The sequence below is a fragment of the Caballeronia sp. NCF2 genome (genome assembly GCF_023631205.1).
Taxonomy (GTDB): Bacteria; Pseudomonadota; Gammaproteobacteria; order Burkholderiales; family Burkholderiaceae; genus Caballeronia; species Caballeronia zhejiangensis.
In genome coordinates this window covers 1-57,201 of the sequence record NZ_JALQDN010000055.1, presented here as the reverse complement: position 1 = coordinate 57,201, position 57,201 = coordinate 1, and the positions used below count along the sequence as shown (strand labels likewise).

54 protein-coding genes (1 of these 54 only partly in view) are annotated in these 57,201 nt (G+C 63.9%); 42 read left to right on the top strand and 12 right to left on the bottom strand.

Annotation, left to right across the window (positions count from 1 at the left end; all coding sequences use genetic code 11):
- From NCS02_RS19655 to NCS02_RS19615, 8 genes are all read left to right on the top strand, one after another.
- Positions 1–640, top strand: the 3' portion of a protein-coding gene (locus NCS02_RS19655) for a carbon-phosphorus lyase complex subunit (protein WP_250503142.1). It extends 461 nt beyond the left edge of the window; 640 of the gene's 1,101 nt are visible here — the last part of the coding sequence; its start codon lies off the left edge, out of view; it ends in the stop codon at positions 638–640.
- A complete protein-coding gene (locus NCS02_RS19650) occupies positions 637–1,491 on the top strand; it encodes an alpha-D-ribose 1-methylphosphonate 5-phosphate C-P-lyase PhnJ (protein ID WP_250459715.1) in 855 nt (284 codons plus the stop codon). Before NCS02_RS19655 ends, NCS02_RS19650 begins: the two co-directional genes overlap by 4 nt.
- Positions 1,488–2,258 carry a phosphonate C-P lyase system protein PhnK gene (phnK, locus tag NCS02_RS19645; protein ID WP_008354386.1) on the top strand — a complete coding sequence of 257 codons (771 nt, stop codon included), beginning with the start codon at positions 1,488–1,490 and terminating at the stop codon, positions 2,256–2,258. Before NCS02_RS19650 ends, phnK begins: the two co-directional genes overlap by 4 nt.
- Before the next feature lie 10 nt (positions 2,259–2,268).
- Positions 2,269–3,036 carry a phosphonate C-P lyase system protein PhnL gene (gene phnL, locus NCS02_RS19640; RefSeq protein ID WP_008354388.1) on the top strand — a complete coding sequence of 256 codons (768 nt, stop codon included), beginning with the start codon at positions 2,269–2,271 and terminating at the stop codon, positions 3,034–3,036.
- Positions 3,030–4,163 carry an alpha-D-ribose 1-methylphosphonate 5-triphosphate diphosphatase gene (locus NCS02_RS19635; RefSeq protein ID WP_008354389.1) on the top strand — a complete coding sequence of 378 codons (1,134 nt, stop codon included), beginning with the start codon at positions 3,030–3,032 and terminating at the stop codon, positions 4,161–4,163. Before phnL ends, NCS02_RS19635 begins: the two co-directional genes overlap by 7 nt.
- Before the next feature lie 275 nt (positions 4,164–4,438).
- Entirely contained in the window at positions 4,439–5,803 is a 1,365-nt protein-coding gene (locus NCS02_RS19630) for an MFS transporter (RefSeq protein ID WP_250436130.1), read from the top strand.
- 226 nt (positions 5,804–6,029) lie between these two features.
- Positions 6,030–7,568, top strand: a complete 1,539-nt coding sequence (locus NCS02_RS36325) for a methyl-accepting chemotaxis protein (RefSeq protein ID WP_175982858.1) — start codon at positions 6,030–6,032, stop codon at positions 7,566–7,568.
- A gap of 155 nt (positions 7,569–7,723) precedes the next feature.
- Positions 7,724–8,008, top strand: a complete 285-nt coding sequence (locus NCS02_RS19615) for a hypothetical protein (RefSeq protein WP_008354392.1) — start codon at positions 7,724–7,726, stop codon at positions 8,006–8,008.
- A gap of 45 nt (positions 8,009–8,053) precedes the next feature.
- Here the strand turns inward: NCS02_RS19615 and NCS02_RS19610 are convergent, their stop codons facing one another.
- Positions 8,054–8,488: a VOC family protein gene (locus tag NCS02_RS19610; protein WP_250503140.1), complete on the bottom strand. Its 435-nt coding sequence runs from the start codon at positions 8,486–8,488 to the stop codon at positions 8,054–8,056.
- 116 nt (positions 8,489–8,604) lie between these two features.
- Between NCS02_RS19610 and NCS02_RS19605 the strand changes: the two genes are divergently transcribed.
- Both NCS02_RS19605 and NCS02_RS19600 read left to right on the top strand, forming a co-directional pair.
- A complete protein-coding gene (locus NCS02_RS19605; protein ID WP_250503139.1) occupies positions 8,605–9,531 on the top strand; it encodes a LysR family transcriptional regulator in 927 nt (308 codons plus the stop codon).
- A gap of 35 nt (positions 9,532–9,566) precedes the next feature.
- A complete protein-coding gene (locus NCS02_RS19600; protein ID WP_250436129.1) occupies positions 9,567–10,697 on the top strand; it encodes an FUSC family protein in 1,131 nt (376 codons plus the stop codon).
- Positions 10,698–10,703: 6 nt separating this feature from the next.
- On the opposite strand, the gene NCS02_RS19595 is transcribed toward NCS02_RS19600, so the two are convergent.
- Positions 10,704–12,587 (bottom strand): PAS domain-containing hybrid sensor histidine kinase/response regulator, encoded by a 1,884-nt coding sequence (locus NCS02_RS19595; protein WP_175982860.1) that lies wholly within the window; start codon positions 12,585–12,587, stop codon positions 10,704–10,706.
- 357 nt (positions 12,588–12,944) lie between these two features.
- On the opposite strand from NCS02_RS19595, the gene NCS02_RS19590 reads away from it, so the two are divergent.
- The gene (locus NCS02_RS19590; protein ID WP_008354398.1) at positions 12,945–13,172 is read left to right on the top strand and encodes a hypothetical protein; all 228 of its coding nucleotides are present in this window, start codon (positions 12,945–12,947) and stop codon (positions 13,170–13,172) included.
- A gap of 55 nt (positions 13,173–13,227) precedes the next feature.
- Here NCS02_RS19590 and NCS02_RS19585 read toward each other — a convergent pair whose 3' ends face one another.
- A complete protein-coding gene (locus NCS02_RS19585) occupies positions 13,228–14,745 on the bottom strand; it encodes an MDR family MFS transporter (protein ID WP_175982861.1) in 1,518 nt (505 codons plus the stop codon).
- 455 nt (positions 14,746–15,200) lie between these two features.
- Between NCS02_RS19585 and NCS02_RS19580 the strand changes: the two genes are divergently transcribed.
- Both NCS02_RS19580 and NCS02_RS19575 read left to right on the top strand, forming a co-directional pair.
- Positions 15,201–16,550 (top strand): sensor histidine kinase, encoded by a 1,350-nt coding sequence (locus NCS02_RS19580; RefSeq protein WP_250519941.1) that lies wholly within the window; start codon positions 15,201–15,203, stop codon positions 16,548–16,550.
- 177 nt (positions 16,551–16,727) lie between these two features.
- Positions 16,728–17,411, top strand: coding sequence for a response regulator transcription factor (locus NCS02_RS19575; RefSeq protein ID WP_033536934.1), 684 nt, complete (start codon positions 16,728–16,730; stop codon positions 17,409–17,411).
- A gap of 24 nt (positions 17,412–17,435) precedes the next feature.
- On the opposite strand, the gene NCS02_RS19570 is transcribed toward NCS02_RS19575, so the two are convergent.
- Complete coding sequence (locus NCS02_RS19570) at positions 17,436–17,630, bottom strand: DUF3563 family protein (protein WP_008354402.1); 195 nt, start codon at positions 17,628–17,630, stop codon at positions 17,436–17,438.
- Positions 17,631–17,909: 279 nt separating this feature from the next.
- Here NCS02_RS19570 and NCS02_RS19565 point away from each other — a divergent pair, with 279 nt between their 5' ends.
- From NCS02_RS19565 to NCS02_RS19540, 6 genes are all read left to right on the top strand, one after another.
- Entirely contained in the window at positions 17,910–18,275 is a 366-nt protein-coding gene (locus NCS02_RS19565) for a hypothetical protein (protein ID WP_008354403.1), read from the top strand.
- 82 nt (positions 18,276–18,357) lie between these two features.
- A complete protein-coding gene (gene dinB, locus NCS02_RS19560) occupies positions 18,358–19,536 on the top strand; it encodes a DNA polymerase IV (RefSeq protein WP_250503138.1) in 1,179 nt (392 codons plus the stop codon).
- Positions 19,537–19,649: 113 nt separating this feature from the next.
- Positions 19,650–20,546 (top strand): TauD/TfdA dioxygenase family protein, encoded by an 897-nt coding sequence (locus NCS02_RS19555; RefSeq protein WP_250436125.1) that lies wholly within the window; start codon positions 19,650–19,652, stop codon positions 20,544–20,546.
- Between the two features lie 29 nt (positions 20,547–20,575).
- A complete protein-coding gene (locus tag NCS02_RS19550) occupies positions 20,576–21,598 on the top strand; it encodes an ABC transporter substrate-binding protein (RefSeq protein ID WP_250503137.1) in 1,023 nt (340 codons plus the stop codon).
- A gap of 99 nt (positions 21,599–21,697) precedes the next feature.
- Complete coding sequence (locus NCS02_RS19545) at positions 21,698–22,522, top strand: ABC transporter ATP-binding protein (protein ID WP_008354408.1); 825 nt, start codon at positions 21,698–21,700, stop codon at positions 22,520–22,522.
- Complete coding sequence (locus tag NCS02_RS19540) at positions 22,519–23,397, top strand: ABC transporter permease (RefSeq protein ID WP_250519940.1); 879 nt, start codon at positions 22,519–22,521, stop codon at positions 23,395–23,397. Before NCS02_RS19545 ends, NCS02_RS19540 begins: the two co-directional genes overlap by 4 nt.
- A gap of 6 nt (positions 23,398–23,403) precedes the next feature.
- Here NCS02_RS19540 and NCS02_RS19535 read toward each other — a convergent pair whose 3' ends face one another.
- Positions 23,404–24,297: a LysR family transcriptional regulator gene (locus NCS02_RS19535; RefSeq protein WP_250503136.1), complete on the bottom strand. Its 894-nt coding sequence runs from the start codon at positions 24,295–24,297 to the stop codon at positions 23,404–23,406.
- Between the two features lie 108 nt (positions 24,298–24,405).
- On the opposite strand from NCS02_RS19535, the gene NCS02_RS19530 reads away from it, so the two are divergent.
- Together NCS02_RS19530 and NCS02_RS19525 are read left to right on the top strand one after the other, a co-directional pair.
- A complete protein-coding gene (locus NCS02_RS19530) occupies positions 24,406–25,410 on the top strand; it encodes an aldo/keto reductase (RefSeq protein ID WP_008354411.1) in 1,005 nt (334 codons plus the stop codon).
- A gap of 68 nt (positions 25,411–25,478) precedes the next feature.
- Positions 25,479–26,291 (top strand): exodeoxyribonuclease III, encoded by an 813-nt coding sequence (locus NCS02_RS19525; protein ID WP_250503134.1) that lies wholly within the window; start codon positions 25,479–25,481, stop codon positions 26,289–26,291.
- On the opposite strand, the gene NCS02_RS19520 is transcribed toward NCS02_RS19525, so the two are convergent.
- Entirely contained in the window at positions 26,288–27,112 is an 825-nt protein-coding gene (locus NCS02_RS19520) for an alpha/beta hydrolase (protein ID WP_250436122.1), read from the bottom strand. The genes NCS02_RS19525 and NCS02_RS19520 overlap by 4 nt on opposite strands.
- A 539-nt stretch (positions 27,113–27,651) precedes the next feature.
- Entirely contained in the window at positions 27,652–29,022 is a 1,371-nt protein-coding gene (locus NCS02_RS19515) for a nucleobase:cation symporter-2 family protein (RefSeq protein WP_250503133.1), read from the bottom strand.
- Positions 29,023–29,153: 131 nt separating this feature from the next.
- Here NCS02_RS19515 and NCS02_RS19510 point away from each other — a divergent pair, with 131 nt between their 5' ends.
- The 18 genes from NCS02_RS19510 to NCS02_RS19425 all read left to right on the top strand — a co-directional run bounded on the left by NCS02_RS19510 (position 29,154) and on the right by NCS02_RS19425 (position 48,706).
- Positions 29,154–29,381, top strand: a complete 228-nt coding sequence (locus NCS02_RS19510; RefSeq protein ID WP_250503132.1) for a hypothetical protein — start codon at positions 29,154–29,156, stop codon at positions 29,379–29,381.
- A gap of 24 nt (positions 29,382–29,405) precedes the next feature.
- Positions 29,406–30,323, top strand: coding sequence for an STAS domain-containing protein (locus NCS02_RS19505; protein WP_008354416.1), 918 nt, complete (start codon positions 29,406–29,408; stop codon positions 30,321–30,323).
- Positions 30,324–30,385: 62 nt separating this feature from the next.
- Complete coding sequence (locus NCS02_RS19500; RefSeq protein ID WP_008354417.1) at positions 30,386–30,745, top strand: STAS domain-containing protein; 360 nt, start codon at positions 30,386–30,388, stop codon at positions 30,743–30,745.
- A 21-nt stretch (positions 30,746–30,766) separates the two neighbouring features.
- On the top strand, positions 30,767–31,207 hold the full coding sequence (locus NCS02_RS19495) for an anti-sigma regulatory factor (RefSeq protein ID WP_008354418.1): 441 nt from the start codon (positions 30,767–30,769) through the stop codon (positions 31,205–31,207).
- The gene (locus NCS02_RS19490) at positions 31,192–32,259 is read left to right on the top strand and encodes an ATP-binding SpoIIE family protein phosphatase (protein WP_008354419.1); all 1,068 of its coding nucleotides are present in this window, start codon (positions 31,192–31,194) and stop codon (positions 32,257–32,259) included. The genes NCS02_RS19495 and NCS02_RS19490 overlap by 16 nt, the downstream gene beginning before the upstream one ends.
- A complete protein-coding gene (locus tag NCS02_RS19485) occupies positions 32,256–34,004 on the top strand; it encodes an ATP-binding response regulator (RefSeq protein WP_250523265.1) in 1,749 nt (582 codons plus the stop codon). Before NCS02_RS19490 ends, NCS02_RS19485 begins: the two co-directional genes overlap by 4 nt.
- Entirely contained in the window at positions 33,977–35,896 is a 1,920-nt protein-coding gene (locus NCS02_RS19480) for a hybrid sensor histidine kinase/response regulator (protein WP_250503131.1), read from the top strand. The genes NCS02_RS19485 and NCS02_RS19480 overlap by 28 nt, the downstream gene beginning before the upstream one ends.
- A 101-nt stretch (positions 35,897–35,997) precedes the next feature.
- The gene (locus NCS02_RS19475; RefSeq protein ID WP_175982871.1) at positions 35,998–37,014 is read left to right on the top strand and encodes a glycosyltransferase family 2 protein; all 1,017 of its coding nucleotides are present in this window, start codon (positions 35,998–36,000) and stop codon (positions 37,012–37,014) included.
- A 198-nt stretch (positions 37,015–37,212) separates the two neighbouring features.
- A complete protein-coding gene (locus NCS02_RS19470; protein WP_175982872.1) occupies positions 37,213–37,866 on the top strand; it encodes a GntR family transcriptional regulator in 654 nt (217 codons plus the stop codon).
- 26 nt (positions 37,867–37,892) lie between these two features.
- Complete coding sequence (locus NCS02_RS19465; protein WP_250440763.1) at positions 37,893–38,699, top strand: SDR family oxidoreductase; 807 nt, start codon at positions 37,893–37,895, stop codon at positions 38,697–38,699.
- A gap of 15 nt (positions 38,700–38,714) precedes the next feature.
- Complete coding sequence (gene kce, locus NCS02_RS19460; protein WP_008354425.1) at positions 38,715–39,647, top strand: 3,5-dioxohexanoate:acetyl-CoA acetone transferase; 933 nt, start codon at positions 38,715–38,717, stop codon at positions 39,645–39,647.
- A 14-nt stretch (positions 39,648–39,661) separates the two neighbouring features.
- On the top strand, positions 39,662–40,435 hold the full coding sequence (locus tag NCS02_RS19455; protein ID WP_008354426.1) for an N-acyl homoserine lactonase family protein: 774 nt from the start codon (positions 39,662–39,664) through the stop codon (positions 40,433–40,435).
- 40 nt (positions 40,436–40,475) lie between these two features.
- Positions 40,476–41,603, top strand: coding sequence for a sugar ABC transporter substrate-binding protein (locus NCS02_RS19450; RefSeq protein ID WP_008354427.1), 1,128 nt, complete (start codon positions 40,476–40,478; stop codon positions 41,601–41,603).
- A gap of 9 nt (positions 41,604–41,612) precedes the next feature.
- Positions 41,613–43,124, top strand: coding sequence for a sugar ABC transporter ATP-binding protein (locus tag NCS02_RS19445; protein WP_250440762.1), 1,512 nt, complete (start codon positions 41,613–41,615; stop codon positions 43,122–43,124).
- A gap of 10 nt (positions 43,125–43,134) precedes the next feature.
- Entirely contained in the window at positions 43,135–45,234 is a 2,100-nt protein-coding gene (locus tag NCS02_RS19440) for an ABC transporter permease subunit (RefSeq protein ID WP_008354431.1), read from the top strand.
- Positions 45,235–45,261: 27 nt separating this feature from the next.
- Positions 45,262–46,206: a 3-hydroxyacyl-CoA dehydrogenase gene (locus tag NCS02_RS19435; RefSeq protein ID WP_250503156.1), complete on the top strand. Its 945-nt coding sequence runs from the start codon at positions 45,262–45,264 to the stop codon at positions 46,204–46,206.
- A 15-nt stretch (positions 46,207–46,221) separates the two neighbouring features.
- Complete coding sequence (locus tag NCS02_RS19430; RefSeq protein WP_250503130.1) at positions 46,222–47,124, top strand: SMP-30/gluconolactonase/LRE family protein; 903 nt, start codon at positions 46,222–46,224, stop codon at positions 47,122–47,124.
- A gap of 52 nt (positions 47,125–47,176) precedes the next feature.
- Positions 47,177–48,706 carry a class I adenylate-forming enzyme family protein gene (locus NCS02_RS19425; RefSeq protein WP_250503129.1) on the top strand — a complete coding sequence of 510 codons (1,530 nt, stop codon included), beginning with the start codon at positions 47,177–47,179 and terminating at the stop codon, positions 48,704–48,706.
- On the opposite strand, the gene NCS02_RS19420 is transcribed toward NCS02_RS19425, so the two are convergent.
- From NCS02_RS19420 to NCS02_RS19405, 4 genes are read right to left on the bottom strand one after another with little or no spacing between them, the layout of a single operon-like run.
- Positions 48,699–50,138, bottom strand: coding sequence for an efflux transporter outer membrane subunit (locus NCS02_RS19420; protein WP_250503128.1), 1,440 nt, complete (start codon positions 50,136–50,138; stop codon positions 48,699–48,701). The two genes, NCS02_RS19425 and NCS02_RS19420, sit on opposite strands and share 8 nt — an antisense overlap.
- A gap of 10 nt (positions 50,139–50,148) precedes the next feature.
- Entirely contained in the window at positions 50,149–51,309 is a 1,161-nt protein-coding gene (locus tag NCS02_RS19415; RefSeq protein ID WP_250436103.1) for an ABC transporter permease, read from the bottom strand.
- On the bottom strand, positions 51,306–52,259 hold the full coding sequence (locus NCS02_RS19410; RefSeq protein ID WP_404989950.1) for an ABC transporter ATP-binding protein: 954 nt from the start codon (positions 52,257–52,259) through the stop codon (positions 51,306–51,308). The genes NCS02_RS19415 and NCS02_RS19410 overlap by 4 nt, the downstream gene beginning before the upstream one ends.
- A complete protein-coding gene (locus NCS02_RS19405) occupies positions 52,256–53,212 on the bottom strand; it encodes an HlyD family secretion protein (protein WP_250519939.1) in 957 nt (318 codons plus the stop codon). The genes NCS02_RS19410 and NCS02_RS19405 overlap by 4 nt, the downstream gene beginning before the upstream one ends.
- 247 nt (positions 53,213–53,459) lie before the next feature.
- Between NCS02_RS19405 and NCS02_RS19400 the strand changes: the two genes are divergently transcribed.
- From NCS02_RS19400 to NCS02_RS19390, 3 genes are all read left to right on the top strand, one after another.
- Positions 53,460–53,630, top strand: a complete 171-nt coding sequence (locus NCS02_RS19400; protein WP_008354446.1) for a hypothetical protein — start codon at positions 53,460–53,462, stop codon at positions 53,628–53,630.
- A gap of 169 nt (positions 53,631–53,799) precedes the next feature.
- A complete protein-coding gene (locus NCS02_RS19395) occupies positions 53,800–56,223 on the top strand; it encodes a penicillin acylase family protein (protein ID WP_250519938.1) in 2,424 nt (807 codons plus the stop codon).
- A 308-nt stretch (positions 56,224–56,531) separates the two neighbouring features.
- Entirely contained in the window at positions 56,532–56,912 is a 381-nt protein-coding gene (locus NCS02_RS19390) for a DUF4148 domain-containing protein (protein WP_250440757.1), read from the top strand.
- 61 nt (positions 56,913–56,973) lie between these two features.
- On the opposite strand, the gene NCS02_RS19385 is transcribed toward NCS02_RS19390, so the two are convergent.
- A partial coding sequence (locus NCS02_RS19385; RefSeq protein ID WP_250503125.1) for a hypothetical protein occupies positions 56,974–57,201 on the bottom strand: 228 nt, incomplete at its 5' end.

The window sequence follows — 57,201 nt, the reverse complement described above, 5'->3', positions numbered from 1 at the left end:
GATGCCGCGCGTGTTGTCGATGCTGGACAAGGAAGGCCTGATCGAGCAGGAACGCGCGCACGAGAACGCGCCCGAGCCGGGCGATCTTTCGCGCGAACCGCTGTCGTTTCCCGCCGATCGCTCGACGCGCCTGCAAAACCTCGCACGCGGCGACGAAGGCTTTCTGCTCGCGGTCGGCTATGCGACGCAGCGCGGCTACGCGCACAGCCATCCGTTTGCGGGCGAGATCCGTCATGGCGAAGTCGCGGTGGAAATGATGGTCGATGAACTGGGCTTTGCGGTCGAGATCGGCGATATCGACATCACCGAATGTCAGATGATCAATCAGTTCGCGGGCAGCGGCGATGTGCCGCCGACGTTCACGCAAGGCTATGGTCTCGCGTTTGGCCACTCCGAGCGCAAGGCGATGGCGATGGCGCTCGTGGATCGCGCGTTGCGTGCCGAAGAACTCGGCGAATCCGTCGGTTCACCGACGCAGGATCCCGAGTTCGTGCTGTATCACAGCGATAACGTGGAAGCAGCCGGTTTCGTGCAGCATCTGAAGTTGCCGCACTACGTCGATTTTCAATCCGAGCTGGAACTGCTGCGCCGTTTGCGCGCCGCGCACGGTTCGGACGACAACAAGGAGAATGCGGCATGAACGCACTCACCGAAGGCTATAACTTCGCGTACCTCGACGAGCAGACCAAGCGCATGATTCGCCGCGCGTTGCTCAAGGCGGTCGCGGTGCCGGGTTATCAGGTGCCGTTCGCATCGCGCGAAATGCCGCTGCCGTATGGATGGGGCACGGGCGGCCTGCAGGTCACGTCCGCGATCATCGGTGCAAGCGATACGCTGAAGGTCATCGATCAAGGCTCCGACGAAACGACGAACGCGGTGAACATTCGCCGCTTCTTCGCGCGCACGGCGGGCGTCGCGACCACCACGCGCACCGCCGATGCGAGCATCGTGCAGACGCGTCACCGCATTCCCGAGACGCCGCTCACGGACAAGCAGATCATCGTGTATCAGGTGCCGATGCCCGAGCCGCTGTTCCGCCTCGAACCGCGCGTGACCGAGTGCAAGAAGCTGCACGCGCTCGCGGACTATGGCCTCATCAACGTCAAATACTATGAGGATATCGTGCAGCACGGCAGCATCGCGACGACCTACGATTACCCGGTGCTCGTGAACGGCCGCTATCTGACGTCGCCTTCGCCGATCCCGAAGTTCGACAATCCGAAGATGCACATGAATCCCGCATTGCAGCTTTTCGGCGCGGGCCGCGAGCGGCGCATCTATGCCATTCCGCCATATACGAAAGTGAAGAGCCTCGATTTCGAGGATCATCCCTTCAGCGTGCAGAAGTGGGAGCACGCGTGCGCGCTGTGCGGCTCGCACGATAGCTTTCTCGACGAGATGATCGTCGACGATCAGGGCACGCGCATGTTCGTCTGCTCCGACAGCGATTACTGCCATAGCCGTCGCGACGACGAAGAGGTGACGCGATGAACGCACTCCTGAAAGCGACGCGCCTCACGAAGCGTTATGAAGGACGCGGCGGGTGCGTCGATGTCGATCTCGATGTTCATCCGGGCGAAGTGCTGTGCATCGTCGGCGAATCGGGATCGGGCAAATCGACGTTGCTGAATGCGCTCGCGTTGCGCAGCGACATCGACGGCGGTGCGCTCACCTACACGACGCGCGAAGGCGAAGCGCTCGACCTGCTGACGCTCGCCGAGCCGCGCAAGCGTCTTTTGTCGCGCACCGAATGGGGCTTCGTGCATCAGAACGCGCGCGACGGATTGCGTCGCAACGTATCGGCGGGCGCGAACATCGGCGAGCCGCTGATGGCGATCGGCGCGCGTCACTATGGCCGTCTGCGCGAGACGGCCGCCGACTGGATGAGCCGCGTCGAACTCGATGCCGCGCGCATCGACGAATTGCCTTCGGCATTTTCGGGCGGCATGCAACAACGTCTGCAGATCGCGCGTAATCTGGTGACGGGACCGCGCCTCGTGTTCATGGACGAACCCACCGCCGGCCTCGACGTATCGGTGCAGGCGCGTCTGCTCGACTTGCTGCGCACGCTCACGAGCAAGCTGCATCTCGCGGCCGTGATCGTCACGCACGATATCGGCGTTGCGCGTCTGCTCGCGCATCGGCTGATGGTGATGAAGGACGGGCGCGTCGTCGAAAGCGGGCTGACGGACCAGGTGCTCGACGATCCGCAACATCCTTATACGCAGACGCTCGTCGCGTCCGTGCTGCCTGTTTGAGGTTCGACCGATGACACACGATTCCTTCATCACCAACGACAAGCTGATGCTGCGCGCAATCGGCATCGAAAAGACTTTCACACTGCATCAGCAGGGCGGCGCGCGTATCGCCGCGCTGTCGGGCGTATCGCTCGATGTGGAACGCGGCGAATGCGTCGTGCTCGCGGGCGCGTCGGGCGCGGGCAAGAGCACGTTCCTGCGCTGCATGTACGGCAACTATCTCGCGACGCGCGGCACGATCGCGATTCGCGACGACAGCAAGCCCTCGCGTCATACGATGCTGACCGACGCCGCGCCGCACGAGATCATCCGGCTGCGCAACACGACGATGGGTTACGTGAGCCAGTTCCTGCGCGCGATTCCGCGTGTGTCGTCGCTCGATCTCGTCGCGGAGCCGCTCGTGTCGCGCGGCGTCGATGAAGACGAAGCACGTAAGCGTGCGAGCGCGTTGCTCGAACGCCTCAACGTGCCGCGCCGTTTGTGGACGCTCGCGCCCGCGACGTTCTCGGGCGGCGAGCAGCAGCGCGTGAACATCGCGCGCGGACTGATCGCGGCGCATCCGCTGCTGTTGCTCGATGAACCCACTGCGTCGCTCGATGCCGAAAACCGCGACGTGGTCGCCAATCTGATCGTCGAGGCGCGCGAGCAGGGCGCGGCGATCGTCGGCATCTTTCACGACGAAGACACGCGCGAGCGCGTCGCGACCCGCATCGTGCGGCTCGCGTCGAGCGCGGCCATCGCTCATCAAACCGATTCCGGAGTGTTGCAGACATGCTGATAACAAATGCGCGCATCGTGACGCGCGACGAGGATTTCGTGGGCACCTTGCGCGTCGAGGACGGATGCATCGCCGACATTGCGCCGGGCAATACGGCGGCGCGCGAGGCGCACGACTGGGACGGGGATTATCTGTTGCCCGGCTTCGTCGAGCTGCATACGGACAACATCGAGAAGCATCTCGCGCCGCGCCCCGGCGTGCTGTGGAATCACGAAGCGGCGATCATCGTGCATGACGCGCAAGTGGCGTCGGCGGGCATCACGACCGTGTTCGATGCGCTCGGCGTCGGTTCGCGTCCCGAAGACGGCGTGCGCGGCCGCGAGCTTCAGGTGCAATGCGCGAAGTCGATCGGCAAGTTCGTCGCGCGCGATCTCTTGCGCGCCGATCACTTCCTGCATCTGCGATGCGAAGTCGGCACGACGGATGTCGTCGAAGTGTTCGACCTGCTTTCGTCCGATCCGCTTTTCCGGCTTGCATCCGTGATGGATCACACGCCCGGCCAGCGTCAGTGGCAGGATCACGAGAAGTGGCGCAAGTATCAGGAACGTCATGGCAAATGGAGCGACGAGCACGCGAAGAAAATCCTCGCCGAACTCGCGGATCATCAGGCGCGTTACGCGGCGAAGCATCGCGCGGAAATCGTCGCGCGCTGCAAGAGCCTGAACATCTCGCTTGCGAGCCACGACGACACGCTCGTCGAGCATGTCGAGGAAGCGGCGCGCGACGGCATCGCGCTCGCCGAATTCCCGACGACGCTCGAAGCCGCGCGCGCCGCGCGCGAACACGGCATCGCGACGATCATGGGCGCGCCGAACGTCGTGCGCGGCGGCTCGCATTCGGGCAACGTGTCGGCGCTTGAACTGGCGCACGAAGGGCTGCTCGATATCCTGTCGTCGGATTACGTGCCGTCGAGTCTGCTGATCGCGGTGTTCGATCTCGTCGCCAAGGCGGGCTGGTCGCTGCCGCGCGCCGTCGCGACCGTTTCGTGGGCGCCCGCGCACGCGGCGGGTCTCGCGGACCGCGGCGCGATCGCGACGGGCCTGCGCGCGGACTTCGTGCGCGTCGCCTCGGTGGACGGCCTGCAGGTGCCGCGCGAAACGTATCGCGCGGGGCGGCGCGTCTCCTGACTGTCCGCAGATTCGCTGCCTTTTGACAGCCACACGTCAGCGCTTCGTCATACGCGGGAAAGCCCGCGTTGACGAAGCGCAAACTTCTTCAGTACCCTCACTCGCGAGTTCGCTATGTGAATCGGTGTTCGTCTAACGAACTTTTCTCCGATTTCCATGCGGTTTGACCGGGGTTCGCTGCTCGCACGACAACAACAAGAACGGCGGCGGGAAGCGGTTTCAGTTCCGGGACGCGGCCTTGCGAGGCGCGCGCCCATCACCGAAAAGGGAATGAAGTGAGTAGAAGTCCTGCCGTGAACGTACAGACGTTCATCAACGAGCATCCGTTCTCGCCGTTTCAGTGGCTCATCTTCGTGATGTGCTTCGTGATCGTGCTGCTGGACGGTTTCGATACCGCCGCGATCGGCTTTATCGCGCCGTCGCTCGTCGCCGAATGGCATATCAGCCGTCCGGCGCTCGCGCCCGTCTTGAGCGCCGCGCTGTTCGGCCTCGCCGCGGGCGCGCTGTTGTCCGGGCCGCTGTCCGACAAGCTCGGCCGCCGCGCGATGTTGCTTTCGTCGGTGCTGATCTTCGGCGTCGCGTGTCTCGCGTCGGCGTTCTCGGCCGACCTCACGCAATTGACGACGCTGCGCTTCATCACCGGCCTGGGGCTGGGCGCCGCGATGCCGAACGCCGTCACGATGATGAGCGAGTTCTGTCCGGACAGCCGCCGCGCGACGCTCATCAATCTGATGTTCTGCGGCTTTCCGCTCGGCGCGGCGTTCGGCGGCTTTCTCGCCGCGTGGATGATTCCGCAGTTCGGCTGGCGCAGCGTGCTGATGCTCGGCGGCATCGCGCCGCTCGTGCTGTCGGTGCTGTTGATCGTCACGTTGCCGGAATCGGTGCGCTACATGGTGGCGAAGTCGAAGCCCGTCGAGAAGATTCGCGCGACGCTCGCCCGCATTTCGTCCGACGCGATGAACGCCGGCTCGTTCTTCATGACCGAGGCCGCGCCCGCCGCGACGGGACAGAGCGGCATCAGCGTGGTGCTGTCGCGCTCGTATCTCGTCGGCTCGATCATGCTGTGGCTCACGTATTTCATGGGCCTCGTGATCTTCTACGCGTCGATCAACTGGATGCCGATTCTGCTGAAGGAATCGGGCCTGCCGCCGCAAAAGGCGACGCTCATTTCCGCATTGTTCCCGCTCGGCGGCGTCGGCGCGGTGCTGTGCGGCGTGCTGATGGACAAGTTCAACGCTAACCGCATCATCGCGGCGTGCTACGCGCTGACCGCCGTGAGCGTGTATCTGATCGGCCAGGCGGCGGGCAATGTCGGCATGCTCGTGCTCGTCGTGTTTGTCGCGGGCGTGCTGATGAACACCGCGCAATCGTCGATGCCCGCGCTCGCCGCGGCGTTCTATCCGACGCAAGGGCGCGGAACGGGCGTCGCGTGGATGCTCGGCATCGGGCGCTTCGGCGGCATCGCGGGATCGTTCCTCGTCGCCGAGCTGACGCGTCTGCATTTCACGTTCGGCGGCATCTTCGCGACGATCGCGGTGGCGGGCATCGTTTCGGCGGTCGCGCTGCTCATCAAGCAGGCCGCGCATCCGCAAACGGCGATGGCGAGCGACCTGAAATCGACAGAGCCGGTCGGGCACTGAAGCAGCATGGACCGACGCCCCGCATGACTTCGGTCATGCGGGGCGTTTTGCTTTGTGCGCCGCGTTCCGCGCCTCAAGATTCGACGCGCCTTGCCGTTAAATTGCACGCAGCTTTCGATAACGACGCGGCGTCGCACCCGCTCACGCAAACGTAAAATCGCCCGCGATCGGAAGCCGCAAAGCGAGCGCCTGCCCCGGCGCGTCCATCGGCTATTACAACCAGATCGTGAAAAAACTTTCTTTCAAGACCAAGCTCATGAGCATCGTGGGCTTCGTATGGCTCAGTCTGATTCTTCTGTGCGCGCTCAACGCGATCTCCACGAAACATTCGCTGATGAACAACCGCGAAGGCGCGCTCGCCGAACAGGTTCAGTCGGCGGCGAGCGTCGTCAGGTTCTATGTGAAGCAGGCGCAAAGCGGCGCGCTGCCCGAAGACGAAGCGAAGAAACGCGCGATCGCGAGCGTGCGCGCGATCCGCTACGGCACGAGCGGCTATGTCGGCATCATCGATTCGAAGATGTGGCAGGTGCTCGATCCGCCGCGTCCGCACTCCGAGGGCAAGATCAACGATTTCGTCGATAGCACGGGCAAGCACTTCACCGCTGAGATCGTCAAGCACGGTCTCGACGGCTCGCATATCACGACGTATTCGTATCCCAAACCGGGCGAGCAGGAACCGCTGCCCAAGGTCACGTACGGTGATTACGTGCGCGAATGGGACTGGCACGTCTACACGGGCGCGTGGATCGACGACATCGATCGCGCCTTCCATGCCATCGTGCTCAAGTCGCTCCTGCTGATCGGCGTGATCGGCGCGGCGCTGACGGTCGCGATGACGCTCATCATCCGCGGCGTGCTGAAGAGCATCGGCGGCGACCCGCGCGATGCGGCCGTCGTCTGCCAGCGCATCGCGGCCGGCGATCTCGCGCAGACCGTGCAAGTGCAGCGCGGCGACGATTCGAGCCTCATGCATTCGATGCACACGATGCAATCGCGCCTCACGCAGACGATCGCGCAGATCAAGCTCGTCGCTGACGGCATCACGGCGGCGTCGCGCGAAATCGCGGACGGCCATCACGATCTTTCGTCGCGCACGGAAGAGCAGGCCGCGTCGCTCGCGCAAACGGCGTCGAGCATGGAAGAGCTCACGTCGACCGTGCGTCTGAACTCCGATAACGCCGGCGAAGCGTGCCAGCTCGCGGCGAGCGCATCGTCGACGGTGGAAAGCGGCAGCGGCGTCGTGCTCGGCGTCGTCGCGACGATGGACAAGATCGCGGGCAGCTCGGAGAAGATCGTCGACATCATCGGCGTGATCGAAGGCATCGCGTTTCAGACCAACATCCTCGCGTTGAACGCGGCCGTCGAAGCGGCGCGTGCGGGCGAGCACGGGCGCGGCTTCGCGGTGGTCGCATCGGAAGTGCGGGCGCTCGCGCAGCGCTGCGCGGCGGCCGCGAAGGATGTGAAGACGCTCATCGACGAATCGGTGACGAACGTCACGGCGGGGCAAGACCTCGCGCAGCAATCCGGCGACACGATGAAGCAGATTCTCACGTCCGTTTCGCGCGTGACCGACATCATGAACGAGATCTCGTCGGCGTCCACGCAGCAGACGCAGGGCATCGAGCAGGTCGGCGTCGCGATCGTGCAGATGGACGCGGTCACGCAGCAGAACGCCGCGCTCGTCGAACAGGCGACGGCCGCCGCCGCCGCGCTCGCGACGCAGGCCGAAGAGCTGAAGCGCGCCATCGCGGTCTTCAAAACCTGACACGAAGACGCGAAGACGTTGGCGAATCGTCAGACCGTGGCATGTCGCGTGCTGACTCCTGACGTGCGAACGGCCGCTCGCGTGAAGCGCGGCGGCCAGCAGGCAGAACAAGCCGTGAGCATCGCATTTCGCAACCGCCAACAGGAGTCTTCGATATGAAACGTTTCGCCCTTTCCGCCGCTGCCGGCGCTTTCGCGCTGGTGTGCGCGTCCGCTTTCGCGCAGGACAATCCGCCGAGCTCGAACACGGGCCTGCAGGCCGGCGACAACGCGCAGACCACGACGCAGCCCGCGCAGCCGAACGCGCACGCGCACAAATCGACGCATTCGAAGAAGACGCACAAGAGCACGATGAACTCGGGTCCGTCCACGCAACCGGGCGGCACCGCGACGCCGAGCGGTCCGGGCGCGCCGGTCAGCGCGAGCGGCTCCGGCCAGTAAAGCGCGCTGCAATGACGAACGGGACGCCGCGCGGCGTCCCGTTTTTTATTTCGCGAAGAGCGACGACATATCGGCGAACGCTTTGATCTCGACGGCATTGCCCGACGGATCGAGGAAGAACATCGTCGCCTGTTCGCCGACTTCGCCCTTGAAGCGCACATGCGGCTCGATGATGAAGCGCGTGTCCGCCGCGCGCAGCTTGTCCGCGAGCTCGTTCCACTGCGGTATGGGCAGCACCACGCCGAAGTGGCGCACCGGCACGGCGTCGCCATCGACCGCGCTCGTCGTGCGATGTCCGCATTCCTCCGGCGCGAGATGCGCGACGATCTGATGGCCGTAGAAATCGAAATCCACCCATGCGTCGGAGCTGCGGCCTTCCGGGCAGCCGAGCAGTTCGCCGTAGAACTCGCGCGCGGCCGCGAGGCTATGAACGGGAAACGCGAGATGGAACGGCGGCATGGCGTGCTGGGTCGTGCTCATGGAGTTGAGTCCTTCAATCGACGTTCATGGGAACTGGAACCAAGTTTATTAATAAATATTTGTGTTGAAAAACGATATATTTCTGGAGTCAGCCCAAATATTTTCGATGAATCGACATGCTGCGCGAACTCCGGACTTTCATCGCGGTGGCGCGCCACGGCACTTTCGCGGGCGCAGGCGCGCAGATCGGCCTCACGCAATCGGCCGTGAGCGCGCAGATGCAGCGCCTCGAAGCGCATCTCGGCGCGAAGCTGTTCGACAGGACGGGCCGCTCCGCGACGCTCAACAAGGCCGGCAAGCGCACGCTCGAACTCGCCGATGAACTGATCGCGCTGTACGCGCGCCTCGCTGAGCCGGAAGGCGAGGACGGGCGCCGCGGCTCGCTTTCGGTGGGCGCGATCGCGTCGGCGCATGCGGCGCTTTTGCCCGATGCCATCGGCGCGTTCCGGCGCATGCTGCCGGCGTGGCGCATCCGGCTCGTGCCGGGCGTGTCGCTCAATCTGCTCGCAAGCGTCGATGCAGGCGAGATGGACATGGCCGTGATGATCCGCCCGCCGTTTTCGCTGCCCGCGGAACTGCAATGGCGCACGCTCGCCGTCGAGCCGTTCGTGCTGCTCGTGCCTGCCGCGAAGAAGGGCGCCGACTGGCGCGCGCTGATCGAATCGGAGCCGTTCATCCGATACGACCGGCGCTCGTTCGGCGGCCGGCAAGTCGACATGTTTCTGACGAAGCGCCGCATCGCCGTGCGCGATTCGATCGAGGTCGACGAGCTGCCGGGCATCGCGCAACTGGTGGCGCGCGGGCTGGGCGTGGCGCTCGTGCCGGTATCGGACGGCATCGGCGCGTGGCCGCGCGGCGCGGTCGCGCTCGATCTCGGCGGCGACACGTTTCATCGCGAGATCGGGCTTGTGGAGCGCGCGCGGCGCGTGCGCGCGGACGAGCCGGATGCGGCGGCGCGCCTCGCGGGCTGCATCGTCGAAGCGGCGCAGCGCGGCGGGCCGATTGCGGCCGTCAAACGCGCGCGCAGGCGCAACGCGTCCTAGAATGCGTGGCAGGTGCGTTACCTGTGGGGAAGCCAATGGATGACGAGCAGCCCATCGGCGACGCGAAAGCGCGTCTCGCGGATTCGTCGCTGACGATCGTGCAAGCGCTCGTGCAGCGCGTGCAGGCCGTGCTCGCGTGGCTCGATCGCGTCGATCCGGGCACGCATCGGCGCATCAAGGGATTGCGGCTCGTGACCGCGTACGGGCTGGCGGCGGCGCTCGGCGCGCTGCAGGACGTGACGCAAAGCGTGCCGGCGGGTGTGTCGGTGGGCGCGCTCGCGGGCGGCTTCGCGCTGTGGGCGAGCGTGTCCGAGGCGCGCACGACGCGTTTGGAGTCGAGCCGCGATCTCGTCATTCTGTGCGTCGCGGCTGCGTTCGGCGCGTTCACCTTCACGTTTTTTGCGCCGATGCTTCGTGAAACCGGACGCGGCGGCGCCGAGCTGATTCTCGTGACGGGCGCGTTCCTCGCGGGCTATCTGAAGCGCTTCGGGATGACGGGCGCGGGCGTCGGCTCGCAGCTCTATATCGGCCAGCTCCTCGCTTACGGGATGGATCTGCGCCCCGGCGATTCCTGGGCGATCCTGCTCGCGTTACTGATCGGCATGCTCGCGGCGATCGTGCCGCGCGTGCTGAGCGGACCGGCCGAGCATCCGGTCGTGCTGCCCGCGCTGGCGTCGGAGCCCGCTTACGGTCGGGACGCGATCTCGCCCGCCTTCGCGATGGGTCTGCAGGCGGCGTGCGGCGCGCTCGTCGTCGTGGCGTTGAATCGCCTGTTCGGGCTCGCGGAATCGGCGTGGGCGATCACGGCTTGCGTGTATGTCGTCGCGACGTCGGCGGTCGGGACGGCGGAGCGCGTACGGCGGCGCATCTACGGGACGCTTGTCGGCGTGCCGATCGGCATCGTGTGTCTGCCGCTCGCGGAACATTGGCCGCTCGTCGTGTGGATTCTGTCCGCGTTCGCGATGATCGCCTATGCGATGGCGCTGCCGGAGCGATACGACATCGCGTGCGGCGCGTTCGCGTTCGTGCTCATCGTGACGCTCGCGGCGAGCGGCGTGCATTCGCTCGAACTGCTGACGGCGCGCGCGTGGGAAACGCTGCTCGGCGGCGCGCTGGGGCTGATCGCGTCGCGGGTGATTTTTCCGTTGCGGGTGGTGAGGGCGTGATCGCCCTCACCGCTTCGCCACCTCCTCCAGCAACCGGTCCAGCACGTCGAAATCCACCGGCTTCACCAGATGCGCGTCGAAGCCCGCCTGCGCGGAGCGTTCCTTGTCGCTGTCCTGTCCGAAGCCCGTCATCGCGACCACCGTCGCACGCCCGATGAGCCGCTGCGAGCGCAGCGCGCGCAGCACCGCGTGACCGTCCATGTCGGGCAAGGCGAGATCGAGCAGAATCAGTTGCGGCGGGAAATGGCGGATCACGTCGAGTCCTTCCTTGCCGTGATACGCGGTACGCACGTCGTGGCCTTTCATCTGCAAGAGCAGCGCGAGGCTGTCGGCGGAATCCTGGTTGTCGTCGATCACGACGATGCGCAGGCCGCCGCCCGTGCCTAGCGTCGCAGTCTGCGCGAGCACGCGATGCGGCCGCGGCGCATCGTGGTCGGACGCGTAAGGCAGGCGCACGACGAACGTGCTGCCCTGATTCGGTCCGGCGCTCGCCGCGCTGATCGACCCCCCGTGCATCTCGACGATCGACCGGCACAGCGTCAGCCCGATGCCGAGGCCCGCCTCGCCGGGATTGAGATAGTGATCCTCCTGCACGAACAGATCGAAGATGGACGTGAGACCCTTCTGCGAGATGCCGCGCCCCTTGTCGATCACTTTCAGCAGCAGCGCTGTCGCCTCGCGCTCGACTTCGACGCGGATCGTGCTGGCGCGCGGCGAGAACTTCGACGCGTTGTTCAACAGGTTCTGCACGACCTGCACGAGCCGCGTGATGTCGCCCATCACATGAACGGGCTCGGACGGCAGCTTGCTGACGACGTTCTGCGCGCGTTCGTCGGTGAACGGATGCACGAGCTCGATGCTGCGCGCGACGATCTCGCTCACGTCCACGCGCGTCATGCGCAGATCGATCTTGCCGGTCGTGATGCGGCCCATGTCGAGCAGATCGTCGACGAGCCGGCCGAGATGCGAAGTCTGTCTGTCGATGATGTCGCGGCATGCGGCGATGCGTTCCGGCACGTCGCTTTCCATCTGCATCACGCCGATCGCATTGCGCACCGGCGCGAGCGGATTGCGCAACTCGTGCGCGAGCGTTGCGAGAAACTCGCTGATGCGCCGCGACGACACTTCGAGCTGATCGAGGCGCTTTCTGTCGCTCATGTCGCGCGTGACCTTCGCGAAGCCGCGCAGCACGCGATGCTCGTCGTACACCGCGTTGATCACCACGTTCGCCCAGAAGAGCGAGCCGTCCTTGCGCACGCGCCAGCCTTCGCTCTCCACGCGGCCCGTGCGGATCGCGGTCTGCAGTTCGATCTCGGGGAGGTTGGCTTCGAGATCCTCGGGGCAATAGAACATCGAAAAGTGCTTGCCCAGGATCTCCGACGGCTGATAACCCTTGATTCGCATCGCGCCCGTATTCCAGCTTGCGATATGGCCGGCCGGATCGAGCATGAAGATCGCGTAATCGCTGACGCTTTCCACGAGCAGACGAAAGCGCTCTTCCGAGAGCCGCAGCTTCTCTTCCTCGGCGCGCTTCGCGGTGAGATCGCGCGTGTACTTCGCGTAGCCGATGATCTCGCCCTGCGTATTGCGCGCCGCCGTGATGACGACATTCGCCCAGAACAGCGTGCCGTCCTTGCGCACGCGCCAGCCTTCGTCCTCGAAGCGCCCGGTCGCGTAGGCCTGCTTCAGCTCGTACTCGGGCCAGCCGCGCGCCACCGATTCCGCCGTGTAAAAGCGCGACAGATGCTGTCCGATGATTTCGTGCGCCTCATAGCCCTTGATCTTGCGCGCGCCCTTGTTCCAGCTCGTGATGCGGCCGCTCAGGTCGAGCATGAAGATCGCGCAGTCTTCGATCGCATCGACGAGCGCGTGATACTGCGGCTCGCTCATGGCGGGCTCGGATGGCGCGTGGCGGGCGAGGTCGAGGGGCGAGTCGGCTTTAGGTCTGGTCATGGTTCGGGTGGTCGGCGCAGCGGCGGACGTTTCCTGGACAAAAGGTCCGCCGACGCCACAGTCTACCCGGAGCCCCGGCATCGCTGCCATGCCTTTAGTGAGCGTAGCTATCGGCGTGCCGGGCCGCGAAACGGCGCGCGGCGATCGCACCACCCGTTTTCAGCCGTGCTTTTGGAGGGATTTCAACGCCGATGCACGCACGTAGACTGCGTTCACATTTCAGAAGGTCGGTGCTGGGCAGGCAGTGCGACGAGGCCGATGAAGTGGATTCGTGAAACCCTCAGGAGCACTACCATGACCGGCAATCTCAAAGGCATCATCTTCGTCGCGGCGCTCGCATGCGCTTCCTACGCGCTCGCAAGCGGATACGGCCCCGCGCCGCACTATTCGCCGATGGAAGGCGCGCCCGTCTCGCAGCAAGGCATGAACATGCAGACGATCGCGCAGGACGCTCAGCCAGGCAACGATGCAGGCGCCGGGAAGGCGAAGCAGGACAGCCCGCTCATTCAGGCGCAGGATTGAGCGCTTTTTGCATGAGACCGCGTTCCGCCGGTCGTCTCGGCGGGACGCGGCGCGTTCAATGAAACGCCTGATTTGCGGCGTTTTTCGCATCGGCCGCGCCGACCGTCTCGACCGTGCCCTTCGCGCGCCCGATGTCGATCTTCGGCATGAACAGCATCGAAATCACGGTGCCGAGCGCGATCACGAACATCGCCGTGAAGGTCAGATGCAGCGAATGGTGCAGCACGAGGCGAATCTCGTTGTTCATCGCGAAGTCGCCGGGCACCGACGACAGCAGTTGCTTCAGCTGATCCGCATGAACGGGCGGCAGGCCGGCCGTGTGCGTGAGGCCGTAGTTCTGCACCGCGCCGAACACGGCTGCACCGAGCGTATTGCCGAGATTGCGCGAGAAGAGGTTCGATGCCGTCGCGCTGCCGCGTTCCATCGGCTGCACGATTTCCTGTATCAGGATGAGGCAGGACACGCTTGTGATGCCCATGCCAAAGCCCAGCACCGCCGAACCGACGCCCGCCCAGACCGGGCTCGATTGCGGACCGAGCAGCACGAACGGCAACGCGCCCAGCGGAATGAAGACCGGGCCGATCATCAACAGACGCCTCAGGCCGATGCGGCTGAACGCGCGCGACGTGAAAGTGGCGCCGCTCGGCCAGCCGATCATCATCATCGTGAGCGCGAGGCCCGCTTCCACCGGCGTGCGATGCATCACGCCCTGCACGTACATCGGCAGGAAAGTCGTGAGGCCCATCATCGCCATGCCGGCGAGGACCGTCGCGACGTTGCTCGCGGCAATCGGCCGATGCGACCACAGCTTGAACGAGATCATCGGATCGGCGGCGCGGCGCTCCTGAATCACGAAGCACACGATCGCGAGCACGAACACGCCGATCTCCACGCCGACGCGCGCATTGCTCGCGTGGCCGGCGTCGGTGAGCGCCATCATCAGCGCGGCGACGGCGGCGGTGAAGAAGAACGCGCCCGCAAGATCGATCGCCGGACGGTCGTGGCGCTTTTCCTCGTGCAGAAAGAGCGTGAAAAGCAGCGCGGCCAGTATGCCGATCGGCACGTTGATCCAGAAGATCCACGCCCACGAGAACTGGCGAATCAGCAGGCCGCCCACCATCGGCCCGAGCACGGCGGACACGGCCCACACGCTCGCGAGATAGCCCTGCACCTTGCCGCGCTCGCGCGCCGGATAGAGATCGCCGACGACCGTCAGCGCGACCGGCAGGATCGCGCCCGCGCCGACGCCCTGAATCAGCCGGAAGACGATCATCGCGGGCATCGACCACGCGAAGCCCGCGAGCACCGAGCCGATCAGAAAGATCGCGATGCCCGCGAGGATCGCCGGCTTGCGGCCGTAGAGATCGGCGAGCTTGCCGAACACGACCGTGAGCGCCGTCTGCGTGAGCAGGAACGACGAGAACACCCAGCTATACAGATTGAGGCCCCCGAGCTGCGTCGCGATTTGCGGCATCGCGGTGGAGACGATGGTGGCTTCGATCGCGACCATGGCCATCGAGGCCATCACCGCGCCGATGACGAGGGGACGGACGGTTTTGCTGTTCTGTGACATGCGGGCAGGAAGGCATATCGCCCGCCGCGCGTACGAGACAACGATGTGCGCAGACGGGCCATGCTCGAAAAATGAAGATGCGGCGGCGACGCCCCGGCTTGCGGATTCCTTGCAGCCGAAGCAATGTCGCCGATGAGAAAGCGCCGGATGCAATGTTATCCCGCCGCGCGAATCGCTGCTCGATGCGCATTTGCGCGCTCATTCAACGCTAATTCTTCGGGCCTACCTTCTGTACGTGGACGGGCAGCATGCTTCCTCGAGCAATCCGGCGGCCCGTTTCACGTATTCTCCTCAGCCCTTGGCGCCGGCCGTGATTCGGACCGGCGCATTTTTTTCCGCGCTTACGCGCATCTGCCACGCACATGTCGTCTTTCAGACCTAAATCCCCGGGAATGTCGCCTAAAATCGAACGGGCTGCAGCTTTGCCCCGTTCCCTTCCGAAGCGGCGGACTCGCATGATCAAATCACTGAAGAATCAGCTGGTGCTCGCGCTCGGGCTGCTCGTCAGCGTGATCGGCGTCGTGCAGGGCGTGAGTTCGTATCAGTTGAGCAAGACCGGCATGAGCGCGCTGCTCGACATGCGGCTCGAACAAGTGGCGGCGCGTCTGCGCGACGGACTCGCCGACAGCCTGCCGAAAAATCCCGCACGCGGCACGCAGGACGAGCGCGACGTCGTCGCCGTGGTGTGGAAGCCGGGCGAGGCGCTGCCTTTCCGCACGACTGACCCGTCGCTGCACTTTCCGCGCGACGCGCAGCCGGGTTTTTCCGGCGTCGACGTCAACGGCGAGCATTGGCGCATGTTCACGCGCCGGGAGCCGACGATGACGATCCAGGTCGCGCAGCGCTCGTCGATCCGGCGCGAAATCACGCAGGAAGCCGCGACGCAAACGCTCTGGCCGATCGCGGTGCTTTTGCCGCTCGTGTGGATCGCGGTCGCGCTCGTCGTGCGGCGCTCGCTGCGTCAGTTGAACGAGCTGGGCGAGGAAGTCCGCGCCATCGACATGGGTCATCTGCAGCCGCTGCCGACCGTCGGCGTGCCCACGGAAATCGCGCCCTTCATCCATTCGATCAACACGATGATCGAGCGCCTCGCGACATCGATCGAGAAGGAGCGCAAGTTCATCGCCGATGCCGCGCACGAATTGCGCACGCCGCTCACCGCGCTGCAGCTACAGGCCGACAATCTCGCGCCGCATATCTATCCCGGCAATCAGGAGCGCTTTCAGGAGTTGCGCAAGGGCATCGCGCGCAGCGGCAAGCTGATTACGCAACTCTTGCGGATGGCGCGCGCCGATGCGCCGATGAACGGCGCGCCGCTCGCGCGCGTGAACATCGCGGACGTGGTCACGGCCGCCGTCGCCGACGTGCTGCCGATCGCCTTGTCGCGCGGCATGGATATCGGCGCGGAGGAAATGGTGAACGCGCACGTGCGCGCGGTGGAAACCGACATCGGCATGGCGGTGAAGAATCTCGTGTCGAACGCGGTGCGCTATACGCCCGATGGCGGCACCATCGACCTGCGCACGCGGCGCGATGGCGACATGGTCTGGATCGATGTCGTCGACACGGGGCCGGGCATCGACGAAGCCTTGCTGCCGCGCGTGTTCGACCGCTTTTTCCGCGCGAATCCGGACATCGAGGGCAGCGGGCTGGGGCTGTCGATCGTGAAGGCGATTGCCGCGCGTTACGGCGGCGACGTGACGCTCGAAAATCGCAGCGACGGGCGCTCGGGCATCGTCGCTTCGATCGGTTTTCCGGTCGAGGAAGTGAGCGAAAGCGTGCCATCGCCCGCGTTGAACCTTTAGTGTTTTGCGCGCTGTTTTCCGCCGATTACAATGCATTCGCTGCGTGGCGCGAAGCGATCGTCGCCGGTCAGTAGAACACTCAAAATGACCGGTCGTGCGTTTTCCGTTTTCCCAGATCCTTCGGGCCGCATTCCGGGCGCGTGGCGCGCGCCATTCTCGCGGGACGCGGGGTGGAACATGCGAATTCTTCTGATCGAAGACGACGTGCAGATCGGCACGAGCCTGATGCGTGCGCTCAAGGACGCCGATTACGCCGTCGATTGGGTCCGCGACGGCAACGCGGGCCGCGAGGCGATCAACGCCGCCGAGTACACCGTCGTGCTGCTCGATCTCGGCTTGCCGGGCATGACGGGCATCGAACTCTTGCGGCAGGCGCGCACGTCCGGCAACGCGACGCCGGTGCTGATCCTCACCGCGCGCGACGATCTCGACACACGCGTCCAGGGCCTCGATCTCGGCGCCGACGACTATCTGCTCAAGCCCTTCGACATGCCCGAACTGCTGGCGCGCATCCGCGCGGTGCTGCGCCGCAAGGCGGGCTACGCGGTCTCGCGCCTCGGCGACGATTCGCTCTGCCTCAATCTCGATCAGCGTACGCTTACGTGCGGAGAGACGTCGGGCGTGCTGTCCGCGCGTGAATTCGCGCTGATGCACGCGCTGCTCGAACGTCCCGGCACGATCTTCTCGCGCGATCAACTCGAAGACCGTCTCTACGGCTGGGGCAAGGAAGTGGAGAGCAACGCGGTCGACGTGCTGATCCATTCGGTGCGCAAGAAATTCGGCGCGGGCGTGATCCGCAACGTGCGCGGCCTCGGCTGGACGGTGATGCTCGGCCAGGCCGGCCGCGAGGAAACGAAATAGCGCGCGCGACATTGGCGGCGCGGGTCAATGCTCGTCGTATCGACGGCCGAGCGCGCCGCAAAAATACATGCTGTAGTCGTGATCCTGCGTTTCGATCTGACGCATGCGCCGTTCGAGATCCGCGAGATCGCTCGACGATGCGAGATAGTCGTCGCGGGCTTCCTGCGCGGTGCGGATCGAAAAGAGATGGTCGATGGAGTGAGTGAGACGTTCAAACATGATGTGCTCCCGTCGTTAGATGCAGGCCGATGAGTGGGGCCGACGAAAGCAGGTTATGCGCGCTGAATTAGCAGCGAATGAGAGCGCGAAGCAGCGACTCGCGGCATGCGCGATGCTGCTCTTCGCATGACGAAGCGTTCGCCAACGCACCGTGACGCGGATCACGCTGCGGGGAGGCACTGCCGCGCCGCACCATCCCGTGCTATCTTGTTTTAATAGGGGTTTCATACGGAACTGTGCGCTGTTCGCATTCGTCGATCGTCTCTCGTGAAGGCCGCCATGAACGATGTGTCTCGTACCCTCAGTGCCCGCGACCGCGTCGAGTTGCTTTGCTGGCTCACATGCGGCAGTCTCGGCGCGTATTACCTCAATGGCGACTGGCCGGCGGCCTCGTTTCACGTACAGGCCGCGCACAAGTGGCTCGACCGTCATCAGCGGCTCGCGGACTGGCTGACGGTCGCGAAGCTCGCGGCCATCGCCCGCGACATCGCCACGCAGCATTGCGCGATGCTCGAAGCCGACTGGGCCCGCGACGCCGTCGAGGAAATTCTCGATAGCGAAGACCTCAACTATCAATCGGATGTCGTGCGGCAGGTTTTCGACGATTGCCGCCGCGCGCTCGCGGAAAAGCGCACGCCGGAATGAGCCGGCCATCGCGACGGGCGGCCTCTAGCGCGAACACCTGTATGGATGTACAGTAAGCCATTTTTCTGCTCTCGTCGCCGCGATGGACGCGCTGTCCTCCACATCCGCACCGCGCCGCATCGCGCATCTCGACATGGACGCCTTCTTCGCGTCGGTCGAACTTCTGCGTTATCCGGAATTGCGCGGCATGCCCGTCGTGGTCGGCGGCGGGCGCAGCGCCACGCCTGAAACGTTGCCCGACGGCACGCGCCGCTTCAAGCGTCTGCGCGATTACGCGGGTCGCGGCGTCGTCACCACGTCTACCTACGAGGCGCGCAAGTTCGGCGTCTTTTCCGCGATGGGCATGATGAAAGCCGCCCAGCTCGCGCCCGACGCAATTCTTCTGCCGACCGATTTCGAGTCCTATCGCCATTATTCGCGGCTTTTTAAGGCGGCCGTCGCGACGTTCACCACGCAGATCGAGAATCGCGGCATCGACGAAATTTATATCGATGTCAGCGATCTACCCGGCGAATCCCCGGAGATCGGCCAGCGCATGAAGGACGCCGTGCACGACGCGACGGGCCTCACCTGCTCGATCTGCATCGCGCCGAACAAGCTGCTCGCGAAGATCGGCTCCGAGCTCGACAAGCCCGACGGTCTCACCATCCTCACGATGGACGATCTGCCAACGCGCATCTGGCCGCTCGCCGCGCGCAAGGTGAACGGCATCGGACCGAAGGCGAACGAGAAGCTCGCGGCGCTCGGCATCGTGACCGTGGGCGATATTGCCGCCGCCGATCCCGGTTTCCTGCAGACGCATTTCGGCCACACGTACGCCGCCTGGCTCGCGCGCATCGCGCAGGGGCAGGACGAGCGGCCTGTCGTCGTCACTTCGACGCCCAAGTCGATGAGCCGCGAGACGACCTTCGAGCGGGACTTTCATCCGAAGCAGGATCGCGCGACGCTTTCCGCCGAGTTCACGGGGCTGTGCACGCGCGTCGCCGAAGACTTGCAGCGCAAGGGCTACGTCGGGCGCACGGTCGGCATCAAGCTGCGCTTCGACGACTTCCGCACCGTGACGCGCGATCTGACCGTGCCCGTCGCGACCGCCGATCCCGTCGAGATTCGCCGCGCCGCGACCGAATGCCTGAAGCGCATCGTGCTCGATCGCCGCATCCGTCTGCTCGGCGTACGCGTCAGCGCGCTCGCCGGGCGCGACGAAAGCGGCTTCGTCGAGCCGGTGCAGGTCGAATTGCCGTTCGATATCGCCGGCGACTGAAGCGCGCCTTATTTCATAGGCGCATAACGTAATCGCAGATGCTTCGTTGCCGCGCGAATCGCCGCGCGTTAGATTGATCGCTTCCCCAAGCTATCGATTGCCACTAGTTCGACGTGACGATTCTCACTGCCCCCATTGCCGAGCACGCTGCCGCCGATCAATCCATCGAGATTCGCCCGTTCGATGCGCCGCTCGGCGCGGAAGTCATCGGGCTCGATCTGTCGAAGCCATTGTCACAAGCCGATTTCGCGCGCATCCATCGCGCGCATCTGGATCATCACGTTCTCGTGTTTCGCGATCAGCGCATCACGCCCGACGAACAGGTCGCGTTCAGCAAGCGCTTCGGTCCGCTGCAGATTCACGTGCTGCATCAGTTCGGGCTCGGGGGGCATCCGGAAGTGCTGATCGTGTCGAACATCGTCGAGAACGGCAAGCCGATCGGTCTCGGCGATGCGGGTCATTTCTGGCATTCCGATCTTTCGTACAAAGACAAGCCGAGTCTCGGCTCGATGCTGCACGCGCAGGAATTGCCCGCGACCGGCGGCGACACGCTGTTCGCGAATCAGCATCTCGCGTGGGACACGCTGCCCGCGCATCTGCGCGATGCAGTCGAAGGCCGCGTCGCCGAACACACCTATCTCGCCAAATACGGCGAGCTGCAAAAGCGCAGTCCGTGGCGTCCGAATCTGTCGGCGGAGCAGATCGCGCAAGTCAAGCCGGTGACGCATCCGATCGTGCGGACGCATCCGGAAACCAAGCGTCGCGCGCTCTTCGTGAGCGAGCATTTCACGACGCGCATCATCGGTCTGCCGGAAGACGAAAGCCGCGCCTTGCTCGCGGAACTCTTCGCGCATAGCACGCAAAGCGAGTTCGTCTATCGCCATCAATGGCGCGAACGCGACATGGTCTTCTGGGACAACCGCTCGGTGATGCATCTCGCCGCCGGCACGCCCGACGATCAGCGCCGCAAGCTCTATCGCACGACCATCGAAGGCGACGCGCCTTTCTAAAAAGCCACTATTTTTACGGGGTTTCATCGATGCATTCTCGAACCGGGAAGGGCGGCGCACGCGCGCTCGTCGCGGCGCTTTCGCTCGCGATCGGCGTCACGTCGGCGAGCGCGCATGCCGAAGGCACGTTGCGCATCGCCGAGCAATTCGGCGTCGTGTATCTGCTGCTCAATGTCGCGCGCGACCAGAAGTTCATCGAGCAGGAAGGCAAGAAGGAAGGGCTCGATATCAAGGTCGACTGGGCGAAGCTGTCGGGCGGATCGAGCGTCAACGATGCGCTGTTGTCCGGCTCGGTCGATATCGCCGCGGCGGGCGTCGGCCCGTTGCTGACGATCTGGGACCGCACGCACGGACGGCAAAACGTGAAGGGCGTCGCGTCGCTCGGCAACTTCCCGTATTACCTCGTATCGAACGATCCGCGCGTAAAAACCATCGCCGATTTCACCGACAAGGATCGCATCGCGGTGCCGGCAGTCGGCGTGTCGGTGCAATCGCGCGTCCTGCAATACGCGGCGGCGAAGCAATGGGGCGACAAGGAATACAACCGCCTCGACAAGCTCACGCAAGCGGTGCCGCATCCGGACGCAGCCGCGGCGCTCATCGCGGGCGGCACGGAGATCAACGCGCACTTCGGCAATCCGCCGTTCCAGCAGCAGGAACTCGCGGGCAATCCAAAAGCGCATATCGTGCTCAATTCATACGATGTGCTCGGCGGCCCCAGTTCCGCGACGGTGCTCTACGCGACCGAGAAATTCCGCAACGAGAATCCGAAGACGTATCGCGCGTTTGTCGCCGGTCTTGCCGATGCCGCGCGCTATATCACGCAACATCCGGAACAAGCCGCCGATATCTACCTGCGCGTGAACAACGCGAAGATCGACCGCGATTTGCTTATCAACGTGATCAAGGATCCGTCGGTGCAATTCAAGGTCGCGCCGCAAAACACGTTCGGGCTCGCGCAGTTCATGCATCGCGTCGGCGTCATCAAGAACGAGCCGAAGTCGTGGCAGGATTACTTCTTCACCGATCCCGCGACGAAAGACGGAAGCTGACGCCGCTTATCGGCGATTGCGGATTCGATATGCGCAATGATTGGTTCGCTCGAGCGCAGCGCGCCGGTATCGTGATCGTTTGCAATCGGGCAGATGAACATGGCCGCCAATCCCCAAGCGCTTTATTCGCACGAAGCCGATCGTGAGGCTGCGACGAGCGGCAAGCTTCTCAGCGCGAAGAACGTCACGCTCGAATACCGCACGCCGGAGCGGCTCGTTCGCGCGACGCACGATGTCAGCTTCGATGTCTACGGCGCCGACCGCTTCGTGCTGCTCGGGCCTTCGGGCTGCGGCAAGTCGACCTTGCTCAAGGCCGTTGCCGGCTTCATCGAGCCGGTTGGAGGCAGCATCGAAATCGGCGGTGAACGTGTGCGCGGGCCGGGCGCGGATCGCATCGTCGTGTTTCAGGAGTTCGATCAGTTGCCGCCGTGGAAGACCGTCGTGCAGAACGTCGCCTTTCCGCTGCGCGTCGCGCGCAAGCTCGGCCGCGCCGAAGCTCGCGAACGCGCGCTGCATTATCTCGACAAGGTCGGTCTCGCCAAATTCGCCGATGCGTATCCGCATACGCTGTCGGGCGGCATGAAGCAGCGCGTCGCCATTGCACGCGCCCTCGCGATGCAGCCGCGCGTGCTGCTGATGGACGAGCCCTTCGCCGCACTCGATGCGCTCACGCGACGCCGCATGCAGGAAGAGCTCTTGCGCCTCTGGAGCGACGAGCGATTCACGCTGTTGTTCGTCACGCACTCGATCGAGGAAGCGCTGATCGTCGGCAATCGCATTCTGCTGCTGACGCCGCATCCGGGACGCGTGCGCGCCGAGCTCAACAGTCATCAATACACGCAGGACAGCCTGGGTCGCGGCGAGTTTCAGCAGAGCGTCGCGCGCATTCATCGTCTGTTGTTCGAAGAGGAGCGCGCGCAATGAGCACGCCGCATCTGATCGTGCCGCCCGTGCGGCCCGAGTATGAAATCGCGCCTGCCGCGAGCGTCGCCGTCGAACATGAAGCGCCGTTGCCGCTGTCGAAGCGGCTAGCGGATCGTGCGTGGCTGCGCAAGTCGATCATCGCGCTCGTGCTGATCGCGTTGTGGGAAATCGCCGCACGCGCCGTCGATAACGATCTGCTGTTGCCCACTTTCAGCGCGACCTTCGTCGCATTCGTGCAGGGCATCGCGTCGGGCGAACTCATCGAGAAGATCGGCATTTCGATATCGGTACTGCTGCGCGGCTATGCGCTCGGCGCGGCGCTCGCGTTCGCGCTGACATCGCTTGCGGTCTCGACGCGCATCGGCCGCGACATCCTTTCGATGCTCACCGCGATGTTCAATCCGCTGCCTTCCATCGCGCTGTTGCCGCTCGCGTTGCTGTGGTTCGGCCTCGGCACCGGAAGCCTGCTTTTCGTGCTCGTGCATTCGGTGTTGTGGCCGCTCGCGCTCAACACGTATGCGGGCTTTCAGGCCGTGCCGACGACCTTGCGCATGACGGGCCGCAACTACGGTCTCGACGGCATGCGCCATGTGATGCTGATTCTGGTGCCCGCCGCGTTGCCTTCGATTCTCGCGGGCTTGCGCGTGGGCTGGGCCTTCGCGTGGCGCACGCTGATTGCGGCGGAGCTCGTGTTCGGCGCGAGCTCGGGCAAGGGCGGGCTCGGCTGGTACATCTTCCAGAACCGCAACGAGCTTTACACGGACCGCGTGTTCGCGGGACTGGCTGCGGTCATCGTGATCGGCCTTGCTGTGGAGCATCTCGTCTTCGATACGATCGAGCGCGTGACCGTGCGCCGCTGGGGCGTGCAGCAATGAGCGCGCTCAATTCCCCGCGCGAATGAAGTCGATGAACGCGCGCAACGGCCCCGGCATGTGCGCGCGGCTCGGATAATAGAGACGCGGCCCGGTGAAACTCTGCCACCACGGTTTGAGCACGGGCACGAGCGCGCCATCGTCGATGGCCGCGCGCACGAACTCGTCGAACGTATAGACGAGGCCCAATCCCGCGATGGCCGCGCTTCGGCTGATCTCGATCGACGACGTGACGAGCGGTCCTTCCGGCGCGATGCGTATCGTTTCCTTGCCGCGCATGAATTCCCACACGGCCAGCACGCCGCTATCGAAACGATGCCCGATGCACGCGTGATTCACGAGTTCGCGCGGATGCTTCGGGTCGCCGTGCGCCGCGAGATAAGCCGGCGACGCCACCGCGACGAAGCGTTGCGTGCGCGGCCCGATCGGCACGGCGATCATGTCGCGCTCGATGCGCTCGTCATAACGGATGCCCGCATCGAAACCGGCGGCGAGCACGTCGATGAAGGTATCGGTTGCGCTGATCTCCAGCTTGATGCCCGGATGCGCCGTCAGAAAACGCGCGACGATTGGCGGCAGGATCTCGCGTGACACGATGCGCGGGACGTTCAGGCGCAACGTGCCGGTCGGGCTGTCGCGAAAGCCGTTGACGGCATCGAGCGCGCCCGCGATTTCCGCGAACGCGGGCCCGAGGCGTTCGATGAGCCGCTCGCCCGCTTCGGTCGGCGTGACGCTGCGCGTCGTGCGATTCAAAAGCCGCACGCCCAGACGCGTTTCGAGCCTGCGTATGGCCTCGCTCAGCGACGACGCCGACACGCCGCGCAACAGCGCCGCCTGCCTGAAGCCACGCGACCGCGCGACGGCCAGAAACGCGTGAAGATCCGACAAATCCGGTTCGCTCATCTCTCACCCATTGTTCGCTGGGGCGCACAGCCCATTCGGATTGAGGCGGATTATCGCACGCGAGGTTTGCTCCCATAATCGTCTCCATTCTTCAAGGAGAGAACGAACATGGAACAACGCAAGCTCGGAAAGAACGGACCGCAATCGTCGGCGATCGGCCTCGGATGCATGGGCATGTCGGGCATGTACGGGCCGTCGGATCGCGCGGAGAGCATCGCGACGATACACGCGGCCCTCGAAGCGGGCGTGACGCTGCTCGACACCGGCGACTTCTACGGCATGGGGCACAACGAAATGCTGATCGGCGAAGCGTTGAGAAGCGCGCCGCCTTCACGCCGCGATGCGGCGATTCTCAGCGTGAAATTCGGCGGCATGCGCGATCCGGCCGGCCGGTTCATCGCGTTCGATGGACGGCCCGTCGCCGTGAAGAATTCGCTCGCGTATACATTGCAGCGGCTCGGCGTCGAACATATCGACATTTATCGGCCCGCGCGCCTCGATGCGAACGTGCCGGTCGAAGACACCGTCGGCGCGATCGCCGAGATGATCGACGCGGGCTATGTGCGCCACGTCGGATTGTCGGAAGTCGGCGCGGACACGATTCGCCGTGCCGCCGCCGTGCATGCGGTGTGCGATCTGCAGATCGAATACTCGCTGATTTCGCGCGGCCTCGAGGAATCGATTCTTCCGGCATGCCGCGAACTCGGCATCGGCATCACGGCGTACGGCGTGCTGTCGCGCGGACTCATCAGCGGACACTGGAGCCGCGACGCCGCGCAATCCGGCGACTGGCGCGCGAACAGTCCGCGCTTTCAGCAAGGCAACGTCGAACGCAATCTCGCGCTCGTCGATGCGTTGCGCAAGATCGCCGATGCAAAAGGCGTGAGCGTCGCGCAGATCGCGATCGCGTGGGTGCTCGCGCAGGGCGATGACATCGTGCCTGTCGTCGGCGCGCGCCGTCGCGACCGTCTGACGGAATCGCTCGGGGCGCTCGATGTCGCGCTCACGAAGGATGACCTCGCCGCGATCGAAGCGGCGGTACCGAAGGGCGCGGCGGCGGGCGATCGCTACGAGGCCGTGCAGATGGCGCATCTCGACAGCGAGAAGCGCTGAATCTCCCGGCGTGGTTCGCGACGCGGCACGCAAACTGCGACGCGTGTAGCATCGATCCCGATCCACCGATGGAGAGACGCCGAGTGAAAATCGCGACCTTCAACATCAACGGCATCCGTCCGCGGCTCGACGCCTTGCTGACATGGCTCGAACGCGAATCGCCCGATATCGTCTGCCTGCAGGAACTGAAAGCGACCGACGCGCAGTTTCCCGCCGACGCGATCGCGAACGCGGGCTACGGCGCGCTATGGCATGGGCAGCAATCGTGGAACGGCGTGGCGATTCTCGCGAAAGACGCGGAGCCGGTGCTGAGCCGGCGCGGGCTGCCGGGTTACGAAGACGATACGCATAGCCGTTATATCGAGGCGGCCGTGGGCGGCTTGCTGATCGGCTGTCTTTATCTTCCGAACGGCAATCCGCAGCCCGGCCCGAAGTTCGATTACAAGCTCGAATGGTTCGCGCGCTTCAACGCACATGCGAAGATGTTGCTCGATAGCGGACATCCCGTTGTGCTCGCGGGCGATTACAACGTCGTGCCGACCGATGACGACATCTACAACACGCGCTCGTGGCTGAAGGACGCGCTGTTGCAGCCGGAGAGCCGCGCGGCCTACGCGGATTTGCTCGCGCAAGGCTGGACCGATGCGCTGAAGCAGAAGTTTCCCGATGAGCGCATCTATACGTTCTGGGATTACTTCCGCAATCATTGGCAGACGAATTCGGGCTTGCGCATCGATCACATCCTTCTTAGCAAGGATCTCGCGAAGAAGCTGGAGGCGGCGGGCGTCGACAAATGGGTGCGCGGCGAGCCGCATGCGAGCGATCATGCGCCGGCGTGGGTCACGCTCAAGCTCGGGCGCACGCGCAGGAAATCGGCTTAGGCTTGCAGCGTGTCGCGCGTCGGTTGCAGTGACGCGAGGAATTGCATCGCGTGTTCGCGGCCGCCCATCGTCCAAACGTCGAGATGATCGGCGTCTTCGATGAGCGCGAGACGCTTGTCGCCGCGTGCTGCATCGAAGAGACGCTGGAAGTGTTCGGGCGGAATCACGCCGTCTTTCGTGCCGCCGTAGATCAAGAGCGGCGCATCGATCGATGCGATTTTCGCGAGGCTTTCGTAGCGATCGCGTGCGAGCAGCCGCACGGGAAAGAGCCGGAAGCGTTTCGCGGCGACATCGACGATGCTCGTGAACGGCGCTTCGAGCATCAGCGCATGGATCTTCGCGACGCTTGCAAGCTGCACGGCGACACCCGAGCCGAGCGAATAACCGTGCAGCACGATGTTGCGTGAACGCGCCGCGGCGTAGGCGTAGGCGGCGCGCGCATCGGCGTAAAGGCCGGCTTCGTGCGGCCTGCCGGGATTGCCGCCGTAGCCGCGATATTCGGCGAGCAGCACGCCATAGCCCGCTTCGATCATCTCCAATGCAACATGACCGCGCTGGAAAAGGTCTTCGCCATTGCCGTGAAAGAGGATGACCGTGGGCGCGTCGTCGTCGGGCGGCGCTTTGTAGCGCATGGTCAGGTCGAGGCCGTCATCGGTTCTGATGACGACTGCTTCGGTGCGCGCTTCCACATCGGCGTTCTTGAAGGCTTCGATCTGTTCCAGCGGATAGACGAGCCTTCCTTGCAGCCAATACAGGCCCGCGAGCGCGATCGTGTAGACCAGCGCTATGGCGAGCAGGGCGATCCAGAGGACTTCGCGCATCGGTGTCGGCGGCGGGTTGGCGTTCCTCGTATGGTAGTGGAGTTGCGGCGTGTGGATGCGTGCGCTTGCGCCTGCATTTCATGTACGGGCGGTGAATCGTTACCGACAGAAAAATGACCCAGATGAATTCCGCGGGATCCAATCGATCCAATTCGACGCGGACAACTTGTCGCTGTCAAATCGCCATCGAGTTGATCTGGCGCGCACGCTCATCGACGCTAACAACAGCGTCGCGCGGACTGACATTGCTGTTCTCCTATGGCTATTTTGAAAAGGGCGACGAGACGGAACGGCGGTCACAAAAAAGCGCGTTGAATCCGTCGTTAGCTATCTTCGTGCGCTCGGCGTCGAAGAGAGGCGTATCGAGGTCGACTATGAGATTTGGCCTACCGTTCCAAATGTCCCCGATTCGGAGCGCTTCCAGGTTCTGTTCGAATTCATCCCGGCCAAAAGCCCTTGCGGTTAGGTAGGGCGCGGTTGCGCGCGAGCGATTGCAGGCCGCTTGCGTGGCGCCATCGGCCGGATCTCCGGCAACTCGCTCACTCCCGCACATCCACATCCCCCTGCCGCAAGCTCAAAGGCATCTCCGCAGCGATCTCCTTCTCCACGTCCTCCGCTTCCCGCTCGCGATTGAACAGCGCGTTGAGCAGAATCGCGAACGCCGCGGCGAGCGTGATTCCGCTATGCGTCAGCGGCCCCGCCCACGCCGGCATGTGCGCGAAGAACGCCGGCGCGGCAAGCGGAATCACGCCCACGCCCAGACTGATCGCGATGATGAGCAAGTTGTTCTTGCTATCGAAATCGACCTTGCTCAGGATCTTCACGCCGGTCGCCGCGACCATGCCGAACATCGCGATGCCCGCGCCGCCGAGCACGACCACCGGTATCGAAGCAATCAGATTCGAGAGCTTCGGCAGCAGCCCGAGCAGGATCAGGATCACGCCCGACACCGCGACCACCCAGCGGCTTTTGACGCCCGTAATGCCCACGAGCCCGATGTTCTGCGAAAACGAGGAATGCGGAAACGTATTGAAGATGCCGCCGATCACCGTGCCGAGACCATCGGTGCGCAGTCCGCGCGTCGCATCGATGCGCGAAACGGGGCGCATCGCGAGATCGCCGAGCGCGAGGAACATGCCGAGCGATTCCACCATGATGACGACCATCACGAGACACAGCGAGGCGATCGCCGCGACATCGAAGACCGGCATGCCGAACGCGAACGGCCGCACCGGCGCGAACCACGCGGCTTGACCGACGCCCGCGAAATCGACGAAGCCGAGCGGCAACGCGATCACGAAGCCGATCGCCATGCCGAGCAACACCGAAATATTCGCGACGAAGCCCTTCAGATACTTGTTGATGAGCAGAATCGCGAGCAGCACGATGCCCGCGATCATCAGATTGCGCGGCTCGCCGAAATTCGGTGCGCCGCGTCCGCCGCCCGCCCAGTTGATCGCGACGGGAAAGAGCGTCATGCCGATCGTCAGAATGATCGTGCCCGTGACGATCGGCGGAAAGAAGCGCATCAGCCGTCCGAAGAACGGCGCGATCAGGACCGCGAACACGCCCGCCGCGATGGTCGCGCCGAAGATCGCCGGCAGGCCCGCACCGGATGATGCCATCGCGACCATCGGCCCGACCGGCGCGAAGCTCACGCCCATGATGACCGGCAGGCGGATGCCGAATTTCCATACGCCGATGCACTGCACCAGCGTGACGACTCCGCACGCGAAGAGGTCCGAGCTGATCAGAAACGCGACCTGCTCCTTCGGCAGCTTCAGCGCCGCGCCGATGATGAGCGGCACCGCGATCGCGCCCGCGTACATCACGAGTACGTGCTGAATGCCGACCGCGAGCATCTGACCGATGGGCAGCACTTCGTCGACGGGATGAATCGTTTGGGCCATGTGCGCTCCGGCAAGCTCGAATGTCTATGACGTTGAGTGGGTCGCCCGAGTATTGCACCGCGCGACGGCCGAAAAAATATTCGGGCCGCTATACATGGCATCGGACGCGCGCTTGACTTTGTTCAGGATATTTGACCGATATTGTCCATGCGATCGCGCGCGCACGGCAGCATTTGCCGATTCGGCGCAGCGCGCATCGCGACAAACGGAAGAAATCCTCGAATCCCTTGTGCCGCAAGGCTTGTCGCACTGTCGATTTTTGGGATGGCGTGCTACATTCCGAGCGCTTCGCGTTGCTTTATTTCGATAGCTTTCGCGGCGATGCAACAATCCAGCTTCCAGGGCTTGGCGCCCAATAACATCATTCGCACGGGGATCTCGGCATGGAAATGGTCGGCGGAACGCGGCTTGCCCAACTGTTCACCAGCAACCAGGAGCAATTGCTCGCGGAATGGTTCGCGCAGCAGCACGCCATCGCGGCGCGGCGCGGCCTCGTCGGCGAGGCGGAACTGCGCAATCAGTTCAGCCAGTTCACGTCGCTTCTCGTGACGGCGCTCGGCGCCTCCGAACGCGTCGATTTCAAATCGTCCGCATGGCAGGAAGTGCGCGCGTTTCTCGCGGAAATGTCGGCGCAGCGTGCGCGTCAGGGCTTCACGCCCGTCGAGACCGCGATGTTCGTGTTCTCGCTCAAGCAGCCGCTCTTCGCGCGTTTGCGCGACACGCTCGTCAACGATGCCCCCGCGCTCGCCGATCTCACCTGGACGATCAGCACGCTCTTCGACGAGCTCGGGCTCTTCACGACCGAAGTGTTCCAGGCGAGCCGCGAGCAGGTCATCGTGCGCCAGCAGCAGGAACTGCTCGAACTGTCGACGCCCGTCGTGCAGTTGTGGGACGGCATTCTCGCGCTGCCGCTCATCGGCACGCTCGATTCGGCGCGCACGCAAGTCGTGATGGAAAACCTGCTGCAGAAGATCGTCGAGACGGGCGCGGCCATTTCGATCATCGACATCACCGGCGTGCCGACCGTCGATACGCTCGTCGCGCAGCACTTGCTGAAGACGGTCGCGGCGGCGCGTCTGATGGGCGCGGACTGCATCATCAGCGGTATTCGTCCGCAGATCGCGCAGACCATCGTTCATCTCGGCGTGAATCTCACGAACGTCACGACCAAGGCGACGCTCGCGTCGGCGTTCGTCGTCGCGCTGCAGCGCACGGGCAAGTCGGTGACGGCCGGATCCGCGCAGGACGCCTCGCGCGGCAGCCGCGCAAGCGACGGCTTCGATTCGCTGCAAGCGGAATGACGCAGCCTTTCGCCATTCGAAGCACGCATCGAACGCAACGCGACTGAACGGGGTTTCAAGCGATGGAACGCATTCCGATTCTCACGATGGGCAGGCTCCTGCTCGTCACCATTCAGGTCGACATGCACGACCGGCTCGCGCTCGCGCTGCAGGACGATCTGACGAGCCGCATTGTGAAAGACGGCGCGCGCGGCGTCCTGATCGACATTTCCTCGCTCGACGTGGTCGATTCGTTCATCGGACGCATGATCGGCAACACGGCCGCCATGGCGCGCGTGCTCGATGCCGAGACGGTCGTCGTCGGCATGCAGCCTTCGGTCGCGATCACGCTCGTCGAACTCGGCCTCACGCTTTCGGGCGTACGCACGGCGCTGAACGTGGAGAAGGGCATGGCGCTCCTTTCGAAGGGCGGCACGGCCTGACGGCCGCATGCACACGACTCCATGACGATCTTCAATTCCACAGCCGCGCCGACGTCCTCGTCGCCGCCCGACACGCTGCCGATCCGCAACGACGAGCAGATCGTGCGGCTGCGCCAGTTCGTGCGCGAGAAGGCGGTCTCGCAGGGCCTGTCTCTCATCGACCAGACGAAGTTCGTGACGGCGGCGAGCGAGCTGGCACGCAACACGCTCATCTACGGCGGCGGCGGCGACGTGCATTGCTATCTCGTCGAGCGTAACGGCCGCCGTGGCCTCAAGCTCGAATTCGTCGACAATGGTCCGGGCATTCCGGATATCCCGCGCGCGCTCTCCGACGGATTCACGTCGGGCAGCGGCCTCGGGCTCGGGCTTGGCGGCGCCAAGCGCCTGTGCGACGAATTCGACATCCGCTCCGCGCCGGGCGAAGGCACGCACGTCTCGATCACAAAATGGAAACCGTTCTGAAGGAATCGATGGCCGCGCAGCAGCGCTACGAGATCGCCGAGGCGAGCCAGATCGCCTATGCGCGGCGTTCTATCGGCGAACTCGCGCGGGGGCTCGGTTTCAACGAGACGGCCGCGGGCGAGCTCGCGATCGTCGTCACCGAATGCGGCACGAATCTGCTGAAGCATGCACAGCGCGGCGAATTGCTCGTGCGTCCGCTCGTCGACAGGGGCGCCGGCGCGACTTTGCGCTACGGCATCGAAGTGCTGTGCATCGACAACGGGCCGGGCATTTACGATCTGCATCGCTGTTTCGAGGACGGCTACACGACGGCGGGCAGTCCCGGCAACGGCATGGGCGCGATCGAGCGTCTTTCCGACGAACTCGACATCTGGAGCGCGCCGCAACGCGGCACGGTGTTGCGCGCCGTGTTCTGGAACGCGCCGGGCGCGGCGAACACGCGTGCGCCGCAACTGACATACGGCGTCGTGAACCTGCCGCTGCAAACCGAAACCGTATCCGGCGATGCATGGTCCGTCTACGCGCATGACGGCGAATTCACCGTGCTCGTCGCCGATGGCCTCGGTCACGGACCGCTCGCCAATGTCGCGGCGATCGAGGCGGCCAAAGCGCTCGCCGCGAACGGCGACCAGGCGCTCGATCGCATCATGGAGGCCGCCAACGAGGCGCTGCGCCCGACGCGCGGCGCGGCGGTCGGCATCGCGCGCATGCCGGCTTTCGCGTCGATGCCGGGCATGGCGGTGAGCTTCGCGGGCATCGGCAATATTTCGGCGAGCGTGTGGACCGAAGGCACGCACAAGCATCTCGTGTCGCACAGCGGCATCGTCGGGCATGCGGCGCGGCGCGCGCAGATCTTCGACGTGCCGTATCCGCCGAACGCGCTCGTCGTGCTGCATTCGGACGGGCTCACGTCGCGCTGGGATCTCGCGCGCTATCCGGGCCTCGCGATGCGGCACCCGGCGCTCGTCGCGGCGGTGCTGTATCGCGACTTCGCGCGCGGCCGCGACGACATCACCGTGTTCGTGGCCCGCGCGGCCGGGAGCGCAGGATGACGCAACCGCTCTACACGATGCGGATCGATCACGAGCGCGATATCGTCGCGGTCCGCGTGAAGGCGCGCGATGCGAGCGCGGCGCTCGGCTTCTCGCCGCAGGATCAGACGCGCATTTCCACGTCCGTGCTCGAAGCCGCGCGCACCGTGCTGATCGCGGGGCAGGCGGCGCGCGCGGAATTTCTCGTCGATAACGCCGCGCGCCCGCCGCGCTTCGTCGTGCGTTTTCTGGCGGGCGGCGGTGCGGGCGAGCGTCTGCGCGCCATGCGCCACGACGACTCGCAAGCCGCGCTGGGCCTGCTCGCGGCGCAACGTCTGATGGATCAATGCGCGATCGCCGACGAAGCCGATGGCGACACCTCGATCTCGCTCGCGAAGGCTTTACCCGATGGCGTGCCGTGCGATGCGCAGGCGGTGAAGAACGCACTCGAGCGTCAGCCGAGCGAAGACACGGCCGCGGAATTGCAGCGCCAGAATCGCGAACTGATCGCCGCGCTCGCGGATCTGCGCGAACGTCAGGAGGAGCTCACGCGTCTTACGCGCGAACTCGAGGACACCAATCGCGGTGTCGTCGCGCTTTATGCGGAGCTGGATGCGCGCGCCGATCATCTGCGCCGCGCGGACGAATCGAAATCGCGCTTTCTGTCGAACATGAGCCACGAGTTCCGCACGCCGCTGTCGTCGATCCGCGCGCTCTCGAAACTCTTGCTCGAACGTATCGACGGCGATCTGACGGAAGAGCAGGAAAAGCAGGTGCGCTTCATCCGCAAGGCGGCGGAGGATTTGTCGGAAACGGTCGACGATCTGCTCGATCTCGCGAAGATCGAAGCGGGCAAGATCGAAGTGCGTCCCGCTGAATTTGAAGTTGATACCCTGTTTTCGGCGCTGCGCGGCATGTTGCGGCCGCTGTCGCCGGGCGGCGCGGTGGAACTCGTGTTCGAATCGTGCGAAGGCCTGCCGCCCATTCATACCGATGAAGCCAAGGTCGCGCAGGTGCTGCGCAACTTCGTATCGAATGCGCTCAAGTTCACCGAGCGCGGCGAAGTGCGCGTCGCGGCGAGCTATGACGACGCGCGCCGGCTCATCACGTTTTCCGTCAGCGATACGGGCATCGGCATCGCGCCGGAGCATCAGCAGGTCGTCTTCGAAGAGTTCGGGCAAGTCGAAAACCGCCTTCAGCAATACGTGAAGGGTACGGGCCTCGGCCTGCCGCTGTGCCGCAAGCTGTGCAAGCTGCTCGGCGGCGATGTGTCGCTCGCGAGCGAACCCGGGCGCGGCTCGACTTTCAGCGCGACGATTCCCGCGCATTACGGCGCGGACGTCGACGCCGCGCATCACGCCGCGAGCGATACGCGGCCCGCCGTGCTGATCGTCGCGAGCAATCCGATCGAGCGGCTCGACTGCGAGGCCGCGCTGCGCGCTTCGCCGTATCGCCCGATGAGCGCCGCGACGCTCGACGAAGCGAGCCGCCTGCTCGCGCGCACGCAGCCCGCCGCGTTGCTGCTCGCCGTGCGGCCCGCGCCGTCGGAAGCGTGGATCTGGCTCGCCGCGTTGCGCGCGCAGGCCGCGACGCGCAGCATTCCGATCGTGGTGCTCGGCGAGGACGAGGATCGCAATGAAGCGCGGGCGCTGGGCGCGACCGCGTTCGTTGAAAAGCCGGCGGGCGGTGGCGAGCTGCCGGGCGTGCTGGATGCGGTGACGGGCGAGGGACGAGCATCATCAGAAGCGACTGGAACGAGGTGCTGATCCTCAACGTCGACGACAACGACGGCGCGCGCTATGCGAAAACGCGCATCCTGTCGCGCGCGGGCTTCAACGTGATCGAAGCGCCGACGGGCACGGCCGCGCTCGAACGCGTGCGCGCCGAAGCGCCCGATCTCGTGCTGCTCGACGTGAAGCTGCCCGACATCAACGGGCTCGAAGTGTGCAGGCAGATCAAGGCATCGCCGGAGACGTCGGGCACGCTCGTGCTGCAGACATCGGCGGCGGCGGTGCATAGTCTCGATCGCATTCGCGGTCTCGAAGGCGGCGCGGATAGCTATTTGACCGAGCCTGTCGAACCCGCGGAACTGATCGCGCATGTGCGCGCGTTGCTGCGCGTGCGGCTCGCGGAAAATGCGCTGCGCGAGAGCGAGGAGCGCTTTCGCCAGCTTGCCGGGAATATCGACGACGTGTTCTGGATGCTCGATCCGGCATCCAACGAACTGCTCTATGTGAGCCCCGCTTACGCGCATCTCTTCGATACCGGCGGCGGCGCGCCCGCGCCCCTGCCTGGCCCCGATCACTGGTCCGGCGACATTCTTCCCCTCGATCGCGATCATGTCGCCGAGGCGTATCGGCAACTGCTCGCGAACGGCACGCCGTATCAGGTCGAATATCGCATCGTGCGCGCGAACGGCGGGCCGCGCTGGGTCGCGGAGCGCGCGTTTCCGGTTCACGGCGCGGCGGGTCATCCGGCGCGGCCGTATCGCATTGCGGGCATCGTCAACGATATCTCCGAGCGCAAGGCCGCCGAACTGCTGTTGCGCGAAGCGGACCGCCGCAAGGACGAGTTTCTCGCGATGCTCGCGCATGAATTGCGCAATCCGCTCGCGCCGATCCGCAATGCGGTCGATCTGCTCGATCCGGATCGCGAGCCGTCCGTGCAGCACTTCGCGACGGTGCGCGCGATCATCGACAGACAGGTGCGGCATTTGAGCCGGCTCGTCGACGATCTGCTCGACGTTGCGCGCATCACGCAGGGAAAGATCACGCTGCGCCAGGAGACGGTCGATCTCGCGGCGGCGCTCGCGGCGGCCATCGAGACCGTGCAGCCCGCGCTCGAACGAAAGCGGCACGCGTTGACGGTGAAGCTGCCGGATGCGCCGCTCTACATCGTCGGCGACAGCGTGCGGCTCGCGCAGGTGTTCGGCAATCTGCTGTCGAATGCGTCGAAGTACAGCGTCGAGGAAGGCGAGATCGCCATCGAAACGGAACAGTTCGGCGATGAGGTGCGTATCGTCGTGCGCGACAAGGGCATCGGCATCGCGTCCGACATGCTGCCGCACATCTTCGATCTGTTCGTGCAATCGGAGACATCGCTCGAACGATCGGAGGGCGGGCTCGGCATCGGCTTGCCGCTGGCGAAGACGCTCGTCGAATTGCAGGGCGGACGCATCGAAGCATTCTCGGCGGGGGCGCAGGCGGGCAGCGAGTTCGTCGTGTGGCTGCCGCTCGCGAAGGATGCGCAAGTGGCCACGCAAGGCGCGCCGGCAACGCCCGCGACCGTCAACGCGGGCAAGCGCGTGCTGCTCGTCGATGACAGCGTCGACGCGGCCACCGCGATGGCGCTGCTGCTCGAGGCCGACGGCTTCGACGTTCGCACGGCGCACGATGCAACCGAAGCGCTCGCGGTCTCCGACACCTTCATGCCGCAGATCGTGCTGCTCGATATCGGCTTGCCGGGCATGGACGGATACCGGCTCGCGGCCGAGATGCGCGCGCGTCCCGCAACCGCCGATGCCTTGCTGATCGCCGTGACGGGATACGGGCAGGCGCATGATCGTCAGCGCTCGAAGGAAGCGGGCTTCGATCATCATCTCGTGAAGCCGGTGGCGTTCGCGGAGATTCAAAGGGCGGTGTCGGGAAAGTTCGCCTGAGGGCGGAGCCGAAAAATCTGAATTGCCGATGGAAATGGCGTAATCGCGCGCCGATTGCGGCACACTCCGCCGGGAACAAATCAGAACGGATTCCGGTTCCCATGACATCCTCACCGCTCGTCACCGTCGTCATGCCCGCGTTCAACGCGCAGGCCTTCATCGGCGAAGCAATCGCTTCGATTCGCGCTCAAACGCTCGAAGACTGGGAGCTCATCGTCGTGGACGATGGCTCGATCGATCAGACGTTCGCCGTCGCGCAGCAGGCAGCGGGCGACGACAGCCGCGTGCGCCTCATACGCTTCGGCCGGAACGAGGGCATCAGCGCCGCTTCGAATGCGGGTTTCGACGCGGCGCGCGGCGAGTTCATCGCGCGCATCGACTCGGACGACCGGGCGCTGCCGACGAGGCTCGCCGCGCAAGTCGCCGCTTTCCGCGAGTGCGCGCGCCTTGCCGCTTGCGGCGGCCATGCGCGCTTGTTCGGCGATGGTATTGCCAACGACACTTATGGGCTTTGCACGCTCGGCGACGGCGCTCTGAAGGCCCGGCTTTTCGAAGGCTTCAACACCATCGGCGGCGCAATGCTCATGGTGCGCCGTTCGTTCGTCCGCGAGCATCGCATCCGGTTCGACATGCAGATGGCGAGCGCCGAAGACCTGAACTATCTCGTCGCGATCATGGTGGCCGGCGGCGAGATCGGCAATGTCGATGAAGTCCTCGTCGAGGTCAGGTCGCACCGCACCAGTTTCACCAGAAGCCGGGAAGATCTGGCGGGCCCGGCGATGAAAGGCCTCCGCAAACGTCTTCTGGCGCTCTGGTACCCGAGCCTCGATCCGCGCGACATCGATCTCATCGTTGGCATGTGGTTCGGCCTGGAAGTCGGCACCGACGAATTGCTCGCCGTCGTGCGCGCGGTCGACAGACTCATTGCTGCCGACGCGAAGGACTTCGGGCAAGACGTGTCCGTCCTTCATGATCTCATCGTCAGGCGCTTGGTCGCGGTGGTCGACTTCTTTCGAGGCGCATTCGATGCGTCCCATTTTCAGGCAATCCGCGTGTTGGCCGCTCCGGCCATCGGCGTCGCGCTCGATGCGGCCCGTCTTTCGCACGAAGCGGTCTGAGGCGTCGCTCCGCGTTTTCACCTAGCAATTCAAGGTTGACTCGCGTGCTCGCGCGTCCGACACTTTAGCCATGCAAGTGTGATCACAGGTCACACCAATCGAAAGCATCGCAGCAGCCGAACGAAAGAACGGAGGCAAAAGTTGGCGACACGCTCGACGACGGACTTACCCGCGCTCGAATTAGTTGCACGCGAAACCATGGCCGGTCGCGTTTATGCGCAATTGAGGCAGGCGATCATGACGGGCCGCTTCGCGCCTGGGCAGTTGCTCAGCTTGCGCAGCGTCGCGGAAGCGGTCGGCTCGTCGACCATGCCCGTGCGCGCCGCGCTCACGCGCTTGCAGGCGGAAGGCGCATTGATCGACGGTCCCGGCCGCGCGCTGATGGTTCCGCCGATGACGCTCGAACTCCTCGATGAGTTGCGGGACGTTCGCATCGCACTGGAAGGCGCGGTCGCCAAACGCGCGGCGTCGCGCATGACACGCGCGCATCTCGACGCGCTGCAGGCCATCTTCGACACGATGGACGCACACGTCGAAGCGGGCGACGTGCCCGCGTATCTGCGCAGCAACTTCGAATTTCATATCGCCATTTACACGCACGGCGCGAGCGATCTCACGCTCGCGACCATCCAGAACCTCTGGATGCGCATCGGCCCGTTCCTGAATCTCGTCGCGCCCGACATTCCGCATATGCGCCGTTCGATGGCGGCGCATCGTCATATCGTCGAAGCGCTCTGGCGCGGCGATGGCGAAGGCGCGCGCGCCGGCATCGAGGAAGACATCGGCGATGCGGCCGCCGATCTGCAAGAGCGTTTGCAAAGCGGCGAACTAAGCAACAAGGCAAGCGCCTGACACGCATAACAACAACGGAGACATGGATGACGGTTCTTCAGATGCTGAAACCGCACGCGGGATTGCGCGTGCTCATCACGGGCGGCGCATCGGGCATCGGGCTCGTGATAGCGCGCGCGTTCATCGATGCAGGCGCGCGCGTGCACGTCTGCGATGCGAGTCCCGAAGCAATCGACGCATTGGCGAAAGCCGAAGCGAGCGCGGAGTGCAATGCGATCACGTCGACGCTCGCGGACGTAGCGGACAAGGAAGCGGTCGAGCGCGTATTCGTCGATGTGGAACGCGAGCTCGGCGGACTCGATGTGCTCGTGAACAACGCGGGCATCGCGGGGCCGACGGGCGGCATCGACGAGCTCGATGCGAACGAATGGGAACAGACCGTCGATGTGAATCTGAACGCGCAGTTCTACTTCGCGCGCCGCGCGGTGCCGCTCTTGCGCAAGGCGAATGGCGGCGGGGCGATCATCGCGCTGTCGTCGGTGGCGGGACGGCTCGGCTACGCGTTTCGCACGCCTTATGCCGCGACGAAGTGGGCCGTCGTCGGCATGACGAAGAGCCTGGCTATCGAGCTCGGGCCGTCGAACATTCGCGTCAATGCGATCCAGCCGGGCATCGTGAAAGGGCCGCGCATCGAGCGCGTGATCGCGGCGCGCGCGAAGCAACTGAACGTCTCCTATGAAGAGATGGAGAAGCAATATCTCGCGAAGATTTCGCTGCGCCGCATGACGACGCCCGAGGAAGTCGCGGCCACGGCGCTCTTCCTGTGCTCGCCCGCGGGCAGCGGCATCTCGGGACAGGCGATCTCCGTCTGCGGCAACGTCGAAGTCCTTTAATAGAACGAGGAGCACATGGCAACGAAACGCAAGGTCATCATCACCTGCGCGCCGACGGGCGCGATCCATACGCCTTCGATGTCGCCGTATCTTCCGCTCACGCCGCAGCAGATCGGCGATGCCGCGCTCGCGGCTGCAAAGGAAGGCGCCGCCATTCTGCACCTGCATGCACGCGACCCGAACGATGGTCATCCGACGCAGGATCCCGCCGTGTTTCAGGAGTTTCTGCCGCGCATCAAGGCGGAAACCGATGCGGTCATCAACATCACGACGGGCGGCAGCCCGCACATGACCGTCGCGGAGCGATTGAAGCCCGCGCATCACTTCAAGCCGGAAGTGGCGTCGCTCAACATGGGATCGATGAACTTCGGCCTGTACCCGATGCTCGATCGCTTCAAGGAATTCAAGTACGAGTGGGAGCGCAAGCATCTGGAAAACAGCCGCGATCTCGTGTTCAAGAACACGTTCGCGGATATCGAATACATCCTCACGTCGTGCAGCGATAACGGTACGCGCTTCGAGCATGAGTGCTACGACATCTCGCACCTGTACAACCTCGCGCACTTCGTCGATCGCGGGCTCGTCAAGCCGCCGTTCTTCGTGCAGAGCGTTTTTGGCTTGCTCGGTGGCATCGGGCCGCATCCCGAAGATCTGGCGCATATGAAGCGCACGGCGGATCGTCTCTTCGGCGACGACTATGTATGGTCGATTCTCGGCGCGGGACGTCATCAGATTCCGCTCGGCTCGATGGGCGTCGCGCAGGGATCGAACGTGCGTGTCGGCCTCGAAGACTCGTTGTGGATCGAGCCGGGCAAGCTCGCCGAATCGAGCGCGGCGCAGGTGAAGAAGATTCGCCAGGTGATCGAAGGACTGTCCCTCGATATCGCGACGCCCGCCGAAGCACGCGAGATGCTCAAGCTCAAAGGCGCGAGCGATACCAACTTCTGATAGCGGAGGGCATCGTGAGCACGAAGCTGAAGGTAGTCGCGATGCCGACGGGCTGGCTCACCGTCGATCGCTCATCGCAAGTGTATGGCCGCTACTTCGGCCAGCAGATGAAGGTGCCCGTATGGTCGACGGCGATTGTCGGCGCGCAGAAGAAGATCGTCGTCGATACGGGCATACACGATCCAGGCTGGGTGTCGAACTTCGTGTGCCCATGCGATCAGGCGCCGGAGGAAAAGCTCGAACGCGCGTTGAAGGAGTATGTCGGCTGGAGCGCGGACGAGGTCGATATCGTCATCAACACGCATCTGCATTACGACCATTCCGGCGGCAACACGCTTTTCAAGAATGCGCGCTTCATCGTGCAGGCGGCCGAGTGGGAATACGCGGGTCATCCGCTGCCGACGCAGGCCACGTATTACCAGGAGTTTCTGATCGGCCGCGAGCCGCTCGCGTATTTTCGCTGGCAGTTCGTGAACGGCGTGACCGATATCGTGCCCGGCGTGCGCGTCGTGCCGACGCCGGGTCATACGCCGGGGCATCAGTCCGTCGCGGTCGACACGGAAGAAGGTGTCGTGCTGATCGCCGGCGATTGCGCGAACTGCATGGAGAACATCGTCGATCTCGTTCCAGTGGGCATCGTGCATGAAACGCTGGCGGAGATCGGCTCGTTGTCGCGCATCCGTCAGATCGCCGATTTCGTCATACCCGGACACGACCCGAATGTCGTGCCCGGCAGCGCGGGCATCGCTCTGCCCGCGAGCGCTCGTCTGCCGCACATCCGAAGTTAGAAGCGCCCGCTTCATAACCATACGAATACCGGAGGAAGACATGAAAGCATTGACGCAGTCGATTCGTCATGCGGGACGGGCAGCGCTCGGCCTCGCGTTCGCGGCGGCGCTCGCCGTATCGGGCACGGCGCACGCGGCCGGCAAATACAAGATCTTTTTGTCGATGAGCTATGTCGGCAACGACTGGCAAACCGAAGCCGCGAACATGGTCAAGGCGATGGCCAATACGCCGGGGCTGAAAGACAAGGTCGATCTCGAAGTGCAGGTCGCGGGCACCGATGCGCAGAAGCAGATTCAGCAGATCAACTCGATGGTGCAGGCAGGCGCGAAGGCCATCGTCATCTATCCGATCTCGCCGACGGCGCTCAATCGCGCGATCAAGAACGCGTGCTCGAAGGGCGTCGTCGTCGCGGCGTATGACGGAGAAGTCACCGAGCCGTGCGCGCATAACGTGACGATCGATCAGCATCAGGCGGGCACCGTCACCGCGGAATGGCTCGCGAAGACCATCAACGGCAAGGGCAATGTCGTGATGATCACGGGCGTGCCGGGCACGTCGGTCGATCGCGCACGCACCGAGGCGGCGAAGGCCGTGTTCGCGAAGTATCCGGACATCAAGATCGTCGCGGAAGGAACGGGCATGTGGAGTCAGGCGACCGCGAAGACCGAGCTTTCGAAGATTCTCGCGACGAACAGCTGGGACAAGATCGACGGCCTGTGGATGCAGGTCGGCTGCTTCACGGCGGCGTCGATGCAGCTCGAAGCGGGCATTGCCGACGACAAGATCAAGCCGTGCGCGGGCGAATCGTCTAACGGCCATCGCGTGCAGATGCTGCCGCCGGGCGAAGTGAAGGGACAGGGCGGTTATCGCTCAATCGGCTATCGCTCGATCTCTTACGGCGCGCCTCCGTACTCGGGCGCGATGGCGCTCAAGATGGCCGTGAAGAAGCTCGACGGCGGCGACTTTCCGGCGCGCGTGACGCTCAAGCTGCCGCTTGTGCTGACCTCGGAATCGAAGCTGTGCAAGACGGGCAGCATCGACGAACTGAAGGCGGGCTGCACCGCGTTCCCGCCGGACAAGGTGCCGCCGGGCTGGTTCGCGGACATCTACTCCGAAGAGACGAAGGAAGTCGGCTTCAATGCGGCCTTGACGGGCAATCAGGACTGAGGCGGCGCGATGAACGACGCATCATTGGCGATCGATCTGTCGAAGGTGACGAAGCGCTTCGGCGCGACCGTCGCGCTCGATGGCGCGTCGTTCTCGGTGAAGCGCGGCGCGGTGCATGCGCTGCTCGGCGAGAACGGCGCGGGAAAGTCCACCACGGTCAAGCTGCTGTCCGGATTGATGCAGCCGGATGCCGGCAGCATCCGCGTAATGGGCAGCGACGTGACGATGAAGAGCCCGAAGGACGCGCATCGCGCGGGCGTGCAGACGGCGTTTCAGGAGATGACGCTCGTGCGCGATCTCACGGTCGCGCAGAACCTATTGATGTCGTACGAGCCGACGGGTTTTCTCGGGCGCATCAGAAAGCGCGACGCGCAGCGGCAAGCAGCGGAATGGCTCGACAGGCTCGAACTGTCCGATGTGCGTCCCGGCGCTTATATTCGCGATCTTTCGTTGCCGGTGCGGCAGAAGATCGAGATTGCGAAGGCCATCGTGCGCAAGCCGAAAGTGCTGTTGCTCGACGAACCGACGTCCGCGCTGTCGGGACGCGATGTCGCGTGGCTCTCACGGCGCATCGACGAACTGAAGGCGAGCGGCGTGACTTTCGTGTTCATCTCGCATCGCATGCAGGAAGTGCGCGAGTTCTGCGACAGCCTCACGGTGTATCGCAATGGCCGAGATGTGGGCGCGTTCGACGCTGCGGATATATCGGATGACGAAGTAATTCGACTCGTCATCGGGCGTTCGATGGAGGCGAAGTATCCGCCCAAGATCACGACGGTACAAAGCGACGCGACGCCGGCGATCGAGACGCGCAACGTTCGCGTCGATGGCGTCGTCGCCGATTTCGATCTCGCCGTGAAGCCGGGCGAAGTGCACGGCATCGCAGCGCTGCAGGGCATGGGGCAACGCGAGCTGTTCGAGGCGCTGTTCGGTGCCACTTACATCGACGATGGCGAGATTCGCATCGACGGCAAACCGGTGACGCTGACATCGACGGCGGATTCGCTGAAGGCCGGCGTATCGACGAGCTTTCTGCCCGAAGACCGCAAGACCGAAGGCCTGTTCCTGCGTTTGCCCGGCGGCGAGAATGTGTCGCTTCCCGTGATCGGCCGCTATGCGCGCTTCGGCCTCATCGATCGCAAGCGCGAGCAGGCCGCGATTCGTCGCTCGCTTGCGCAGATGGAGGTGAATCCGCGCGCGCTGTACAAGCCGTGTCTGTCGTTCTCCGGCGGCAATCAGCAGAAGATCGCGATGGCCAAGTGGCTGCTCACGCAAAGCCGCGTGTGGCTCATGTTCGATCCGACGCGCGGCATCGACGTCGGCACCAAGCATCAGATCTTCGTGCTGATGCGTGCATTCGCCGCGGCGGGTGGCTCCGTGCTCTTCTATTCGACGGACGTGCCCGAGCTCGTCAACGTGTGCGACCGCGTGTCGGTGATGTATCGCGGACGCAACGCCGGCGAGTTGAGCGGCGACGCGCTGACCGAAGAAAACGTGATGCGCAAGATGCTTTCCAGTTGAGAGGTTGCTCATGAAGATAGCCGTTGCGTCGCCCGAAAGCGAGGTCGTGCGGCCGGGCGCACGCGTGGGATTTGGCGCGCGCATCGATCATCATCGCGGGCTCATCATCGCGATCAGTGCGTTGCTTGCGATGCTCGCCGGATGGGTTTCGCTGTCCGCGACACCTGTCGGGCTCTACGACATCGGATCGGTAATTTCGAGCGCAACTACACTCGCGCTCGCGGCGATCGGGCAGACCATCGTCGTGCTGTCGGGCGGATTCGATCTGTCGGCCTCGGCGGTCGTGTCGCTCGCGAACGTGCTTGCCGTGCGCTTCGTGCAAGGATCGCCCGTCGAACAATGGGGCGGCGCCGCGCTGATTCTGGCGATCGGCGGCGGCATCGGCCTCGTCAACGGCGCGCTGATCGCATGGTTTCGCTTGCAATCGATCGTCGTCACGCTCGCGACGATGTTCATGGTGCAAGGCTTGACGCTGCTGATTCAGAACAAGCCGGGCGGCAGCGTCGGCGATCAGTTCGGCGCGGTGCTCACCGCCGATCTCATCCCCGACAAGATGCCGATGTCGGCGGGCTTGCTGATTCTTGCGCTGTTGATCTGGTCGTTCATCAAGCGCACGCGTTACGGCGTGGGTCTGTACGCGTTAGGCAGCGATGCCGACGGCGCGTATGCGAACGGCATGCCGGTCACGCGCTACCGCATCGCGACGTATGCGCTCGCTGGCATGTTCTACGCGGCGGCGGGTCTGTATGTATCGGCACAGACGGGCTCGGCCGATCCGCTCGTCGGCCGTCCGCTGCTGCTCTCGATGTTCACGGCCGTCGTGCTCGGCGGCACGTTGCTCGGCGGCGGACGTGGCGGCTGCGTCGGCACCGTGTTCGCAGCAATGACGCTGATGATCACCGTGAACATTCTGCTCGTGCTGAACGTATCGGCGTTCTTCACGACGATAGCCGAAGCGGTGATCCTGATTCTCGCGGTGCTCGGTTCGTCGATCGGCAAGCAATCGGCGGCGCATGAATGCGCGCGTCACGCGGCGCAGTGGCTCAAGGCGGTGCGAACGGGCACGCGCGCACGCGACGACAAGCATGCGCGGCGCGTTGCGTTCGAAGTCGACGATTATCGTCCGGTTGAAAACACGGAGCTGAAGGGACGACCGATCGCCGACTGGATCGAGCGCAATCGCGAATGGGTCAAGTATGTGGTGCCGGCTTATCTGCTGTTCTTCGCGGTGGTCGTCATCACGGGCTTTGTCTATGGGCCGGGCGTGCTCGTCAGCGCGAACTTCTATAGCAGCCTGCTCACGCTGACCTTGTTTCTCGCGATACTCGGCCTCGGCCAGGGCGCGGTGATCCTGACGGGCGGACTCGACTTGTCGATGCCCTGGCTCATCACGCTGTCGGGCGTGTTGCTGACCGGACTCACGCACGGCGTGAACGGCGCGGCCGCGTGGGCGGTGCCGATGGTGCTGCTGGTCGGCCTGCTCGTCGGCGTGTTCAATGGCGTGGGCGTCGTGATGCTCGGCTTGCCGCCGATCGTCGTCACGCTTGCGGCGAACGGTTTGCTGCAAGGCCTCACGCTGATCTATTGCAATGGCTCGCCACAAGGATGGTCGCCGTCGACGATCAGCGAATTCACCAACGGACGCTTCGGTCCGCTGTCGATCGCGGCGTGGAGCGTGCCGGTGTTTCTCGTCATCGCGTTGCTGCTCCTGCATCGCACGCCGTTTGGGCGGCGCGTGTATGCGGTCGGCAATTCGCCGGTCGCGGCGAAGCTGTCGGGCGTGCGCGTGGGCACGACGCTCATCGCCGTGTATTGCCTTTCGGGTTTGTGCTCCGCGATCGTCGGCCTGTTGCTCGCGGGGTTCAGCTCGCAAGCTTTTCTCGGCATGGGCGATCCGTATCTGTTGCCGTCGATTGCAGTGGTTGTCGTCGGCGGCGCATTGATTACCGGTGGACGCGGGCACTATCTCGGCGTGTTCGGCGGCGCGCTGCTGCTTACGGCGCTCGGGACGTTGCTTGCGGGAACCACGGTGCCGCCCGCGGTGCGCGACATCATCAACGGACTCGTCGTGCTGGCGGCTGTCATCACGCTGCGGGACAAGAAGGGCTAAACCAACTCGAACGAGGACCAGATGCAGATGCAAGCGAACAACATTGCGGTGATCGGTTCGGGCCGTATCGGCCGCGCGTGGGCGATCGTCTTTGCGAAGAGCGGCTTCAACGTCACGATCCACGATGCATCGAAGGACATGCTCGGCGGCGCGATTCCCGCGATCCGCGAAAGCGTCGAGGATCTGGCGTCGTTCGATCTGATCGATGAAGCCGTCGATGCGATCGTGGCCCGCATCACCGCATGCGAACATCTCGCCGATGCTGTCGCCGACGCGGATCTCGTGCAGGAGAACATCGCGGAAGTGGTGGAAGCGAAGCGTGCGTTGTTCATCGAACTGGACCGCCTCACGAAGCCTGACGCGATTCTGGCGAGTTCGACATCGGGATTGCCTGCATCGACCTTCACGGAAGGCATCGCAGGCCGCGCACGCTGTCTCGTCGCGCATCCGGTGAATCCGCCGTCGCTGGTGCCGCTCGTCGAGTTGTGCGGCGCGCCGTGGACCTCGCAGGACACGATGGAACGCGCACGCGCCATCTACGAAGGAGCGAAGCAAAAGCCCGTCACCGTGAATCGCGAGATCTCGGGCTTTCTGCTCAATCGTCTGCAAGGCGCGTTGCTCGACGAAGCGTTGAGTCTCTATGAACAAGGTTATGCGAGCGCCGCCGATCTCGACACCGTGATACGCGATGGACTCGCGATGCGCTGGTCGTTCATGGGCCCGTTCGAAACGATCGACCTCAACGCGCCCGGTGGCGTGGCCGATTACGCTGCGCGCTACGGCGGCACATACAAGAGCATCGCTGCGGGACGCAAGCCGTTCGACTGGTCGGCCGAGACGCTCGGCAAGCTCGATGCCGAACGGCGCGCGGTGCTGCCCGGCGAGAAGATCGAAGAACGCAGCCGCTGGCGCGATCGGCGTTTGATGGCGCTGCTCGCGCATCGGCGCGATATCGAGGACGGTGAAGCCTGAACAAAGGAGACGACGATGCCCGAAGTACGCTTGCTGGTCGATGCGAACAATCATCTCGGCGAAGGACCGCTATGGGATGTGAAGGAGGAACGGCTCTACTGGATCGACAGCACGGCCGCGGAAATCTATAGCTGCCGTGCTGACGGCGGCGACGTGAAGCGCTATTTCGTGCCGCGTCACATCGGTTCGATGGCGTTGCGCGAGCAGGGCGGCGCGGTGGTCGCGCTCGCGAACGGCCTGTATTTCTACGACTTCGATGCGCAGACCGTGCAGTTCATCGCCGATCCCGAAAGCGACGATCCCGAGACGCGGTTCAATGACGGAAAGGTGGATCGCCGTGGACGCTTCATCGCGGGCACCATGTCCTACGACTTCGACCGCTACGATGCCGATCGCGGCCAGCGCTCGACGCGCAGCGGCGGGCTGTATCGGCTCGATACGAATGGCCAGGTCACGCGGCTCGACAGCGGCATCAGTTGTTCGAACGGCCCATGCTGGAGCCCCGACAACAAGACCTTCTACTTCACCGACACATACAGCAAGGAGATGTACGCCTACGACTACGACATCGAAACGGGCGCGGCGACGAACAAGCGCCTGTTCGCATCGGCGCACGACATGGCCGGCACGTTCGATGGCGCAACCGTCGATGAAGAAGGCTATGTCTGGTCTGCTCTCGTCTTCGGCGGACGCATTCTGCGCTTCGCTCCCGATGGCAAACTCGATCGCGTCGTGCCGTTTCCCGTGCGCAATCTGACGAGCGTGATGTTCGGCGGACCGAGTCTCGACATCCTCTACGTATCGACGATGGGCCGCCCGATGTGGGGCATTCCGCAGAAAGAGCGCGACAAGGGCGGCCTTTTCGCGGTGACGGGCCTCGGCGTGCGCGGCATTCCCGAGCCGCGTTTCGCGGGATAGAGCATGAGCGTTTATCATTCGGGCCTCAGGGTCTCGAACGATATCGCTCGACATGGATACGAACAAGCTCATTGCGTCGCTGCCCGCGCGCATCGACGCGATCATCTCGCGCGGTGCGAAGGCGCATCCCGATCACATCGCGTTGCATGAGGACGCGCGCGCGTTGACTTATGCGCAACTCGACGATGCAATCGATGCGCTGGCCGCGCGTCTCGGTGCGGCGGGCGTGCGCGCCGGCGATCGCGTCATGCTGATCGGCGAGAACAGCGTCCTGCTCGTCGCATCGCTTTTTGCCGTGAGCCGTCTCGATGCGTGGGCGCTGATCGTGAATGCGCGATTGTCCGCAGTCGAGCTCGATGTGATCCGCGCGCATGCGAAGCCACGCATCGCGCTCTATACCGTCGATGTTTCCGACGACGCCGCGCATCACGCGCAACGTGACGGCGCTTCGGTCGAATCGCTCGATGCGACGCCGATCGGCGCGTTTGCGTTAAGCGATATCGATGCCGCGTCTGAGCAGGAGCCGCACGGACTGTCATCGGACAGGCAATGCGCGGCGCTCATCTACACGACGGGAACGACCGGCGCGCCGAAGGGCGTGATGCTGTCGCATCGTAATCTGCTGTTCGTCGCGGCAGTATCCAGCACGCTGCGTCGTGTCGGTACCAGCGATCGCGTCTATGCCGTACTGCCGGTATCGCATGTGTTCGGTCTTGCGTCCATGTGCCTCGGTTCGCTGTATGCGGGCGCGACGTTGCGTCTTGCGGCGCGTTTCGATCCCGCGCGCGCGGGACGCGTTCTCAGCGATGAACGCATGACGATCTTTCAAGGCGTTCCCGCGATGCATGCGAAGCTGATCGATCATTTCACGCCGCGCGGCGGCCTGAATGCGCCATCGTTGCGCTTCGTCTATTGCGGCGGCTCGCCTCTCGACATGACGCTCAAGGCCGCTGCCGAAGCGTTCTACGGTGTGCCCTTGCATAACGGCTATGGCATGACGGAGAGCAGTCCGACCGTATCGAACACGCTGCTCGATGCACCGGCGCCCGATTCGTCCGTCGGGCCGCTGATTCCAGGCGTCGAGGCGCGCATCGTGCCGCTCGCGCATCAAAGCGACGCCGACGATACCGGCGAACTATGGGTGCGCGGGCCGAACGTGATGCTCGGCTATTACCGCGATGCGGCGCAGACGGCGGCCACGGTGACGGAGGACGGCTGGCTCAAGACGGGCGATCTCGCGCGCTTCGAGAGGGGCAACCTGTATATCGTCGGGCGCAGCAAGGAGTTGATCATCCGCTCGGGTTTCAACGTGTATCCCGCGGAAGTGGAGCAGGCGTTCAACAGTCATCCCGCCGTGCTGCATTCCGCCGTGGTCGGACGGAGCGTGCAGGGCAATGAAGACGTGCTTGCGTTCGTCGAATTGAGGCCCGGCTGCACGGCGAGCGAAAGCGAACTCGCGGAGTGGGTCGGCGAGCGGCTCGCGCCCTACAAGCGGCCTTCTTCTATCCGCATACTCGATGCATTGCCCGTGTCCGCGAGCGGCAAGGTGCTCAAGCATCGGCTCGGAAAGCTCGCTAATTAGTTGCGGATGCAACCGGTTTGCTCGCTGCATTCGTGTCTTCGCCTGCGCCGCCCAGCGAGTGGAAAAGTGCCGCGGTGTCCGAGAGACGATTGGCGTGCGCGAGCGCGTAATCGAGTTGCGTCTGAAGCGCCTGACGTTGTGTGTCGAGCAGATCGAAGCGGCTCACGCCGCCCGCCGTAAAGCGCGCGCTGGCTGTGTCGAGATTGGCTTGCGCTTCGTTCGCCGCGATCTCGCGCGCGTGCAGGGCATCGGCATCGTTTTGAAGCGCGGTCAGGCTATCGGCGACCTGTTGCAGCGCGTCCAGCACGGTCTGTCGATAGGCTTGCATGGCTGCTTCGTAGGCCGCTTCGGACGATCGCTTCCTCGCGCGCAGCTCGCCGCCATGAAATAGCGGCTGCGTGAGATTCAGGCCGACGTTCCACACGTTGAGGCTATTGAGCATGTCGTGGATGTTCGTGCGCTGGCTTCCCACGCCCGCAGAGAGCGAGAACTTCGGATAGAGGTCGGCAGTCGCCACGCCGACGTTCGCGCTCGCCCGATGCAGCAACGCTTCCGATGCGCGGATGTCGGGTCGTTCGCGTGCGAGCGTCGAGGGCAAGGTCAGCGGAACGTTGCCCGGAACATGAAGCGAATCGAGCGTGATGGCATCGAAGTCGGCCTTGGATGGCTCGACGCCCAGCAACACTGCAAGCCGGTGATCGGCCTGATCGCGTTGCGTGACGAGCGACGGAAGGTTTGCGCGCGTCTGCTCGACGAGCGTGCGCTGGCTGCGCACGTCGAACGGCGCGACGCCGCCCGCCTTCAGGCGGCCTTCCATGATGGACAGTTGACGCATCTGTGCATCGACGAGACCTTCGGTGAGCGTGATCTGATGCTGCAACGAAGCGCGCCGGATCGCGGTGGCAACGACATTGCCCGCGATCGAAAGCCGCGCCGCATCGAGCTCGAACGACTGATAGTCCACTTGCGCACGCAATGCTTCGAGTGCGCGCCGCTCGCCGCCGAAGAAGTCGAGCGTGTAAGACACGCTCACCGAGGCATCATAAAGCGTGAACGGACCCGGACTCGGAATCGGCACGCCGAAGGCAGCAGGATCGACCTTTTGACGCGAGCCGGAGAGCGAGGCATCGACGACGGGAAAGTATGTCGCGCCCGCCTGCGCGCGATAGTCCTCGCGCGCCTGCACGAGCTTCGCCCGCGCCTCGTCGAGCGAGGGACTGTCGCTCAATGCGCGATCGACGAGACGGTTCAGCGTATCGGAGCCGAACTGCGTCCACCAGCGCGGCAGCGCATGATCGGCCGCGGGAAAGTCCTTTACCTCGACCGGCGTTTTGACATAGGTCTGCGTGTCCGGCGGCGCAGGCGCATGAAAATCGGGGCCGACAGTGCAGCCGCACAACATGAGCGCGCAGAGGGGAAGAATCTTTTTCATCGATGTTTCCCTAGTCGAGCGTGCGCCGATAGAAGCGCAACGCAATGCCCATCACGATGACGGTGAAGAGCGCCATCGGCCACACCGAGGGCCACAGGTCCGCCCAGCCGTTGCCCTTGAGAAGAATGCCGCGAATCAGGCGATTGAAGTACGTGAGCGGCAGCAAATTGCCGATGAACTGCGCCCACGCCGGCATGCCCGCGAACGGAAACATGAAGCCGGAGAGAAGGATGTTCGGCAGGAAATAGAACATGGTGAGCTGCATTGCCTGAAGTTGGTTCTGCGCGAGCGACGACAGCGTGATGCCCACTGTCAGATTCGCGGCGATGAAAAGCAGCGCGGCGAGATAGATCGCGAGCGGATTGCCGACGAGCGGCACATGGAAGACGAAACGCGTGGCCGCGAGAATGATCGACGCCTGAATGAGACCGATGAACACGTAAGGCACGATCTTGCCCGTCATCACCTCGACGGGACGCACGGGCGTGGCAAGGAGGTTTTCCATCGTGCCGCGCTCGCGTTCGCGCGTCATCGCGAGGCCGGTCATCATGACGAGCGTCATCGTGAGAATCACGCCCATCAAGCCGGGCACGACGTTGTATTGCGTGATGCCTTCGGGGTTGTAGAGGTTGTGGACCTGCACGTCGAATGGGGCGGGCGTTGCGTTCAAACGAGCAAGCGGGCCCGTGATGTCCTTGTCGGCAACGGATCGTACGAGCATGGTCAGCGCGTTGCTCGCCTTGCTCACCGCATTCGGATCGGTCGCGTCGGCCTCGACGAGCAGCGCGGGCCGCTCGCCGCGCAACAGCTTGCGCGAGAAGTCGACGGGAATGTTCAGCACGAAAAGCACGCGGCCTTGCGCAAGTGCGCGACGGCCAGCTTCGTCGTCGGGCAGCGTCTCGACGATGTCGAAATAGCCGGAGTGCTCCATTGCCGCGATGAAGCTGCGCGAAAACGGACTCTGATCGCCGACGATCACGGCCGTCGGCAGATGCTTCGGGTCGGTGTTGATTGCGTAGCCGAAGAGGGCGAGCTGCACGATAGGCAAGCCGACGATCATGCCGAACGTGATGCGGTCGCGCCGCAATTGCAGGAACTCCTTGATGACGATGCTCCACCAGCGCGTCACGGAGAAGCGCGCGAATATCGCGAGCGGGCCGCGTGCCTTCATGACGTCACCTTAAAGTTGTCGGTCGACCGGCTCATCAGATAGATGAAGACATCTTCGAGTCCGGTTTCGATCGGCTCGGCGCGCGTTGCGCCGTCTTTTGTCGCATCGCGCACGGCCGCCTCGAGCGCAGCGTGATCGCTGCCGCTCACATGCAGCGCAGAGCCGAATACGACGGTCTGATCGATGCCGGGCGTCTTGCGCAAGCGTTCGGAAAGTTCGCTCAAATGCTCGCCGTGAATGCTCCATGTCGCGAGGTTTTGCGATGCGATCACTTCGTTCGCGGTGCCTTGCGCAAGCAGCTTGCCATACGCGATATACGCGAGCTTGTGGCATCGCTCGGCTTCATCCATGTAGTGCGTGCTCACCAGCACCGAAATGCCTTTCGCGGCGAGACGATGCAACTCCTCCCAGAAGTCGCGGCGCGCGGTGGGATCCACGCCTGCGGTCGGCTCATCGAGCAGGAGCAGCTTCGGCTCGTGCAGCATGCATGCGGCGAGCGCGAGGCGTTGCTTCCATCCGCCCGAGAGCGAGCCCGTCAGCTGACTCGCGCGGCTCTGCAGACCGAGCGCTTCGAGCGCGCGATCCACGGTTTCGCGGCGATTGCTCATCTGATAGATGCGCGCGACGAAGTCGAGATTCTCGCGAATCGTCAGGTCTTCCCAGTACGAGAAGCGCTGCGTCATATAGCCGACGTTGCGCTTGATCTCTTCGCTTTCGCGCACGATGTCGTAGCCGAGGCACGTACCGCTGCCCGAATCGGGTGTGAGCAGGCCGCACATCAGGCGGATGGATGTTGTCTTGCCGCTGCCGTTCGGGCCGAGAAAGCCGAAGATCTCGCCGCGCGCGACTTGCAGCGATACATCGTTGACGACGTGTTTGTCGCCGAAGTGCTTGTTGAGATTCTGGACGTCGATGACGTATTGCGTGTCCTGCATGCTCGTTACACTCATTGCAACCTCACGCCGACGGGTTGGCCCGGATGCAGCTTCGATGCATCGGCCGGTTGAGGATGCGCTTCGACCATGAACACGAGCTTCGAGCGATTCTCGTTGCTATAGATGACCGGCGGCGTGTATTCGGCCTGATTCGAGATGTAGGTGATTTTCGCGGGCACGTCTTCCGTGCAGCCGTCGCAATGAATCGATATCGCGCGCCCCGTTGCGAGGCTACCCACCATGTTTTCCGCAACGAAGAAGCGCACTTTCACGTTCTGCGGCGGCAACATCTGCACGACCGGACTGCCCGCCTGTACCCATTCGCCGACACGATAAAGCGTGTCGTACACGAGCCCGTCCGCAGGCGCCGCAACGCGCTTTTGGTCGACCTTCCATTGCGCCTGAGCGACAAAGGCTTGCGCGGCTGCGACTTGCGCGCGTTGCGCCGCGATCTGTTGAGGACGGCCCGGCAGGCGTGCGATATCGACCTGTTCGGCGAGGTCGCGTACTTGCGCGGCGGCGGCATCCGCATTCGCGCGCGAATCGTCGAGCTGCCCTTTGGCGATGCCGCCCGCGCTGAACTGCGCTTCATCGCGGCTCAGTTGCAGCGCGGCCTTGCGAGCGTTCGCGCGTGCCTGCGCGAGTTGCGCGCGCACCGATGCGACCTCCGGTGCGCGCTTTCCCGTGAGGATGTCCTCGAGTTGCGACTGCGCGGCCGTGAGTTGACGCTGTGCCTGATCGAGGGCGGCGATTTCATCGGCCGATTCGAGCATGAAGGCGCTCGTTCCCGCCTTCAACGTTTGCCCCCGCGCGACGGACAGCGCTGTGAGCTTGCCCGATTGCGACGAGCCGAGGTAGACGAATTCACCTTCCACGTAGCCCTGATAGATATCGCGGTCCTGATGCGAGCACGCCGCGAGCGCCGTGGCGAAAAGCAAGCAGGTCGGGATGGCGGTGATGCGGCTCATGGCGCGCTCCGTGGAAGTATTCGTTACTTGGTTGGTCTACCAAACAATACGTGAGGCGGCTCGTCGGTGTCAAGCAGAGCGGCGGTGAGTCGCACGCGGGTGTGCCAAATCAAGGATAGACGGCGCGAGTAAAAATTACAGGCGGGGCGGATGCGCCGGCGTAAAACGACGCCATGAGCGAAAGTAAGACGAAAGCGCGAGCAGGCATTACGTGTGCTTCGTGATAGCGACACGAGGCGACTACGACATGGACAATCTTTTGAAGATCGCGCAGGACTGCGGCTTTTCAGTGGTGCTGGAAGGCCGGATCGGCACGCAGGAATACAACAGCGTGAGTGGTCCGCTGCAGGCGTTGGAGAAGTTCGCGGAAGTCATCCGCGATACGGCTTTGCAGGAGCAGCCGCGGCAGGACGAGTGAGCTCGAGTCGCTGTTCGAGAATGGCGTCATTCGGGTGAAAGCGTTTCGCGAATAGATTCGGCGTCCGAATTAAATAACCGCCGACAACCTTTGCGTGTCTCCTGCATTCGAATTACAGTGCGATATTCGTGTGACTGGAATCGACACTGATAAGAACGGAGACGCCAAGATGAATCGAAGAAAGGGACAACGCCTGATTGTGCTGACGATCGGCGCATCTCTAATCGCACCGCTCGACGCGCGAATCGCATTCGCCGATACACCGGGCGATGAAACGATTGCCGTTGCGGGTCTTTCGCAACCGTCGGACATCCTGATCGACCGTTGGGGCGTGCCGCACATCTTCGCCGTCAACGATAGCGACGCCTTCTTCGTGCAAGGCTTCAACGCCGCGCGTGACCGCATGTTTCAGATCGATCTGTGGCGCAGACGCGGCCTCGGCGAGCTTTCGGAGGTCTTCGGTCCCGCTTATGTGGAACAGGACAAGGCCACGCGGCTCTTTCTTTACCGCGGCGACATGGCGACCGAATGGCAGCGCTATGGTCCCGATGCGAAGCCTGCCGCGACACGCTACGCAGCCGGCGTGAATGCGTATATCGACTGGCTTGCCGCGCATCCGGACCGCATGCCTTATGAGTTTCGCAAGATCGGCTATTGGCCGGCGAAATGGAGCGCCGACGATATCGTGCGTATTCGCAGCCACGGTCTCACGCGAAATCTCACAAGCGAAGTCGCGCGTGCACGCGTGACGTGCAAGAGCTCGCTCGACGCGGACACCGTGCGTTTCGGACTGCAGCCGCAGTGGAAAGCGCAGATGCCCGCGGGCCTCGATCCCTGCCTTCCCGATGATGTCCTCAAAGTCTTTACGCTCGCAACACAAGGCGTGCGCGTGACGAAGGAGTCGATGAAGAGCACGGATGCATCGACGACGATGATCGCCGCAGCCGAGAATCCCGAGGAAGTGACCGAAGGCAGCAACAACTGGGTGATCGCGCCATCGAAGTCGGCGACGGGCCGCGCGATCATGGCGAACGATCCGCATCGTGCTTATGCCGCGCCGAGCCTTCGCTACATTCAGCAGATCAGCACGCCGACGCTCGATATCATCGGCGCGGGCGAACCTTCGGCGCCAGGCATTTCGATCGGGCATAACGGCTCGATCGCTTATGGACTCACGATCTTCAACATTGATCAGGAAGATCTTTATGTATATGAGTTGAATCCGGCGAATTCGCGGCAGTATCGTTATAAGGGCAAGTGGGAGCCGATGCGCGTCGTGCGTGAACAGATCGCCGTGCGTAATGGCGCTCCCGTCACCGCCGATCTGCTTTACACGCGACACGGTCCTGTGATCTATACGGAAGAACGCAAGCATCGCGCCTTCGCCGTGCGCACGGCGTGGCTGTCGCCCGGCATGTCGCCGTATTTCGATTCGATGCGCTATATGCGCGCGAAGAATTACGCGCAGTTCAAGGCGTCGCTTGCGACATGGGGCGCGCCGACTGTGAATCAGCTCTATGCGGACAAGGATGGAAACATCGGCTGGGTGCCGAGCGGCCTCGCGCCGAAACGCCCGAATTGGGACGGCCTCATGCCCGTGCCCGGCGATGGCCGCTATGAATGGGCGGGCTTCTGGCCGCGCGATGCAATGCCTTCGGTCTATAACCCGGCGCAAGCTTATTTCACCACGTCGAATGAAATGAATCTGCCCGCGGGTTATCCGTATGCGGAGCGCAAGCTCGGCTTCGAATGGACCAACGGGTCGCGGCATCAGCGTATCGACGAAGTGTTGAAATCGCTGCCGAGGGTGTCGATCGAAGACTCCGAGCGCTTGCAGAACGATGACGTTTCGATTCCGGCGCGCAGGCTCGTCGCATTACTCGCGCCGCTTTCGAGCGATGATGAAGACACACGCGCCGCGCTCGCGATGCTCAAGGACTGGGACGCGCACATGAGCGCGAGTTCGCCGCAAGCCGCGCTCGAAGAAGTATGGTTCTCGCGTCATCTCGGACGCACGTTCAAGGAAGCGGTGTTGCCGAAGGACGCGGCGGCGTCGTTCGGCGCACCCGATACCTCGGTGATGCTCGATTCGCTCGAACATCCCGAGACGCGCTTCGGCGACGAGGCGCCGGCCAAACGCGATGCCGTTCTGCTTTCGAGTCTGCGCGATGCCTATGCGGAGATGCGTCATCTGCAAGGCGCCGATGCAACCCAGTGGCGTTGGGGCAAGCTGCAAACGAACCTCAACGCGCATCCTCTGGCCGATGTCGTCGATGCGGACATGCGTGCGAAGCTGAACGTCGGGCCGATCGGAAAGGGAGGCAGCGCTTACACGCCGAATCAGTCGACCTATCGCGCGAGCGACTTCCGCGAGACGAACGGACCGTCGTTTCGTGTGGTCGTCGATGTCGGCAACTGGGACAACTCGCGTGCGGTGAATCTGCCTGGCGAATCGGGCGATCCGGATAGCCCGCATTATCGGGATCTCGCGCAGATGTGGCTCGACGGGCAGTACTTCCCGTTGCTGTATTCGCGCTCGGCCGTCGAAGCCGCAACGGAGAAACGCGTGCATCTCGTGCCGGACGCGCATTGAGCACGGGCTGCGTGAGCGCCGATGATCTTCACGGCGCTTTGCATCACGATTACGATCGCGGTGGACGGGTGCTGGCTGGCGCCTTGCCGGACTCCTCATCCGGTCCGTCCTCCGCGCTTCCTTCCTTTTTCTTCTTATAGAGTCTGCTCGATGCGGGAATAGATCGCTGCGTACCCGGGTTAACCAGTCGAAGCCTCTACGCTTGAAACCTAGGTCGAGTGAGTCGAAGCCGCGCAAGGGCCCTGTGCGTTCGATGAGGTCGTGGATCGCGTGCGATCCGGTCAACCTTTTCTGTCGGAGTGAACATCATGAACGCCATCGCCAAAATCGTCGTGTCCGTCGCCGTGGTCGCTGCACCCACGTTCGTTTTCGCGCAGAGCCAGAACGCCCCTCTGACGCGCGAACAAGTCAAGGCCGAGCTTGTTCAGCTCGAACAGGCGGGGTATTCGCCGGCCACGGGCGAGCAAGCCAACTATCCCTCGGATATTCAGGCGGCGGAAGCGAAGGTCGCCGCGCGGCGGAACACGAACGAAGCGAATGAAGCGTACGGCGGCACCCATGCCGGCGGCGCGGCGTCGGGTTCAGGCGCGATGCGCAAGCCGATGTCGATGAAGCATGGTTCGATGTGGATGTCTACGTCGGATTGCGTCGGGCCCGCGAGTTATTGCACGCTGTTTTTCGGAAGCTGAGTCGTCGGGCTGTTGGTGAGCGCGGGGAGTCGGTCGGGACTTCCCGCGTTTGCATGTCTGGCTATTTGTACGTCCAGCGGCGTTTGGCGGGCGCAGAAAAATAATTTGCGAAAGGGGCTTGCGGAGATGTCATCGGCTCTTCATAATCTCGTTTCTCTGCTGCTGATGCAGCGACGCAAGACGGAAGTTGAAGTAAGGCTTGTCTTGCGATGTGCTCTTTAAAAACTAACAGCCGATAAGTGTGGGCGCTTGATGGCGAGTGCGGCTGGTTCTTCGGAATCGGTAATAG

Bases quoted from the DNA above. Each gene is read 5' to 3' on its own strand.
- NCS02_RS19390 (WP_250440757.1), top strand. From the start codon at position 56,532: ATGAACGCCATCGCCAAAATCGTCGTGTCCGTCGCCGTGGTCGCTGCA.
- NCS02_RS19485 (WP_250523265.1), top strand. From the start codon at position 32,256: ATGACGCAACCGCTCTACACGATGCGGATCGATCACGAGCGCGATATC.
- NCS02_RS19520 (WP_250436122.1), bottom strand. From the start codon at position 27,112: ATGCGCGAAGTCCTCTGGATCGCCCTGCTCGCCATAGCGCTGGTCTAC.
- NCS02_RS19465 (WP_250440763.1), top strand. From the start codon at position 37,893: ATGACGGTTCTTCAGATGCTGAAACCGCACGCGGGATTGCGCGTGCTC.
- NCS02_RS19525 (WP_250503134.1), top strand. From the start codon at position 25,479: ATGGAGAGACGCCGAGTGAAAATCGCGACCTTCAACATCAACGGCATC.
- NCS02_RS19490 (WP_008354419.1), top strand. From the start codon at position 31,192: ATGGAAACCGTTCTGAAGGAATCGATGGCCGCGCAGCAGCGCTACGAG.
- dinB (WP_250503138.1), top strand. From the start codon at position 18,358: ATGGACGCGCTGTCCTCCACATCCGCACCGCGCCGCATCGCGCATCTC.
- NCS02_RS19430 (WP_250503130.1), top strand. From the start codon at position 46,222: ATGCCCGAAGTACGCTTGCTGGTCGATGCGAACAATCATCTCGGCGAA.
- NCS02_RS19575 (WP_033536934.1), top strand. From the start codon at position 16,728: ATGCGAATTCTTCTGATCGAAGACGACGTGCAGATCGGCACGAGCCTG.
- phnL (WP_008354388.1), top strand. From the start codon at position 2,269: ATGACACACGATTCCTTCATCACCAACGACAAGCTGATGCTGCGCGCA.
- phnK (WP_008354386.1), top strand. From the start codon at position 1,488: ATGAACGCACTCCTGAAAGCGACGCGCCTCACGAAGCGTTATGAAGGA.
- NCS02_RS19615 (WP_008354392.1), top strand. From the start codon at position 7,724: ATGAAACGTTTCGCCCTTTCCGCCGCTGCCGGCGCTTTCGCGCTGGTG.
- NCS02_RS19495 (WP_008354418.1), top strand. From the start codon at position 30,767: ATGACGATCTTCAATTCCACAGCCGCGCCGACGTCCTCGTCGCCGCCC.
- NCS02_RS19440 (WP_008354431.1), top strand. From the start codon at position 43,135: ATGAAGATAGCCGTTGCGTCGCCCGAAAGCGAGGTCGTGCGGCCGGGC.
- NCS02_RS19605 (WP_250503139.1), top strand. From the start codon at position 8,605: ATGCTGCGCGAACTCCGGACTTTCATCGCGGTGGCGCGCCACGGCACT.
- NCS02_RS19395 (WP_250519938.1), top strand. From the start codon at position 53,800: ATGAATCGAAGAAAGGGACAACGCCTGATTGTGCTGACGATCGGCGCA.
- NCS02_RS19535 (WP_250503136.1), bottom strand. From the start codon at position 24,297: ATGAGCGAACCGGATTTGTCGGATCTTCACGCGTTTCTGGCCGTCGCG.
- NCS02_RS19650 (WP_250459715.1), top strand. From the start codon at position 637: ATGAACGCACTCACCGAAGGCTATAACTTCGCGTACCTCGACGAGCAG.
- NCS02_RS19470 (WP_175982872.1), top strand. From the start codon at position 37,213: ATGGCCGGTCGCGTTTATGCGCAATTGAGGCAGGCGATCATGACGGGC.
- NCS02_RS19500 (WP_008354417.1), top strand. From the start codon at position 30,386: ATGGAACGCATTCCGATTCTCACGATGGGCAGGCTCCTGCTCGTCACC.
- NCS02_RS19475 (WP_175982871.1), top strand. From the start codon at position 35,998: ATGACATCCTCACCGCTCGTCACCGTCGTCATGCCCGCGTTCAACGCG.
- NCS02_RS19505 (WP_008354416.1), top strand. From the start codon at position 29,406: ATGGAAATGGTCGGCGGAACGCGGCTTGCCCAACTGTTCACCAGCAAC.
- NCS02_RS19545 (WP_008354408.1), top strand. From the start codon at position 21,698: ATGGCCGCCAATCCCCAAGCGCTTTATTCGCACGAAGCCGATCGTGAG.
- NCS02_RS19595 (WP_175982860.1), bottom strand. From the start codon at position 12,587: ATGAGCGAGCCGCAGTATCACGCGCTCGTCGATGCGATCGAAGACTGC.
- NCS02_RS19405 (WP_250519939.1), bottom strand. From the start codon at position 53,212: ATGAGCCGCATCACCGCCATCCCGACCTGCTTGCTTTTCGCCACGGCG.
- NCS02_RS19610 (WP_250503140.1), bottom strand. From the start codon at position 8,488: ATGAGCACGACCCAGCACGCCATGCCGCCGTTCCATCTCGCGTTTCCC.
- NCS02_RS19530 (WP_008354411.1), top strand. From the start codon at position 24,406: ATGGAACAACGCAAGCTCGGAAAGAACGGACCGCAATCGTCGGCGATC.
- NCS02_RS19400 (WP_008354446.1), top strand. From the start codon at position 53,460: ATGGACAATCTTTTGAAGATCGCGCAGGACTGCGGCTTTTCAGTGGTG.
- NCS02_RS19590 (WP_008354398.1), top strand. From the start codon at position 12,945: ATGACCGGCAATCTCAAAGGCATCATCTTCGTCGCGGCGCTCGCATGC.
- NCS02_RS19550 (WP_250503137.1), top strand. From the start codon at position 20,576: ATGCATTCTCGAACCGGGAAGGGCGGCGCACGCGCGCTCGTCGCGGCG.
- NCS02_RS19565 (WP_008354403.1), top strand. From the start codon at position 17,910: ATGAACGATGTGTCTCGTACCCTCAGTGCCCGCGACCGCGTCGAGTTG.
- NCS02_RS19585 (WP_175982861.1), bottom strand. From the start codon at position 14,745: ATGTCACAGAACAGCAAAACCGTCCGTCCCCTCGTCATCGGCGCGGTG.
- NCS02_RS19445 (WP_250440762.1), top strand. From the start codon at position 41,613: ATGAACGACGCATCATTGGCGATCGATCTGTCGAAGGTGACGAAGCGC.
- NCS02_RS19580 (WP_250519941.1), top strand. From the start codon at position 15,201: ATGATCAAATCACTGAAGAATCAGCTGGTGCTCGCGCTCGGGCTGCTC.
- NCS02_RS19600 (WP_250436129.1), top strand. From the start codon at position 9,567: ATGGATGACGAGCAGCCCATCGGCGACGCGAAAGCGCGTCTCGCGGAT.
- NCS02_RS19450 (WP_008354427.1), top strand. From the start codon at position 40,476: ATGAAAGCATTGACGCAGTCGATTCGTCATGCGGGACGGGCAGCGCTC.
- kce (WP_008354425.1), top strand. From the start codon at position 38,715: ATGGCAACGAAACGCAAGGTCATCATCACCTGCGCGCCGACGGGCGCG.
- NCS02_RS19515 (WP_250503133.1), bottom strand. From the start codon at position 29,022: ATGGCCCAAACGATTCATCCCGTCGACGAAGTGCTGCCCATCGGTCAG.
- NCS02_RS19425 (WP_250503129.1), top strand. From the start codon at position 47,177: ATGGATACGAACAAGCTCATTGCGTCGCTGCCCGCGCGCATCGACGCG.
- NCS02_RS19540 (WP_250519940.1), top strand. From the start codon at position 22,519: ATGAGCACGCCGCATCTGATCGTGCCGCCCGTGCGGCCCGAGTATGAA.
- NCS02_RS19635 (WP_008354389.1), top strand. From the start codon at position 3,030: ATGCTGATAACAAATGCGCGCATCGTGACGCGCGACGAGGATTTCGTG.
- NCS02_RS19410 (WP_404989950.1), bottom strand. From the start codon at position 52,259: ATGAGTGTAACGAGCATGCAGGACACGCAATACGTCATCGACGTCCAG.
- NCS02_RS19570 (WP_008354402.1), bottom strand. From the start codon at position 17,630: ATGTTTGAACGTCTCACTCACTCCATCGACCATCTCTTTTCGATCCGC.
- NCS02_RS19420 (WP_250503128.1), bottom strand. From the start codon at position 50,138: ATGAAAAAGATTCTTCCCCTCTGCGCGCTCATGTTGTGCGGCTGCACT.
- NCS02_RS19435 (WP_250503156.1), top strand. From the start codon at position 45,262: ATGCAAGCGAACAACATTGCGGTGATCGGTTCGGGCCGTATCGGCCGC.
- NCS02_RS19415 (WP_250436103.1), bottom strand. From the start codon at position 51,309: ATGAAGGCACGCGGCCCGCTCGCGATATTCGCGCGCTTCTCCGTGACG.